We start from the raw sequence: 45,911 nt of genomic DNA on the forward strand, positions 1-45,911 counted from the left end.
GGAGACGGCCGCTGACCACGTAACCTCGTGGCGTGCTGCTCTCCGACAAAGACATCCGTGCCGAGATCGACCAGGGTCGGGTCGTCATCGACCCGTTCGACCCCGCCATGGTCCAGCCGTCCAGCATCGACGTGCGGCTGGACCGGTTCTTCCGGGTTTTCGAGAACCACCGCTACCCGCACATCGACCCCTCCCAGGAGCAGCCGGACCTGACCAGGCTGGTCGAGCCGGAGGGGGACGACGCGTTCATCCTGCACCCGGGCGAGTTCGTGCTGGCGTCCACCTACGAGGTGATCACGCTGCCGGACGACGTGGCGTCGCGCCTGGAGGGCAAGTCGAGCCTCGGTCGACTGGGCCTGCTGACCCACTCGACGGCGGGCTTCATCGACCCGGGCTTCAGCGGGCACGTGACGCTGGAGCTGTCGAACGTCGCCACGCTCCCCATCAAGCTCTACCCGGGCATGAAGATCGGGCAGCTCTGCCTGTTCCGGCTCTCCTCGCCCTCCGAGCACCCGTACGGCTCCGAGCGGTACGGCTCGCGCTACCAGGGGCAGCGCGGACCGACGCCGTCCCGCTCGTACCTGAACTTCCACCGCACCAGCGTCTGAGCGCTGAGGAAGGTCGTCAGACCCGCTTGGGGCGGGTCACCGCGACCAGCTCGCTGCCGTCCTCCGAAAGCGTCAACTCGGTCTCCAGTGCGGACAGTTGACCCAGCCGGTGGAGGTGGGTGCCGCCGCAGGCGATCGACGCGGGGCCGGCCGGCAGCTCGCAGTGCCAGTTGCGACGGGCGGTCAGCTCGGGGCCGGGCACCTCGATCCGCACCGGGGCGTCGGCGGCCACCCAGCCGGCCAGCCGCTCGTTGACCGCGGCGGTGATCGCCGGCAGTGCGTCGGCCAGGGCCGGCAGGCCGTCCGCGGCGTCGGTGGTGAAGCCCTTCTTGCGCAGCGACTTGCCGAGCCGGTAGGTGTCGGTGCTGGCCTCGGTGTCCATCACCGAGGAAGCCATCGCCAGGCTGTCGAAGTCGGGGTGGCCGAAGGCGTCGGCACGGCCCGGGTCCTTGCGCCAGCGCTCGGCGAGCGCCTCGTTGAGGGCCAGCGCCAGCAGGTGGCAGCCGGTGTGGGCGGCGCTCAGCGCGGCGCGGCGCTCGGCGTCCACCGCCAGGGCCACCGGGGCGCCCGGGGTGAGCTCGGCGGGCTGCTCCTCGACCACGTGCAGCACCAGCCAGGACCAGGCCTCGTCGCCGCGCCGCACCGGGATGTCGGCGCCCACCAGCAGCTCGTCGGACTCCGGGCCGACGGCGGCGGTCAGGCAGTCGACCACGGCCAGCTCGGTGCCCGCCACGGTCAGCGTGCCGGTGTCGGCGGGCTGGTCGGGCCAGGTGTGGTCGAGCGGGTGGAACGGGGTGTCCGCGGTGACGATCCCGTACCGGCCGTCGCCGAGCTGGTGGACGGCGAGCACGGTGGACTCGCCGTCCACCGCTCCGCCGGGGAAGCTGACACGGGTGGTGGGGAGGGGCATGCGGGGTCTCCGAAGGTCGTGACGGGTCGGCTGGGACGGTCCAGCCTATTCGGCCACGGTTCGACCCGGCGCCGGTGGCTTGCCCGGCCGGCGCGGTCGGCCGGCTCGACCCGGCGCCGGTGGCTTGCCGGCCCCGGCGCCGGGCGGCCGGCTCAACCCAGCGTCGGCAGCTTGATCAGCACGAGCAGCGCCAGCAGCTGAACGGCCGCCGCACCGGCCGCCTTGCCCCAGGGCAGGTCGTGCACCCGGCGCACGAGGGTGGTCAGCAGCACCGCGCAGAGCAGCCAGCTGACCCAGCCGAGCAGCTGCACCACCGGGCTGGCCGAGGGGAGGAAGAGCGCGAGCAGCAGCCGGGGCGCGTCGGTGGTCCAGCCGATCAGCACCGCGAGCCCGACGGTCGACGCGTACGGACCGTCGCCGCCGAACTGGCGGGCCAGCGCATAGGTGACCGAGCCGAGCATCAGGCCGCACAGCGTGAAGCCCAACGCGGCCCCGAACATCGACCAGGCGGCCACCGAGAAGGTCGATCCGACGACGTCGTTGTGGGTGTCGCCGAAGCCGAACACGGCGAGCGCGCCGTAGAGCAGCGAGACGGTGATCGCGGGCAGCCAGGCCTGGTGGTCGCGCATCTGGTCGAAGGTGCGGGCGGGGGCCCGGTAGATGCCGATCAGCAGCTCGCGCCAGGCGAGCCGGGGGCCGCCGATCCGGGGCGCGGTGCGGCCGCCGGCCCGGTAGGTGGTGACGTGGTCCTGGCTGGCGGCCTGGTCCTCGTAGTAGTACGGCTGCCCGGCGCCCCCGTCCTGGCGGGGTTCGTGGCCGGAGTCGTAGTAGTACGGCTGCTCCGCGCCACCGTCGTGCCCCGCACCACCGCCGTACCCCGCACCACCGTCATGCCCGGCAGCACCGTCGTACCGGGCGCCGTCGTAGCGGGTGCGGTCGTCGTACCGCGCCCGGCCGCCGTCGATGGTGCGGTCGTCGGGACGGGCCCCGTACCCGGAGCCGTACGCCCCGTACCCGCCCCGGTCGGGGAGGGTGCTCCCCGCCTGGTCACCGGCGTGCTGCCGGTCGCCGCCCCACCCGCTCTGATATCCGTTCCCTGCCACCCTCCGAAGGTACCCGCAAAGGAGCACCGGGACCGGACGCGCCGAGGGGTTGCAGCAGTGCTGTGACGCACTGCCGCAACCCCTCGAACGGAAAGGCCTGTCGCGAGGCCCGGCGGCGAGCCCCGGCCGGAACACCCGCCCTGAGCGCCCTGCCCGGAGTGCCCTGCCTGGAACGCCCGCCCGGAGCCCTCGCCGGAACACCAGCCGGAAGCCCTGCCCGGAAGACCCGCGGCGAACTACTTCTGCAGCACCGACCCGTGCACGGCCGCCGCGGAGGTCTCGCCGGCGGGGCAGCCGCCGGGGCCGGCGGTGGTGCGCACCGCGCCGACCGCGAGCCGGATGCCGCAGGCGATCCGGATGCCGTTCGGCAGCTCGTTGTCGGCCTCGACCACGGCGCCGTCGCCGATCACCGCGCCGTCCAGCACGGTGCGCTCGCCGATCACCGCGTAGGCGCCCACGATCGAGTCCTTGACCACGGCGTCCGCGTGGACCACCGCACCGGGGAGCACCACGGAGCCCTCGACGATGGCGCCGGCCCCGACCGAGGCGCCCTCGGAGACCACGGTGCCGGAGCTGAGCACGGCGGCCGGGTCCACGGTGGCACCGGGCAGCAGCAGGGCCTCACCGGTGGGGCCGGGCACGGCGGGCGAGTCGACCCGCCCGAGCACCAGGTCGGCCGAGCCGCGCACGAAGGCACCGGGGGTGCCGAGGTCCAGCCAGTAGGAGGTGTCGACCACGCCGCGCACCAGGGCGCCGCTGGCCAGCAGCTCGGGGAAGGTCTCGCGCTCGACGGAGACCACCCGGCCCGCCGGGATGCGGTCGATCACCGAGCGGGTGAAGACGTAGCAGCCGGCGTTGATCTGGTCGGTGACGATCTGCTCGGGGGTCTCCGGCTTCTCCAGGAACTCCAGCACCCGGCCCTGCTCGTCGGTCGGCACCAGGCCGAACGCGCGCGGGTCCTCGACCCGGGTGAGGTGCAGGGTGACGTCGGCGCCGGCGGCCACGTGGCCGTCGCGCAGCGCGGCGATGTCCAGACCGGAGAGGATGTCGCCGTTGAAGATCAGGACCGGCTCGTCGGGGCCGCAGGTCAGGCCCTCGGCGGCGTTGCGGATCGCGCCGCCGGTGCCCAGCGGCTCCTCCTCGGTGAGGTAGACCAGCTCGATGCCGTAGGGGGAACCGTCGGCGAAGTGCTCCTCGAAGACCTCGGCCAGGTAGGAGGTGGCCAGCACCACGCGGGTGACGCCGGCGGCGGCCGCCCGGGCGAGCTGGTGCGCGATGAAGGGCACACCCGCGACGGGGAGCATGGGCTTCGGGGTATGCGTGGTGAGCGGGCGGAGCCGGGTGCCCTGACCACCCACCAGCATGATCGCCTGGGTCATCTGTGCGTTTCTCCCCTTGGTTCCAGTCAGCGATCTGGCCTGTGGAATTGCCAGGACCGTCTTGGGTGCTTGGTGCTCGGTGCTCGGTTTTGCGCCGCTCACCGACTGCTGATCAGTTGACGGACGCTTCGGACGGGACTGCACGGGCGCCTGGTGACGCCCCGAATCGCGGTCCCAAACAGCCTGCCCCGGGCGGATTGGCCCGGGGCAGGCATCATATGTGAGGCGTTGAGCCGCAAGCACATTCGCACTCGGGCCAAACAGCCGTTCTCACGTGGTCATCGGGCTTTCTCATGCACGAGGCCCACGCCGTCCCCGGGCTTTCTCCTGCCCGGGGCCCACGCCGCCCACGGGCTTTCTCCTGCCCGGGCCCACGCCGCCCACGGGCTTTCTCATGCACGAGGCCCACGCCGTCCACCGTCTTTCTCAAGCCCGAGGCCCGCGCAGTCCTCGGGCATTCTCATCCCGGGGCCCGCGCGGGCCTCGTGCATTCTCAGCCCTTGGGCCGACGCCGGTACTCGGGCATTCCCGTGTCCTAGGCCTCGACGGTCTCCGGCTCCTCGACCACCGGCGCGGCCTTGACCGAGTCGAGCAGCAGCTGGGCCACGTCGACCACCTTCAGGTGCTCCTTGGCGGCACCCTCGTTCTTCTTGCCGTTCACCGAGTCGGAGAGCATCACCAGGCAGAACGGGCAGGCGGTGGAGACGATGTCCGGGTTGAGCGACAGCGCCTCGTCGACGCGTTCGGTGTTGATCCGCTTGCCGATCCGCTCCTCCATCCACATCCGGGCACCACCGGCGCCGCAGCAGAAGCCGCGCTCCTTGTGGCGGTGCATCTCCTGCTGGCGCAGACCCGGGACCTTGTCCATGATCTCGCGCGGCGGGCTGTAGACCTTGTTGTGGCGGCCCAGGTAGCAGGGGTCGTGGTAGGTGATCAGGCCCTCGACCGGGTTGACCGGGATCAGCTTGCCCTCGTCGATCAGGTGCTGGAGCAGCTGGGTGTGGTGGATCACCTCGAAGTGGCCGCCGAGCTGCGGGTACTCGTTGGCGATGGTGTTGAAGCAGTGCGGGCAGGTGGCCACGATCCGCTTCTTCGGCGCGTCCTCGAGGGCGGCGTTCAGGGTCTCGACGTTCTGCGCGCCGAGCATCTGGAAGAGGAACTCGTTGCCCAGGCGGCGGGCCGAGTCACCGGTGCAGGACTCCTCCTTGCCCAGGATGGCGAACGTGACGCCGGCGGTGTGCAGCAGCTCCGCGAAGGCCTTGGTGGTCTTCTTGGCCCGGTCCTCCAGGGCGCCTGCGCAGCCGACCCAGTAGAGGTACTCGACCTCGGCGGGGTCGATGTCCTGGCCGATGACCGGCACCTCGATGCCGGTCTCCTTCTTGAGCTCCTTGACCCAGTCCAGGCGCGCCTTGGTGGCCAGGCCCCAGGGGTTGCCCTTGTTCTCCAGGTTCTTGAGCATCGTCCCGGCCTCGGTCGGGAACGAGGACTCGATCATCACCTGGTAGCGGCGCATGTCGACGATGTGGTCGATGTGCTCGATGTCCACCGGGCACTGCTCGACGCAGGCGCCGCAGGTGGTGCAGGACCACAGCACGTCCGGGTCGATGACGCCGTTCTCCTCGGCGGTGCCGATCAGCGGGCGCTCGGCCTCGGCCAGCGCGGCCGCCGGCACGCCGGCCAGCTGCTCGGCGGTGGCCTTCTCGTCGCCCTCGACCGTCTTGCCGCCGCCGGCCAGCAGGTAGGGCGCCTTGGCGTGGGCGTGGTCGCGCAGCGACATGATCAGCAGCTTGGGCGACAGCGGCTTGCCGGTGTTCCAGGCGGGGCACTGGGACTGGCAGCGGCCGCACTCGGTGCAGGTGGAGAAGTCGAGGATGCCCTTCCAGGAGAAGTGCTCGACCTGGGAGACGCCGAAGACGGCGTCCTCGGCCGGGTCCTCGAAGTCGATCGGCTGACCGCCGCTGGTCATCGGCTGCAGCGCGCCGAGCGCCACCTGGCCGTCGGCGTTCCGCTTGAACCAGATGTTCGGGAAGCCCAGGAAGCGGTGCCAGGCGACGCCCATGTCGGTGTTGAGCGAGACCGTGATCATCCAGATGAAGGAGACCGAGATCTTGATTGCCGCGACCAGGAAGACCAGGTTGTGCAGGGTGCCGATGCCGAGCCCGGAGAACGCCTTGACCAGCGGGTACGAGACCACGTACGCGGCCGAGTAGTGGTTGACCCCGGCCTGCGCGCCCTCCAGGCCGCGCAGGGTCAGGATCGCCGCACCGATGATCAGGATGACCCACTCGATGAAGTACGCGAAGCCCATGTTGGAGCCGGCGAAGCGGGACTTGCGGCCCGACCTGTTCGGCAGGCTCAGCTGACGGATCACGGTCAGCACCGCGATGCCGAGGAAGGTCACCAGGCCGATCAGCTCCTGGAACACCAGGTACGGCGTCCAGTCGCCGATGACCGGCACCAGCCACTCGGGGTCGAAGAGCTGACCGATCGCGCCGACCAGGGTGAAGATCAGCGCGTAGAAGCCGATGGCGACGCCCCAGTGGGCGACACCGACGATGCCCCACTTGTTCATCCGGGTGTGCCCGAGGAACTCCCGGATCAGGGTGACGGTCCGGGCGACCGGGTCGTTGATCCGCGACCCCTTCGGCACCGGCTGGCCGAGCCTGACGAACCGGTAGATCTGGGCGATGGCGCGAGCGAACAGCGCCACGCCGACCACGATGGTCGTTAGTGAGATGACGATCGCTGCTAGCTGCATCCGGCTCTCCGTACTCCAGCGGCGGTGAGGGGGTAAGACGGTCAAGTGTACTGGTGGGTAACTTGGCGCCCACCCGGCCGGACCATACCGCCCAATAGCACCTATCCAGAAGACGCTCAAGGTATGGCGGCAGTCACGTAAGGCCATACTCACCCATTGGGGGCAAAATGGAAGGGGCCAGCCCGGGGAGCAGAAAAGTTGAGTCGGGACCGCTCATGGCTGTTGACTCACCAGCGCGCCTCATGCATGCTTGAGTGCGTACAGCTCAACTCTCCGTGGAGGTATGCAGATGGCACGCGCGGTCGGTATCGACCTCGGCACGACGAACTCGGTCGTCAGTGTTCTCGAAGGCGGTGAGCCCACCGTCATCACCAACGCCGAGGGCGCCCGGACCACGCCGTCCGTCGTCGCCTTCGCCAAGAACGGCGAGGTGCTGGTCGGCGAGGTCGCCAAGCGCCAGGCCGTCACCAACGTCGACCGGACCATCCGCTCGGTCAAGCGCCACATGGGCACCGGGTGGAAGACCAGCATCGACGGCAAGGACTTCAACCCGCAGCAGATCAGCGCCTTCATCCTGCAGAAGCTGAAGCGGGACGCCGAGGCCTACCTGGGCGAGACCGTCACCGACGCGGTCATCACCGTCCCGGCCTACTTCAACGACTCCGAGCGCCAGGCCACCAAGGAGGCCGGTGAGATCGCGGGTCTGAACGTCCTGCGCATCGTCAACGAGCCGACCGCCGCCGCCCTGGCCTACGGCCTGGACAAGGACGACCAGACCATCCTGGTCTTCGACCTCGGTGGCGGCACCTTCGACGTGTCGCTGCTGGAGATCGGCGACGGCGTGGTCGAGGTCAAGGCCACCAACGGTGACAACCACCTCGGTGGTGACGACTGGGACCAGCGGATCGTCGACCACCTGGTGAAGACCTTCCAGGCCGGTCACGGTGTGGACCTCTCCAAGGACAAGATGGCGCTGCAGCGCCTGCGCGAGGCGGCCGAGAAGGCCAAGATCGAGCTCTCCTCGTCCTCCGAGACCTCCATCAACCTGCCCTACATCACGGCCTCCGCCGAGGGCCCGCTGCACCTGGACGAGAAGCTCACCCGGGCCCAGTTCCAGCAGCTGACCTCGGACCTGCTGGAGCGCTGCAAGGTGCCGTTCCACAACGTCATCAAGGACGCCGGCATCCAGCTGTCCGAGATCGACCACGTGGTCCTGGTCGGTGGCTCGACCCGCATGCCCGCCGTCTCCGAGCTGGTCAAGGAGCTGACCGGCGGCAAGGAGGCCAACAAGGGCGTCAACCCGGACGAGGTCGTGGCCATCGGTGCCGCGCTGCAGGCCGGTGTGCTGAAGGGCGAGGTCAAGGACGTCCTGCTGCTCGACGTCACCCCGCTGTCCCTGGGCATCGAGACCAAGGGCGGCATCATGACCAAGCTGATCGAGCGCAACACCACGATCCCGACCAAGCGCTCGGAGATCTTCACCACCGCCGAGGACAACCAGCCCTCCGTGCAGATCCAGGTCTACCAGGGCGAGCGCGAGATCGCGGCGTACAACAAGAAGCTCGGCATGTTCGAGCTGACCGGCCTGCCGCCGGCGCCGCGCGGCCTGCCGCAGATCGAGGTCACCTTCGACATCGACGCCAACGGGATCATGCACGTCGGTGCCAAGGACCTCGGCACCGGCAAGGAGCAGCGGATGACCGTCACCGGCGGTTCCTCGCTGCCCAAGGAGGACATCGAGCGGATGACCCGCGAGGCCGAGCAGTACGCGGAGGAGGACCACAAGCGCCGCGAGGCCGTGGAGACCCGCAACCAGGCCGAGCAGCTGGTGTACTCCACCGAGAAGTTCATCGCCGACAACGCCGACAAGCTGCCCGCCGAGGTCAAGACCGAGGTCGAGACCGCGGTCGGCGAGCTCAAGGAGGCCCTGAAGGGCGAGGACGCCGCGAAGATCCGCGAGGCCTCGGAGAAGGTCTCCACCACGGCCCAGAAGCTCGGCCAGGCCCTCTACGCCGACGCCCAGGCCGCCGGTGCCGCCGGTGCCGGTGCCGAGGCCAACCAGGGCGGCGCCGACGAGGACGTCGTCGACGCCGAGATCATCGACGACGAGAAGCCCAAGGGTGGTGCGGCATGACGGAGAAGCCGCAGGGCGTGGAGCCCGGCGACGACTCCAACGCCGACGAGGCGGTCCTGAAGGCCGCTGAGGAGGCCGTCAAGGCCGCCGCCGCCGAGGCCGGATCCGACGAGCTCGCCGCCGCCAAGCGCGAGGCGGCGGAGCGCACCGCCGACCTGCAGCGCCTGCAGGCCGAGTACCAGAACTACCGCAAGCGGGTCGAGCGCGACCGGCTGACGGTCCGCGAGATCGCGGTCTCCAACATCCTGGAGTCCCTGATCCCGGTGCTGGACGACATCGGCCGGGCCCGTGAGCACGGCGAGGTGACCGGCGGCTTCAAGTCGGTCGCGGAGTCGCTGGAGACCGTGGTGGCCAAGCTCGGTCTGCAGCAGTTCGGCAAGGAGGGCGAGCCCTTCGACCCGAACCTGCACGAGGCCCTGATGCACAGCTACTCCTCGGAGGTCACCGAGGACACCTGCGTGCAGGTGCTGCAGCCGGGTTACCGGATCGGTGAGCGGATCATCCGCCCCGCGATGGTGGCGGTGGCCGAGCCGCAGCCGGGCACCCAGTCCACGGCCGGCCCGGACGCTGACGGCCCGGCGGGCCCCGAGGCTGACGGTGCTGCCGAGAACTGACACGCTGTGCGCTGCGGGGTCGCGCGTCACCACGGGTGACGCGTGGCTCCGCAGCGCCGTATCGCCCCCGGGAGGTGGTTGGGAGTCATGAGCACGAAGGACTACGTGGAGAAGGACTACTACAAGGTCCTCGGCGTGCCCAAGGACGCCACCACCGCCGAGATCAAGAAGACCTACCGCAAGCTCGCCCGGGAGTACCACCCGGACGCCAACAAGGGCGACACCAAGGCCGAGGAGAAGTTCAAGGACATCTCCGAGGCGTACGACGTCCTCTCCGACGAGAAGCGGCGCAAGGAGTACGACGACGCCCGCAGCCTGTTCGGCGCCGGGGGCATGCGCGGCCCCGGCGGCAACGGCTACGGCTTCGACTTCGGCGACCTGTTCAACGGCGGCCAGGGCACCGCCGGCGGCGGGATCGGCGACGTCTTCGGCGGGCTGTTCAACCGCACCCGCCAGGCCCAGCCGCGCCGCGGCCAGGACGTCGAGACCGAGGTGACCCTCAGCTTCGACGAGGCCGTGGACGGCGCCACCGTGCCGCTGCGGATGACCAGCCAGGCCGCCTGCCGCAGCTGCTCCGGCACCGGAGCCAAGTCCGGCACCACCCCGCGGGTCTGCCCGACCTGCGTCGGGGCCGGCACGGTCAGCCGGGGCCAGGGTGCCTTCGCGCTCTCCGAGCCGTGCCGGGACTGCAAGGGCCGCGGCATGATCGTCGACGACCCGTGCCCCGACTGCCACGGCAGCGGCCGGGCCAGCTCGGCCCGCACCATGCAGGTGCGGATCCCGGCCGGCGTCCAGGACGCCCAGCGGATCCGCCTCAAGGGCAAGGGCGCCCAGGGCGAGCGCGGCGGTCAGCCCGGCGACCTGTACGTCACTGTCCACGTCAACCCGCACCCGGTATTCGGGCGCAAGGGTGACAACCTCACCGTCACCGTGCCCGTCTCCTTCCCCGAAGCGGCTCTCGGTGGCACCATCGACGTCCCCACCCTCAACGGCCCCGCCGTGAAGCTGCGGTTGCCGGCCGGAAGCGCCAACGGCCTCACCCTGCGGGCCCGCGGCAAGGGCGCCACCCGCAAGGACGGCACCCGCGGCGACCTGCTGGTCACCGTTGAAGTGACGGTTCCGCAGGAGGTCTCCGGCGAGGCCCTGAACGCACTGGAGCAGTACCGAGACGCCACGGCATCCGAGGACCCGCGAGCCGCTCTGTTCAAGGCGGCGGAGGGAGCGTGACCCGACATGAACCCGCATGACTCCGGCAACGGACCCGGCATCGGCGCCGGCATCGGCGAGGGCCTGCCCGGCGGGGCCGCCCCCCGCCGCCGGCGCGCCGCGGCGGCCGGCCCGAGCTACGCCCTCACCGAGGAGACCCCGGTCTACGTGATCTCGGTGGCGGCCGAGCTGTCCGGCCTGCACCCGCAGACCCTGCGGCAGTACGACCGGCTCGGCCTGGTCTGCCCGGACCGCACCGGCGGCGGCGGCCGGCGCTACTCCGCCCGGGACATCCAGCAGCTGCGCGAGGTGCAGCGGCTCTCCCAGGACGAGGGCATCAACCTGGCCGGGATCAAGCGGATCATCGAGCTGGAGAACCAGGTCGCCGCGCTGCAGTCCCGGGTCGCCGAGCTCGCCGCAGCCGTGGAGGGCGCGGGCGCGGCCCTCCAGGCGAGGGAGGCGGCGGTGCACGCGTCGTACCGCCGTGACCTGGTGCCCTACCAGCCGGCGACGCAGTCGGCCGCGCTGGTGGTGTGGCGGCCGCGGCGGTAGCGGCCCGAGGGTCTTTTCTGGGAACGGTTGGCACCCCATCAGTCAGCGGGGTGTCAACCGTTCCCGTGCTTGCGTAGAGTGCAGCCCAACTGTGGCGGCAAGCCGTGTCGGTGACCGGGATTTCACGGGAGGGGGAGCCAGGGGATGGGTTCCACAGGCGGGGCAGAAGGCGAGAGGGAGCAGGTCGAGTTCGTTTCCGCGGAGGCGAAGGCCCTGTACCTCCAGGTCATCGCGGCGGGCGGGACCGTGGAGGTGGAGGGCGAAGACCTCAGTGCCCCGTGCAAGGAACTGACGGAACTCGGTCTGCTGGTCCTGAGTCAGGGAAAGCCGGCGACCGTCACCGCGACCGATCCCAATCGCCTTGCGGCCCGGTTGAGTTCATCCTGGCAGAAGCAAGCGCTTTCGCTGCTCTCGCAGGCCGTGGCCGTCCCGACCGCGATGCAGGACCTGAACCACGCCTTCCAGGCGCTCGACCGGCACGTTCAAGAGGGTGGGCCGGTCGAGCACATACACGGCCTCGTGGAGATCAACCAGCGGGTCGGAGTACTGCTCGACAGCGCGGAGTTCGAGTTGCTGACGGCGCAGCCCGGCGGCAGCCGCAGGCAGTCGCTGCTCCTCCTGAAGGGTGCCCTGGAGGGCGACCTCTCGCTGGTCCGCCGCGGGGTGGCGCGACGCGTGCTCTACCACCCGAGCGCCCGGTACTCGGCACCCACCCGGCAGTACGTCGAAGCCATAACGGACGCGGGCGCCGAGGTCCGCACCTTGGAGGAGCCTTTCACCCGCCTCTTCGTGATAGACCGCCGCGTGGCCGTCATCCCGTTCCCGGGGAACACCGAGAAGGCCGCGTTCATCAGCGATCCGGCGATCGTCGCCTACCTGCACACGTCGTTCGAGCAGATGTGGGAGCGGTCCATCCCGTTCGTCGGCGCCACCGAGGTGCCGCAAGAGGTCATCTCCCGCCTGCGGGTCAACATCCTGCGCATGATGACGCAGGGCGTCGGTCACCGGGTCATCGCCAGAAACCTCGGCATCAGCGAACGGACGCTCGCCCGCCACATCGCCGAGTTCCGCGAGGAGTACGACTCGGAGACCCTCTTCCAACTCGGTTGGCGGATGGCCCTCAATTCCCCCGCCCTGGCCTACGAGGACGGCGACCCGGCGACGGGCGACGAGCAGTAGCCCCGTCCGGGCCGGGGCGTCCTCGTCGATCCCCGCGAGGGCTCGGCGGAACCGCTCAGTTCCACTGGAAGTCAGACGGCTTGACCGAAGCGGTGCTCACCGCGGTCGCCCGGGTGCCGTTCCACTGGAAGTCGGCAGGAGCCGCCAGGGCGGTCCCGGCCGGGGCGGACCGGTGGCCGGCCGACGCGGCCTGCGTCACCGCACCCGTGGAGCTCTTGCCCCATATGTAGTCGGTCGGGGACGCAGTGGCCGTGCCTGCCGGCTGAGTCGACAGCGCGAGCGCCGACACCGCCAGACCTGCGCCGACCATGGCTCCGAGCACAAACACACGAACCGCAAATCGGGGCCGACGCATGCTGTCCTCCTTGTCATGAACCTGCTATATCCTTAGCAGCGCACACCCGCTCATACGCAGGGGAACGCGAACAAGCGTTTATCAAAGCCATATTCCGGCGGCCGGGCAAGCCCAGGCATCAAGTAGTCGGTGGCATCGTGCTGCCAGGCAGGAATATGACACCTCCTCGGCCCCCAGATCATGCAGATGCACGTGCATCGGTGTCATCCGAATGCCAGTCAGCGAGATGACACACCACCGTTGTGGACTCCGTGCGCGGTCAGCAGTGACGATCAATGAGCAGACGGGCCCCGTGCTGCCAGGCCCGAAGCGGTTTCCGTGACCGCGCCCCCGTCGCGCCACGTGCTTGACCTGCGCTGTCACCACACAGCACAGGACCTCCAACGTCCCCGGAGCCATCGCCATGACTGAGCCCTACATGCGCCAGCACGCAGCCCAGGCCACCGAAGGCCGCCGGGCCCGTGTCTTCCTCGCCGCCCCGCTGATGCGGCTGACCGGACCGGCCGACAGCGTCGTGACGCTGGCCAGCCGGACCCGCCTGACCGCGCTGCGCAGCTCGCTGCTGCACAGCGGCGCCGCGGTCTTCAGCGCGCACCACAGCGACGCGTGGACGATCGAGGGGCGCGCCCCGGAGCCGCGGGTGCCCTCCGACTTCCGGGCCATGCAGAGCGCGGACCTGATCTTCGCGTACGTCGGCTCGCCGCTCTCCGCCGGCGTCTCGCTGGAGCTCGGCTGGGGCTCCGCCCTGCGCAAGCCGATCGTGCTCCTGGTGGACGAGGCGATCACCCACAACCCGCTGATCGCCACCATCGAGCAGGTCGCCCCGGTGCTGCCGCTGGTCTTCGACGACACCTGGTCACAGGAGAGCCTGCGCCACATCGTCGAGACCGCACTGGACTGGGCCGGCATGGCGCTCTCGCTGCAGGACGGCTTCTGGACCGCTCCGGGCCAGCAGTTCAGTCCTGCCTCCAGCCTTCGCAACCCGTACGGCAGCTGGCCGAGCACCGGCGCGGTGACCGGCTGAGCACCGCCCGACCCCACTGAGCGGTCCGGCCTCACGGGTCGGGCTGCTCGCCGCGGACCTGCCAGCCCAGCTGGAAGAGCGACTCGGCGTCGTACTCCTCCCGCAGACGGGCGATCTGCGCGGCCACCGTCCGCTCGCTCAACCTGAGCCGCTTGGCGATCGCGCGCTGCGTCAGCCCCTGGGCGAGCAGGGGAACCAGCGGATCGGGCTTCGACGACCGGTTCCATCGCACCCGCTCGGCCCGCGCCCAGTCCCGCTCGAACCGGTCCACCACCAGGGCGACCAGCACCGGATCCTCGATGAACGACGCCACCGTGTTGTCCCGGTAGCCACTGACCACGGCCACGCGCCGGTCGAAGACCAGCGCTCGGTGGAACGGCTCGTCGAGGATCCGCACCCGCCAGCCCAGCGCGGTGACATGAGCCGCGTAGTCCACCGTGGCCGGGTCGGTGCGCGCCCCCGGCTGGTAGATGATCCGCATGCCCACGCCGCGGTTCCGCCACTGGGTGGCCGAGGCCTTGGCGAGTCGCAGGGTGGCGGCCGCTCGTCCGCCTCCCGGCTGCATGCCGAGGATTTCCTGCTCGCAGTCCATCGCCAGGTTCTCCAGACGCTGCTGGATCTCCGTCAGCACGGAAAGATTGGTGATCAGGCCGACGTCCAGGGGACGTGGCGTCCGCTCGTAGGCGACAGCGAGGTCGTCCAGCACCGCGACCGGTTGCTCGGCCCGCAGCAGCAACTCGATGCCCGTGCTGCGGTACTCCGCTTGCAGCAGACCGGCAGCTCGCCGCGGATCGACCAGTCCCCAGTGCCCGTCGGGCAGTTCCACCACCAACCCCGCCGCCCGTAACCGCTCGAGCGCCCCCGCGTCCCCCTCCGGCACGTCGGCCGGGCGGAACACCCCGCCGTTCGCCAGCAGCGCCAGGTACAGCGCCCGCGCCAGCGCATCCGGCAGCACCGGCACCCGGACGGTCAAGCCGTCCACGCCGTCCACCGTCACCCCCTACTCCCCGCGCCCGTCCCCGTTCGCGGCGCGCATCAGCCAACCCAGTTGGAACAGCGTCTCGGCGTCGTAGAGTTCCCGCAGGCGGGAGATGTGGCCGGCGACGGTGCGGTCGCTGAGACCGAGGCGGGCGGCGATCATGCGCTGGGTGAGGCCCTGGGCGAGCAGGCGGCCGACCTGGAGGTGGACCGGCTGGCCGACCGGCTCGGGGGTGGTGGCGGTGTTCCACTGGCCGGGTTCGGCGCGGGCCCAGTCACGTTCGAACATGCCGCTCAGGAAGGCGACCACCGCCGGGTCCTCGACGAAGGCCGCGCTGGCGTAGTCGGGGCCGGACGGGATCACCACGGTGGACCGGTCGAAGATCATCATCCGCTTGAAGGACTCGCCCAACACCCGGCAGCGCACGCCGAGTTCGGTGGCGGCCAGGACGAAGGCCGCGGTCGGGGCGTGGGCCCGGGCGCCCGGTTCGAAGAGGGCGCGGATGCTGCCGCCGCGCTCCAGCAGCGAACGGCAGCCGGCGACGGCGTTGTCCAGCAGCTGCGGGCTCAACGCGCCGCCGGGCTGGGCGGAGAGCAGCTCACCGGCGGTACCGTCGCGCAGCCGGTCGATCCGGGCCCGGACCTCCGCGTGGCCGTGCACGTGCTGCACCTCACCGGAACGGTCGACCTTGCGCGGGGTCCGGTCGTAGGCCCGGGTGAGGTCCTCCAGCAGCGCGGGCATCTCCTGGGCCCGCACCAGCAGCCGGGTGCCGGCCGCGCGCAGCTCCTCGCTGAGCCGGCCGCCCACCGAGCGGGGATTGACCACCGTGTAGGCGCCGGCTATCGGGTCGGCCTTCAGCAGGCCGAGCTCCAGCAGTTCGGCCACCGTCGGCCGGTCGGCCACCGGGACGGCGGCCATCGGCAGTTGGCCGCCGTCGCCGAGGATCGCCAGGTAGAGCAGCCGGGCGGCCTCACCGGGAAGCCGGTGGCCTCCCACCAGGCCGTCGAGTGCGGTGGCCGCGCCCGGGGACGGCTCGGCCGGCTGCGGACGGGCGGCGGCTGACGGGCTGTCGGGCACATCGGACTCTTCAGGCATGTCGGCCACCCGTTCCCCCTGCGCGCCGGACCGGCAGCGGTCGAACGACCGCCTCGGGCGCATCATCTCATCAGGAACGGACACGTGCGCCGCAGACGCCACCGGCAGGACGGAGGAGGTCCGGTTGCCCGCCCCCCGAGCGGGCAACCGACGTCGACTCCGTGGGCGGATCCGGCCCGGAGTCAGGGACTCCCGGTCTCCTGTCTCCGGGCGGATCCACTTCACTGACGCCAAATCCGAGGTGCTTCCAGCGAGGCGGAGCAGCAACGCCTCGCTGGTACCGGGTGCGGCCGCCATCACCACAAATAGCGACCGCCCGGCGTCCCCCGGCCCCTCGCACAGATACCTCTGCCCCTGTGTGAGAACGGTGGACGAGTCACCACCAGCGGGTTGCGGTTACCCGGGCGGCTTGGCGTGTATCCCAAGCCTCACAAAGCATGGACCCGGGAACAAGGGCGTTCCTCCTGCAGGTTCCCGCAACTGCACAAACGTGCAAAATGACCCGGCGCACCAGTCATCCCCGCGCGGCTGAGCTGGGCGCATGAGAGAACGTTCGGTCTTGCTGGACGCGCCGGGCACCCCCGCGGCGCCGCCGGACGGGCGCTGCGGTTTTCGCGCCCGGGAGCAGCCTGCGCGACGCCCTCGGGCGAGCCCCCGCTGCGCCCGTCCGTCCACCGGGAAAGCCCTGCGGGACCGTCAGTGGATCGCCACCCGGCCGTCCGCCTGCCGCACCACGCGGTCCAGCGCCTCGGCGGCCTTGACCCGGACGAACGGGGAGAGCCGGGTCGCGACCAGCGCCCGGTGGCCGAGGGAGAGCTCGTCGGCCCAGACCTCGGAGCCCAGCTCCACCAGCCGGGCCAGCTCCGGAACGCCGTCCGAGACGGCCGCGAACACCCCGTCATCGACCAGGTAGAGCACCACCCGGTCGCCGGCCTCGGCGAGCGAGACGGCCTCCCTCAGGAAGCTGCCCGCCTCCGGCTTGCCCCACACCGCCTGACTCTCCACCAGCACGTGCGAACGCCCGGCCATCTCCCGCTCCTCCCCCGTGGACCGTCCGGGGAGGGGCGGCGCTACCGGTCGGCGGCCCGATTCCCCTCGCCGGACGGTTTCCTGACTGTTGATCAGCTAGGCGAACAGGCTGCCCCAGGACCCGCGGCACGACAAGGTGCCGGCCGGTGCGGGTTTCCGCAGCTGCGTGTTCCTGCAGCCGCCCGGCTGCGCGCGACCGGGCCGCGGGTCAGCAGCCGCCCGGCTGCGCGCGACCGGGCCGCGGGTCAGCAGCCGCCGGCGCTCCGCTCCCCCTCGCCGCGCATCAGCCAGCCGAGCTGGAACAGCGTCTCCGCCTCGTACTCCTGGCGCAGCCGGGCGATGTGCCCCGCCACGGTGCGCTCGCTCAGGCCGATCCGGTTGGCGATGGCGCGCCGACTCAGGCCGCAGGCCAGCAGCCGGGCGATCCGGTCGGCCACCGCGCCGGCGTCGGGCACGGGGTTCGCCGAGCCCCAGGCCACCCGCTCGGCGCGCTGCCAGTCACGCTCGAACATCTCGACCAGCACCTCGACCGCGGTGGGGTCGCAGACGAACGCGGCGCTGCCCATGTCGGCGGAGGCCGGGATCAGCGCGACCTTGCGGTCGAAGATCAGCATCCGCTGGAAGTCCTCGTCCAGCACCCGGATCCGGGCGCCGTACGGGGTGACGGCGGCCGCGTAGGCGGTGGTCGCCGGGTCGGTGCGGGCCACCGGTTGGTAGAGGGTGCGCATCGAGCCGCCGCCGCGCAGGAACGGCACGTCCTGGGCCATCGCCCAGGCCAGGTGGTCGGCCGGGCGGTCGCCGCCGGGCTGGGCGGTGAGGATCTCGCTCTCGGTGTCGGCCACCAGCTGGGCGATCCGGTGGCGGATGCTGTCCCGGTCGGTGACGGTGTCCACGGTGCCGGAGCGCAGCCCGTAGCTGCGGGGAGCCGCCTCGTAGGCCTGGGTCAGCTCGTCGAGCAGGGCCGGCACCTCGTCGGCCTGGCGGAGCAGTTCGGCGGCCCGGGCGCGCAGCGCGCCGCCGGCCCGGCCGAGGAAGGCGCGCGGGCTGACCGCCGAGTAGAAGGTGCCGCCCGGCAGGCCGCGGACCAGGCCGAGGGCCAGCAGCTGGTTGAGCGCCGCGGTGTCCCCGGGTCGGACCTCCTCGGACTTCACCCAGCCGCCGTCGGCCACCACGGCCAGGTAGAAGGCGCGGGCCGCCGGGTCCGGATCGAGGTCCAGGACGCCGGGCTCGTCGCGGTGCCCCACCGGCTCGGCCGGCTCCGCCATCGCACTCCACCCCCGACTTGACTGTCCTCCGCCATCCTGCCAGCCGGCAGGGTCGGGCGCGAGAGCGGGTGCCCGTTCGGGCGTTCGGTCGGCCCCGCGAATGCAGATCATCACACGTCCCGTCAGCCGGACCGCGGCCGAGGGGTGGTTCGCCCCGCGAGGTGGCACGACGTCACGCCGCGGCCCGCAGCAGCCGTCCGCCCAGCAGCGCGCTCGCCGTCCGGGCGCCGGCCACCGCCCAGGCCGCCAGCAGCAGGCCGTAGAGCGCCACCGCCAGCCAGCCGAAGCCGGCGACCCCGGTGTGCCGGGCCAGCGACGCCGTGCCGGTGACGCAGGTGCCGACCGGGAAGGTGAAGGCCCACCAGGTCATGCCGAACGGCATCCGCCGGCGCAGCAGCGCCCGGAGGTTGGCGGCCGCCGCCAGCGCCAGCCAGAGCAGCGCGAAGCCGGTCATCGCCACCCCGTAGAGCACCGCGAAACCGAACGCGGGGGCGGCCAGCGCGGGCGCCACCGCATGGGCCGCGTCCGCCAGGTTGCCGACCGCGGTGCTGGACTGCCCGAGCGGGCCGAGCACCAGGAAGAGCGACGGGGTGAGCAGCACGCTGGGCAGCTCGCCGTACACCAGGCCGGCGAAGACCACCGGCAGCAGCACCAGGGTGGCCAGCAGACTGGCGCCGAACAAGCCGTAGCAGGAGTAGAACAGCCACGGGCGCAGGTCGGCCGGCAGGTGCGGCAGCAGCGCCGGGCCGAGCGCCGCGGCGACCATCGGGGCGACCACCGGCAGCAGCCAGGTGGGGTTGGCGGCCGGCGCGGAGATCCGGTGCCGGGTGACCATCAGGTACGGGATGCCGGCGGCCACCAGGACGGCGTAGAGCGTCCCGGTGCTCCACAGCAGCAGGTCCAGGGCGACCGCCGTACCGGTGCCGATCAGCGGCGCGCCGACCGTCAGGGTGCCGAAGCCGACGGCCAGCAGGGCCATCGGCGGGCAGCCGTAGAAGACGGCGGTGGCGGGGTCGTCCAGCAGCTGCTCCCGGGCCGCCGCGCGGTGCCTGGTCAGGTGCACCAGCCGGGCCGCGACCAGCACCGCCAGCATGACCAGCGACAGCGCCCAGACCGCCTGCGCGTAGGCCTGCTGGCCGGGCACCCGGTGGGGCAGCGCGACGGCGGCGTTGGCGGTGATCGCGGTGCCCATCACGGCGGCGTACCAGTTCGGCCCCAGCTGGGCGAGGTCGAGCGGTCCGCGCGGGACGGCGGGGGCGGGTCGGGCGAGCAGGGTGGTCATGGCTCCAGCCTCGGCTCGACCGGCCCCCGCCGGTAGCCGCCGCGGACCTATGGGGACATAACCTGGGTCTATGGCCCTCTCCCCGCTGGTCCCCGAACTCGGCGCGCTGGAACTGCTGCTCGAAGTGGCCCGGAAGGGCAGCGTCGGGCAGGCGGCGGCGGCCGTGGGGATCAGCCAGCCCGCCGCCAGCTCGCGGATCAAGGGCATGGAGCGGCAGCTCGGCCTGCCGCTCCTGGAGCGCTCGCCGCGCGGCTCGCGGCCCACCCCGGCCGGCCGGCTGGTCGTCGAGTGGGCCCGCCAGGTGGTGGAGGCCGCCCAGGCGCTGGACGCCGGGATCGCCGCGCTGCGCGAGGACCGGGACGCCCGGCTGCGGGTGGTGGCCTCGCTGACCGTGGCCGAGTACCTGATGCCGGGCTGGCTGCTGGCGCTGCGCGGGGCCCGCCCGGGCACCGCGGTGACGCTGCGCACCGCCAACTCCCAGGCGGTGGCCGGCCAGGTGCTGGCCGGCGAGGCGGACCTGGGCTTCGTGGAGGGCGGCCGCACTCCGCCGGGACTGGCGGGGGTGGCGGTGGCGGCGGACCGGCTGGCCGTGGTGGTGGCGCCCGGGCACCCCTGGGCCAGGCGCCGCACTCCGGTGACCCGCGCCGAGCTGGCCGGCACCCCGCTGGTGCTGCGCGAGCCGGGGTCGGGCACCCGGGAGGTGCTGGACCGGGCGCTCGGCTCGCCGGCCGAACCGCTGCTGGAGCTGGCGTCCACCACCGCGCTGAAGGCGGCCGCGCTGGCCGGCGCCGGACCGGTCTGCCTGAGCGAGCTGGCGGTGGCCGACGAGCTGGCGACGCGGCGGCTGGTGGAGGTGCCGGTGGCCGACCTGGATCTGCGGCGGCCGCTGCGCGCGGTCTGGCCGGCCGGGCAGCGGCCGAGCGGCCCGGCCCGCGACCTGCTGGCACTCACCGGATCGGTGCCCGTCCACGGCCGAGCCGAGCCGGCGATGACCGGACCCATCGACCGGATCCCGATCTCCCCGCCTACTTGAGGCAGCAAAGCTGAGCGCGCTAGACTCAACTTGTCTTAGCAGCGAGCAAGCACCTGGAGGAGCACCCCACCGTGGCCATGGACGCGAGCAAGTTCACCACCAAGACGCAGGACGCCCTGTCCGTCGCCATCCGGCAGGCCGGCAGTGCCGGCAATCCGGACGTCAGGCCGGTGCACATCCTGCTCGCCCTGCTGGAGCAGCCCGAGGGCCTGGCCCGGCCGCTGCTGGAGGCGGTCGGCGCGGACGTCCCGCAGCTGATCGGCGCCGCCCGGCAGCAGTTCAAGGCGCTGCCCAGTGCGCAGGGTTCCACCGTCTCCGCCCCGCAGCTGGGCCGGGACACCCTGGCCGTGCTGGAGGACGCCGGGCGCCGGGCCGAGAAGCTCGACGACGCCTACGTCTCCACCGAGCACCTGCTGGTCGGCCTGGCCGCCGAGGGCGGGCCGGTCGCCGAGTTGCTGACCCGCCAGGGCGCCACCCCGGCCGCACTGCTCGACAAGTTCACCGAGGTCCGCGGCTCCGGCCGGGTCACCTCGCCCGACCCGGAGGGCACCTACAAGGCGCTGGAGAAGTACGGCACCGACCTCACCCAGTCCGCCCGCGACGGCAAGCTCGACCCGGTGATCGGCCGCGACCAGGAGATCCGCCGGGTGGTCCAGGTGCTCTCCCGGCGCACCAAGAACAACCCGGTGCTGATCGGCGAACCCGGTGTCGGCAAGACCGCCGTGGTCGAGGGGCTGGCGCAGCGGATCGTCGCCGGTGACGTCCCCGAGTCGCTGCGCGGCAAGCGGCTGGTCGCGCTCGACCTGAGCGCGATGGTGGCCGGCGCCAAGTACCGCGGTGAGTTCGAGGAGCGACTGAAGGCCGTCCTGAACGACATCAAGCAGAGCGACGGCCAGGTCATCACCTTCATCGACGAGCTGCACACCATGGTCGGTGCGGGCGCCGGCGGCGACTCCTCGATGGACGCCGGCAACATGCTTAAGCCGATGCTGGCCCGCGGCGAGCTGCGGATGGTCGGCGCCACCACGCTGGACGAGTACCGCGAGCGGATCGAGAAGGACCCGGCGCTGGAGCGCCGCTTCCAGCAGGTGCTGGTCGGCGAGCCCAGCGTGGCGGACACCATCGCGATCCTGCGCGGCCTCAAGGGCCGCTACGAGGCGCACCACAAGGTGCAGATCGCGGACGCCGCGCTGGTCGCCGCCGCCTCGCTGTCGGACCGCTACATCACCTCGCGGTTCCTGCCCGACAAGGCGATCGACCTGATCGACGAGGCCGCCTCCCGGCTCCGGATGGAGATCGACTCGTCTCCGGTGGAGATCGACGAACTCCAGCGCGCCGTCGACCGGTTGCGCATGGAGGAGCTGGCCCTGGAGAAGGAGTCCGACGCCGCCTCGGTCGAGCGGCTGGACCGGCTGCGCCGCGATCTTGCCGACAAGCAGGAGCAGTTGAGCGGCCTGACGGCCCGCTGGGAGCAGGAGAAGAAGAGCCTCAACCGGGTCGGCGAACTCAAGGAGCGCCTCGACGGGCTGCACGGCGCCCTCGAACGCGCCCAGCGGGACGGCGACTTCGAGCAGGCCTCCAAGCTGATGTACGCCGAGATCCCGGCCGCCGAGCAGGAGTTGGCGGTTGCCCAGGAGAAGGCGCAGGACGAGGAGGCCAGTGCCTCGATGGTCAAGGAGGAGGTCGGCCCGGACGACGTGGCCGACGTGGTGTCCTCCTGGACCGGCATCCCGGCCGGCCGGCTGCTGGAGGGTGAGAGCGCCAAGCTGCTGCGCATGGAGGAGGAGCTGGGGCGTCGGCTGATCGGCCAGCAGACCGCCGTGCGGGCCGTCTCGGACGCGGTGCGCCGCACCCGTTCCGGCATCGCCGACCCGGACCGCCCGACCGGTTCGTTCCTCTTCCTCGGCCCGACCGGCGTCGGCAAGACCGAACTGGCCAAGGCGCTCGCCGACTTCCTCTTCGACGACGAGCGCGCCATGGTCCGGATCGACATGAGCGAGTACGGCGAGAAGCACTCGGTCTCCCGTCTGGTCGGCGCCCCGCCCGGGTACGTCGGCTACGAGGAGGGCGGCCAGCTCACCGAGGCGGTCCGCCGCCGCCCGTACAGCGTGGTGCTGCTCGACGAGGTGGAGAAGGCCCACCCGGAGGTCTTCGACGTGCTGCTCCAGGTGCTCGACGACGGGCGCCTGACCGACGGGCAGGGGCGCACGGTGGACTTCCGCAACACCATCCTGATCCTCACCTCCAACCTGGGCAGCCAGTACCTGGTGGACCCGACGGTGCCGGACACCGCCAAGAAGGAGCTGGTGCTCGACGCGGTGCGCGGCAACTTCAAGCCGGAGTTCCTCAACCGGCTGGACGACATCGTGGTCTTCGACGCGCTGGGCACCGCGGAGCTGAGCCGGATCGTCGACCTGCAGGTGGCCAAGCTCGCCGAACGGCTGCACGACCGCCGGCTCACCCTGCACGTCACCGACGCCGCCCGCGACTGGCTGTCGCTCACCGGCTACGACCCGGCGTACGGCGCCCGGCCGCTGCGCCGCCTGGTGCAGTCCGCGATCGGCGACCAGCTGGCCCGGGCGATCCTGGCCGGGGAGGTCCGCGACGGCGACACCGTGGTGGTCGAGCGGGACGAGACCGGCGACCGGTTGACGGTGCGGGCCGAGCGCTGAGCGACCGGTTGACGCGGCGGGCCGAGTCGGCCTGCGCGGCCGGTTGACGGGGCGGGCCGGGCGCGTGCGCGGCCGGTCCCGGACCGCTCCGTCGACCCGGTGATCCGATCCCGCGGTTCCGATCTTGAGCCGGGGCCCTGAGCTCCTGTGCCCGGGGCCCCGGATGAGGCAGGATGGGAGGCAGTTGGAAGGGCGGCCCCGAACACCACCAGCCACCCTTGTGCACTGTTGAAGGGACCCCCTGTGAGCATTGACCCGTCGTCGATCCCGTCCTTCGGCGCTCCCCAGCCGCCCGCGGGCGGTGGCGGCCGCCCGGCCGGCCCGCCGCCGATCGTGGTCCCGGACCAGAACCTGGTGAAGCAGCTGCTGGACCAGATGCAGCTCAAGCACGTGGTGGACGAGGAGGGTGACCTCGTCGCGCCGTGGGAGGGCTTCCGCGTCTACTTCATGTTCCGCGGCGACCAGAAGGAGCTCTTCGCGGTCCGCGCCTTCTACGACCGGCCGTACACGCTGGAGCAGAAGGGCGAGATCCTCGACCTGATCGACGAGTGGAACCGCGAGACCCTCTGGCCCAAGGTCTACACCCACACCCACGAGGACGGCATCGTCCGGCTGATCGGCGAGTGCCAGATGATCATCGGCACCGGGGTCAACATCGACTACTTCATCACCACCACCGCCAACTGGACCCAGGCGGCGGTCGGCTTCGAGCAGTGGATGGTGGAGCGCCTCGGCCTCCAGGAGGACATCGACGAGATCGACGGCGAGGGTGGCGCCGACGACGACGGCCCGGCCGAGGACTGAACCTCCGCCTGCCGTACCCGTGATTCCTGGCCCGGCCTGCCCTCCCAGCAGGCCGGGCCAGGTGCTTGTGCCCCGGAACCGCGTGCGATGGGCACCCGTCCGGCCCCCTGCGACCAGCATTCCCCGGTCACCCGTCCGCCCGGTGACCCGGCGCTCACTCCTCGGCCGGGGACCCGGGGCCGTGCCCGAGCCGCGCACGGATCTCCGCTGCCTCCGCCCCGCGCCCCACTCTCTCCAGGCCCTTGGCCCGGGCCGCCTCGACCGTCCGCAACTGCTCCTGGAAGGCCTCGGGTGCGCCGGCTGCCAGGCGGCGGTAGACATCGGCCGACCGCGCCCCGGTCTCCAGTGCTTCGTCCAGTCGTCCGACCCGCCACAGGCCCACGGCGAGGTCGGCCAGCCAGTCCGCGAGCGCGGGCTCGTACGCCCCGGGGTCAGCGACGGCCAGCCGGCGGTGCCTGGCGACCAGTTCCGTCGCCACCTCCACCAGTTCGGGCCACGCCTGGGTCGAGTAGTACAGGAAGCCGAGGCGCTTGAGGGCGGTGATGAGCAGGGGCTCGTGAGCCGGCTGGTGGGAGAGCACCGACCGGAGGACCAGTACCGCCTCCTCCAGGGCCGCCCGTGCCTCTCCCGGGCGTCCCGCGTTGAGCAGCTCCCCACCGAGGTTGCCCAACGCAAGGGCGAGGAGCCGCTCATGCTCCCGCCCGTGGCGCTCGACCGCCACCCGGGTGAGCGCGACGGCCTCCTGGTACGCGGCCAGCGCCTCCTGCGGGCGGGCGACACGCGACAGGGCGACCCCGTGGTTCAGCACCCCGTTCGCCAGAACGGGCAGGTGGGCCGACAGGCCGGCAGCGACCAGCCGTCGACTGAGCGCCACGGCCTCCTCACTCGCCGCCAGCACGTCCTGCGGCCGTCCCGCCGGGACCAGCAGGTGCGCCAGGTTGCCCAGCAACCGGGCGAGTTCGGGCTCGTGCGCCTCGGGGTTGCGGGCGGCCAGTCGCCGGCACACCGCCACGGCCTCCTCGCCGGCCGGCAGCCCGCCGCCCACTTCCGCCAGGGTGCCCAGCGCTCGGGCCAGTTGGGGCTCGTGGAGCGGATCCGCCTCGGCCAGTCGCCGGTAGCGTGCCACGGACTCCTCCGCGGCCGCCAGCGCCTCGGCACCGCGGCCGACCCCCGGGAGGGAGCCGGCGAGGTTGTTCAACGCCATGGCGAGGTCCGGCTCGTGGGCCTGCGGGTCGGCGGCCACCAGGCGCCGCCGGCGGGCCACGGCCTCCTCGGTCGTTGCCAGCGCCTCTTCCGATCGCCCGGCCCGCTGGTAGGCCGCGCCGAGGTTGAGCAGCGCCACGGCGAGGTCCGGTTCATGGGCCCGCGGGTCGTCCGCGGTCAGGGCCCGCCACAGGGCGACGGACTCCTCGCCGGCCGCCAGCGCCTCGGCCACCGGGCGACCGCCGTCCAGCAGCTGCTTGACGAGATTGGCCAGGACCTTGGCGAGGGCCGGCTGGTGGACCCTCGGGTTGGCGGCGGCCAACTCCCGGTAGAGGGCGGTGGCCTCCTCCGTGGTGTCGAGCGCCTCGACGCGCCGCCCCGCGTGCGCCAGCAGGGCCCCGAACGTGATCAACGCCTCGGCCAGGCCGGGCAGATGGGCCTGCGGGCTGGCGGCCGCCAGTCTGCGCCAGATGGCCACGGACTCCTCGCCCATGGTCCGGTCGTTCAGCACCGCGCCGAGGTTGTTCAGCGACTGCGCGAGCCCGGGCTCGTACCTGCGGGGGTTGTTCTCGACCAGTCGCCGGTAGATCTCCACCGCCTCCGCCGCCAGTCGCCGGGCCTCGGCCCGGTCTCCCAACTGCCCGGCGTCGACCGCAAGGTTGCTCAAGTTCCTGGCCAGGTCGGGGTTGCCGGCCTGCGGATTGGCGCCGGCCTGTCCCCGCCGCAGCTCGACGGCCTCCGCTGCGGCCTGCCGTGCCTCCTGCCACCGCCCCACCGCGGCGAGTTGGACACCCAGGTTGCCGAGCGCCAGCGCGAGCAGCGGCCCGTACGACTGCGGATCGGCGGCGGCCAGCCGGCGTCCGAGGGCGACCGCTTCCTCGGTGGACACCAGCGCCTCGCCCCGCAGGCCCATCTTGGACCGCATGGAACCCAGGTTGATCAGCGTCGTGACGAAATCCTTCTCGTGGGACGGGTCGGCGGCGGCCAGCCGCCGGTAGACGGGTGCGGCCTCCTCGGCTGCCGCCAGGGCCTCGTCGTGCCGGCCCACGTCCGCCAGCCGGGCCCCGAGGTTCGCCAGCGACCTGGCACGGTCGGCCTCGTACGCCTGCGGGTCGGCGGCGGCCAGCCGCCGGTGGAGCGCCAGCGCCTCCGCGGTCACCGCGAGCGCCTGGTCGTCGTGCCCCAGCTCGGCGAGGCAGACTCCGAGCTGATCGAGCGCATCGGCGAGCGCGGGCTCATGGGCCGACGGGTCGCCGTCCGCCAACCCGCGCAGCAGGGCGACCGCCTCGCGGCTCGCCGCCACGGCCTCCTCGCTCAGCATGGCCCAGGAAAGGCGCTTGGCCAGCAGGTCGAAGATGCGGGCGCGATTCGCCGGTTCCTCGGTGATGGCCAGGTAGTGGGCGGCGGTCCGGCGGACGACGGCGGCCGCGCCGACGTCCAGGTCGGTGTGCGGGGCCTTCGGGAGCTTCTCATCGATCGCGTCCAGGACGTCGATGCCGACGCCGCCGAGATCCGCCAGCGCGATGAGCGCGGCGCTGCCGGCCTCGAGGGCGACTTCGGGATGCGCGGTGAGCAGCGGGTTCAGGTGGCCGGTGGCGACCTCGGGCCAGCGGCGGGCGGTCTCGATCAGGACGGTCAGCGTGCTGCTCAGCCCGGCTGTCGGGACACCGGCGTCCCGTCCGGTGAGCAGCAGCCGGACCGCGCGGGCAGCCCATGCGTCGGGGCGGGCGTTCGTCGGCCCGTGGCCCACGATGGCCAGGCCGAGGAAGTCCTCACCCAGCCGGTCCGGGTACAGCGGCTCCATCACGGTCGAGGCGTCACGCGGCGGATAGCAGTGGTTGTGGTCACTGAGGATCCGCTGGGCCACGGCGTTGGAATCGGCCAGGTCGGTGCGCCGCATGGCCGCGTACGCGTCGTCGATCTCCTGCGGCCGGGTGAGCGTGGCGACGAGCACGGCCTTGCGCATCGTCTCCGGGTCCGTGCCCAGGGGGTCCGGGGTGCGCCGGTGCAAGGCCACCCAGTGCTCGATCTCGCGCTCCAGCAGGCGGGCCGAGGCGCGGATCGGGTCGGCGGGCGGCTCGTCCCCGCACTTCAGGGCGTCAACCGCGGCCAGGGCGGCTGCGTGGATGGTCAGGACCTGGGCGTACTCCTTGCCCTCCGCCAGGGCCGGAGGGGGAGCGACGGTCCTTGCCTGGTCCTCGGGCAGCCCGAGGAGGGCGGCGAAGCGGTCACGGGCCTGCTCGAACAGTTCCGTCCGCAGGGCCGGCCGGTCGGCGAGCGGCGCCAAACGGGATGCGCCTGCGACGACGTCGAGCCTGCGGCGGAGCCAGCCGGCGAGGGCCTGCCACCACAGGCCGGCGGTGCGGGACAGCAGCAGCAGCCGCACCGGAGCGCCCCGGTGGAACAGCGCGGGATCCTCGAACAGCTCACACAGTGCGTCGACGGACCAGCGCTCGGCATAGTCCACCACCACCAGGATCCCGGCCGCCGCGTCGGGCACGGGTGGCGCCGCCCGGCCGTGACGGCCCGGCTGCTGCTCCGCCTGCCACACCGCCCACCCCGATCGGCGGCTCAGCTCGGCGAAGTGCCCCGCCAGGCGCGTCTTTCCCTGACCGCCGGGCCCGTACAGCAGTCGGACCGCCAGGCCCGGCTCCTCGGAATCGTCGCGCCACTCCAGCAGGCTGTCGGTCTCCGCCTGGCGGCCGGTGAACGGCACCGCCTGGTGCCGGGACAGCAGCAACTGCGAGGGCTGCGCGGCCGGTTCCCTCGGCCGGATCCGCTGCGGCCCGGCGGGGAACTCCTCGATCCGGTAGGCCGGTTGCCACTGGTGGACGTTGACCGTGCCGGCGCCCTGGAAGATGACGGGCTGACCGCCGTGCACATGGTTGTTCTGCGTGTAGCCGTTCACGACCGCTGGTCGGGCGGTGTCTGGTGGATGTTGACCGTGCCGTCGCCCTGGTAGAAGACGGGCTGACCGCCGTGCGCGTGGTTGTGCTGCGTGTAGGTCTTCGCGCCCTGCGGCAGTCGCTTCGCCAACTCCTCGATCTGCGCGCGCAGTTCCTCCTCGGCCTCGGGATGGTCGCGCAGCAGTTCCGCCAGCCGGAACTGCCACGACCCGACCAAGGCTCGGCGGGCCGGATCGCGGTCCTCGTTCCGTTCCACCATGGCGGCATCGGCGTCCAGCTGGGCCTCGATGGCCTGCGACTGGCCCTGGCGGTGGAACAACCGGACGACTCCCTTACGGGTGGCCTCCCACGCCCCGGTCGCCATCGCCGTCACGATGGTCGTCGCCCCGGACATTGCCAGGCCGGCCAGTTCCTGCTCCATCACCACGCACCCTTCACAGGCAATCACCAACCATCTTGTTATACCGTCCTATTGATCGACCATCACCTCTGCCGCACAGTGCTCCCTCCGCGCATGACGTCCGAACGCCGCCTCCCCGCCCGCCATCCAGGAAGGCGCGCCAACCGCGCGCCTCGGGCTGGGTCAAGCCCTGCCCGCCCGCCTGTTCGCTGGTGAGCTGAGGGCGAATGCGGTGGGCCCTGCCGAGATGCCGGATCTGCCTGCGCGCACTCCCACGCCTTGGCTGCCCATATCCCGATCGCGGGTCAGTGGGACCAGCAGGGGTCTTCGACCATGCCCCAGTCATTCATGATGTCGACCGTGGGCCCGGGTGGCTTCAGATTCGGCAAGTCCCCCTCGTCCCAATAGGTCTTCACCCAGTCCACGCCAGCCATGACATCAGCGCTGGCGCGGTTCGGATGCCCCAGGGTCACCGTGATCTGGCGCCTGCGGGCGATGTGGCGGACAACACGGGCTGCTGACCGCCGCCGTAGGTCCTCTCCGTCTTTGCGTGGATGTCGGTGTACCTGTGGCTCTCCAGTACTTCTCCTCCTGCTCCCTGAATTCCGCGAACTTGGCCGGCACGATGTCGGTGAGCACGAACTGCTCGCGGCTGTAGGTCGCGTAACCGGTCTTGTGCAACTTGAGGTCGAACCCGTACGAGGCATGCGGGCTCGCGTCGTAAGAACCCTCGTTGGCCGAGGACAGCGGCGGATTACCAGCGTCCGCCTGGCCGCCGCCCCCATGGCCGTATACCAGCAGCAGGCCGCCACCCCCCACCCGCACCGGCCACCGCACGTCCCGGTGAACTCGCCATCGAACCACCGGTAGCTCTTGTCCATAGGTCATCAGCCATCAGAGGATTGGCCCGACCACGACGCGTGAGGAGCCGCTGATGGGTGCGAGGCCGCTGCTGAACCGCCGGCTGGCGGGCATGGGGACGACGATCTTCGCCGAGATGTCCGCCCTGGCCACCGCCACCGGCTCGATCAACCTCGGCCAGGGGTTCCCGGACACCGACGGACCGCGCGTCGTCGCCGAGGCTGCAGCGCGGGCGGTGCTGGAGGGCCGCGGCAACCAGTACCCGCCCGGTCCTGGCATCCCCGAGCTGCGCAGCGCCATCGCCGAGCACCAGCATCGCTTCTACGGGCTCACCTACGACCCCGACACCGAGGTCCTGGTCACCGCCGGGGCCACCGAGGCCATCGCCGCCTCCCTGCTCGCCCTGCTGGAGCCCGGCGACGAGGTCATCGCCTTCGAGCCGTTCTACGACTCCTACGCCGCCTGCATCGCCATGTCCGGCGCCGTCCGGGTGCCGCTGACCCTGCGCCAGCCCGACTTCCGGCCCGACCTCGACCAGCTGCGCTCGCTCATCACCCCGCGCACCCGGCTGCTGCTGATCAACACCCCGCACAACCCCACCGGCACCGTTCTCACCCCCGAGGAACTCGCCACCATCGCGGAGATCGCCGTCGAGCACGATCTGCTGGTCATCACGGACGAGGTTTACGAGCACCTCGTCTTCGCCACTGGCCACCACCCCATCGCCGCCCTCCCCGGCATGCGTGAGCGCACCGTCTCGATCTCCTCGGCTGGCAAGACCTTCTCCTTCACGGGTTGGAAGGTTGGATGGGTAACGGCGAGCGCTCCGCTGGTCGCAGCAGTACGAACGGCCAAGCAGTACCTCACGTACGTCAGCGCCGGCCCCTTCCAGTACGCCGTCGCCGAGGCCCTGCGCCTGCCCGACAGCTACTTCACCGGCTTCCGCACCGATCTACTCCGCAAGCGCGACCTGCTGGCCAACGGCCTTGCAGCTGCTGGCTTCCAGGTCGTCGTCCCCGAGGGCACGTACTTCATCACCACCGATATCACCCCACTCGGTGAAACGGATGGATTGGAGTTCTGCCGCACCCTCCCCGAGCGCTGCGGCGTCGTCGCCATTCCAAACGTGGTCTTCTACGACAACGCCGAAGCCGGCCGCTCGCTGGTCCGGTTCACGTTCTGCAAGCGTGATGAAGTGCTCGCTGACGCGGTGGAACGGCTCCAGCGGCTTTAACCGGCCCGCAGGAAAGCAGTTCCGGTCACGAACGCCCTCGGAATTGGGACCTGCTGCCGGGTGCCAAGGCTCGGTCAGCGAGACGGTGGATTCGCCAGTAGAGGTGGAGCCGCTCCTCGGCACCCGGGCCTGGGTCGGCCGCCAGGCCCGCGACCGTCGCCGTGCTGGCATGGCGCAGGCGGACGGCGAGGCGGGCCAGGTCCGAGAGGGGGTCTCCGAAGGCGGCGAGTTCCCAGTCGAGAAGGAGGCGGGTGCCGTCGGGTTGACGGACCAGGTGGCCGGGTTGCAGGTCGTGGTGGAGGAGTCGGGGTTCCGGGTCGGGGGCGAGGGCGTCGAGTTGGTCGTGGAGTTCGGCGGCCTCCGGGGCCAGGTGAGGTGCTGCGGCGGCGTAGTGGGCGAGGCGGTTGTGGAGGTAGCTGGGCCAAGTCGGGTAGCGGCGGGCGCCGGCGAGGCGGCCGAAGTGGGTGCCGGGGACCTGATGGATGGCGGCGAGGGGTTCGGCGAGTTCGTCGAGCAGGTGCTCGGCGGCGACGGGGTCGGGGTGGACCGCGGTCTGGGCGGTCCACCCCGGGTGGTAGCCGGGGGCGATGGCGAGCAGGCGTGGGGCGGGGATGTGGTGGGCAGCGAGCAGACGGAGGGCGGCGGCCTCGTTGGCGGCTCGGGCGGGGTCGCCGTAGTGCTTGAGGACGTACGGGCTCGGCTGGTCGACGTACCAGACGCGGTTGGCCTGGCCGGTGGTGATCTCGCGGGCTCCGGGTGGGACGCGCCCGTCAGCAACAGGGTGCATGGGGTATCAGGCGATGTCGCCGAGGTAGGGGGTGTCGGGGTCCCCAGTGGCGAGGGCGGCAATGGGGGCGCGGAGGCTGTGCGGCAGCAGGTTGACGGTGGGGACCTTGTCGAGCGGGACCCACTCGAGGCCGGTCTGCAGGTCGTCGGCCTGGTGGCCGCCGAGGCGGCTGGGGTCACTGGTCGGGGTGCACTTGAAGATCGCTTCGATGCGGTGGGTGCCGGCCTCGGTGTCGGCGTGGTCGTGGTTGGCGCCGATGTACTCGCGCAGCCACAGCAGCTTCTCGACCTGGACGGTGAGGCCGGTCTCCTCCTCGACTTCGCGGCGGGCGGTGTCGGCGAGGGCTTCGCCCGGGTTCTGGCCGCCGCCAGGGAGGAAGTAGCATTCCTGGCCCTCCCAGTTGGCGGCCTGGAGGAGGATCTGCCCGGCGTGGAGGACGATGGCCTTGGCGGCGGTACGGATGGTGACGGTGATGGGCTCGGACATTGCTGCCTCCTGTGACCTGATGACCTGTCAGCGCTCAGTCTTGCCGAACTCGTCGGTTCGGCCCGCCAGTTTGCGCAGGAGGAGCCGCCAGGGACCGGCAAGTCGTATGAACGGCTGGAGCGGGCTGGCTGCGATCAGTGCGGCGCGGTGTACCGGCGTTGGCATCGGGGGCAGCGGGACCGTCTTGGGTGGGATGACGGTGTCACGCAGCGCGGGTGCGAGGTAGAGGAGCCGCGCGGTGAGGAGTGGACCATGCAGCCCAACTCCGATGGCGGCGATCGCGGCCCAGGTGGGACCGGCCCACCAAGCACTGGCGGTGGCGGCAGCAGCGAGCGGGGCGCCGAGCAGCCAGGCGGCCTCGTCGGCCCATTCGCGCAGGACCAGGGCGGCCTTGGCGGTGCGGGTGAGCGTCGACGGCTGGCGGGCGACGGCGCGTGCATGCAGGTCCGGGCGACTGGAGGCGGTGAAGGCCAGGGCGTGGAGGTTGGTCAGTCCGGCGGGCTCGACATAGGGCTCGTCCAGGACGGCCACCGTGCTCGGGGCGAATGCGGCGCCGAGCAGGGAGAGCCGGTGGCCCGCGCCGAGGTCTTCCATGGGTTCAGGGAAGCCGCCAATGTCTTCGATGGCGGGCAGTTGCACGGCCAAGCCGCAGCCGACGCCGTAGATCATCGGGCGCAGTGCGGTTCGCACGAAGGCGGGAAGGGGCGCAGTGGTCAGATAATGGTGGAGCCGGATGCGAGCAAGTTCGATGCCGAGCGAGCGGCGCAGCTGGTAGATCCACTCGCCGGCAAGGAGGGCCCCGGTGGTGCCGGCGGGAAAGGGGCGGCGGCCGAGGAGCGGGAGGCGCTGCTGCTGGATCACCTCAGGGGCGCGGCCTGTGCGGGCGCGGTGCTGGTGGGCGGCTTCGGCGAAGGCATGCAGGGTGCGGGCGTCGGGGAGGGAGTCGGCGTCGTAGACGGCCAGGTAGGTCTGGGCAGCGTCCTCGGCGGAATTCCATCCATACTCATGGAGGATCGAATCGAGTTGGCTCACAGCGTAGTTGAGCTGGCCAGCTTTGCGGCCACCTTGGTTCGGTTGGTGCAGGTGGATGAGCGGAAGCGGCCCGGCGGTGGGGCGGGCGGCTTCGACGATCTGGGCGGTGGTGGGCTCGGCGTCCACCAGGTCGGTGAGTGCGGTGCCGCGATCGGTGGCGAGTTCGGCGGTGAGCTCCTGGGCCGCCGATTCGCAGCGGGCGGCTGGGAGTAGGCCGCGCAGGTCCGTGGCAGTGAGTGGCCTCTGCCTGGCCAACTCTGTGGCTTCGGCGAGGCGTTGATCGCGGGCAATGGTTTCACGTTCGGTGGTGATGACAACGACAGCGGCACAGCCCGATGGGTAGTCGAGTGAGGTGAAGGCCGCGATGGTCTCGGGCGCGACGGTCTGTTCCCGGAGCATGGGGAGCAGGACCACCAGCCAGGGGGCGGGCTCGGCAGCGTGGTCGTGGCGTCGGGCGGCGGTCAGGAGCCAGCGAGCGCTGCTCTCGGTGGCGAGGTAGGCCCAGATCGCTCGGACGAGGAGGGCACTGACCAACACGGGGACGGCGAAGTCGAACCAGAGTGTCACTGGTCAGTCACCAACTTTCGGTAGACGTCTCGGACTTGCTCCGCAACGGCGGGCCAGGCGAACTGCTCGGCACGGGCTCGTGCAGCTTCCCGACGGGCTCGGTCGGCGGCAGTACCGGCCTCGGCGAGCAGGCTCTCGACGGCTTCGGTGGCCGCGACGGGGTCGCCCGGTTCCGTGAGGAGCGCTGCGGAGCCGGTGTAGTAGCTGATGCCGCCGACGTCGGTGGCGACGACCGGGGCGCCGCAAGCCATCGCTTCGAGCAGGGCATTGTTGGCGGTGGCGTCGATGAGCGGCAGGACCACGGCGGCGGCGCGCTGGTAGAGGTCGACGAGTACCGGCTCAGCGACGTTCTCCAGCACGCGGACAGCCGGGTGCCAGCTGCGGGTAGCGGCCTCACGGGTGACGACAACGAGGTCGACGTCCTCGCCATAGCGCCGGTGCAGGCGCCAGTGCACGGTATCCAAGACGTCCCAATCGCGGAGCCACCAGCCGACGGTCAACACCATTGGCCGGTTGCCGGGTTGGAGTGGGTGGCCGGGCCTGAAGGCGGTGGTGTCGATGCCGTGCGGGACCAGGTGGACTCGGTGGGCCGGGAGGCGGTCGGCGAAGAAGGCCCGCTGCACGGGGTCCAGGGTGATGATGCGGGACGCTCGCGGGAGGAGCCGCCGCCACGCGGCCGGCGGCAGGAGTCGGGCCAGTTGCGGGGCAGGCTGGTGATAGGTGACGGCGGTCGGGCCGGCGCGGTGCTGGGAGAACCAGAACTGCTCGTCACCGTAGAGGACATGGGCCGGCTTGCGGTCCGCCAGGATGCGAAGGTCGGTGGCGAAGTGCCTGGCCGGATAGAAGGGCAGCGGGCACAGGCGACGGCCGACCAGGTGTCCGATGCTGGTCAGACCTCGGGTGAGCGGGGTGCTGGGCGGGCCGATACGGCGGGTCTCGGGCAGGTGGTCGAGGAGGCGGTCGTAGCCGCCGTGGGTGCTGTGCCAAGGGACTCGGACGACGGAGGCGATCACTTCGCGGGGCATCGGGCCTCCCAGCGCGCGGGCAGCAGGTCGAGGTGGTGCAGGGCCGGTACCAGGTCGGCGGCATGGTGCAGGCGCAGGACCGGGCGTCCGGAGGCGGCGAGGTCGCTGTTCCAGCGGCGACGGTGCCTGTGGTGATGGACAGGGCCCCACCAGAGGATCGAGTCGCGGGCGATGAGGTGGCTCCAGGTCTCGCGGTTGCCGGCGAAGAGCTCGTGACGGTGCCAGGCGCGGCGCACTGAGCGGTTGAGCAGGCGGGGCAGGCAGGTGCGTAGCGGTAGATCGAGCCAGATCGTGAGTTCGGCCCGGGAGGTTACCGTTCCGCCGACCGAGCCGCCGTAGTTGCCGTCCGTGATCCACTGCTCCTGTGCGACGGCCTGCTGTACGCGGTCGTGGAAGACGTCGTCCGGCACGGGGGTCCAGCACGGTCCCCAAAACAGCCGGTCGAGGTCGATGTGGGGCAGGCCGGTGTGGTGGGCGATGGCTGCTGCCAGGGTGGACTTGCCGGATGCGACCGGCCCGACGACGGCGATCTTCTGTGGTCTCATCCCAGCCTCCCGAGGACGCAGTCCGCCAGGCGGTGGAGCAGGTCAGGGCAGTGCACTCCCGCAGTCACGCGGACAACGGGGAGGGTGTCGGCAACCGCATCGAGCAGTTGGTCCGCCTGGCTCTGCATGTTCGCCGAGTTGGTGGGGCCTGGCGCGAGCCAGGGCTCCAGCCAGTCCTCGTCGTGCGGTGTGCAGCAGGCGGCGGCCAGCTGCCGGCGAGCGGTGTACCGGTCGAGGAGGTCGGCTCCGGGTGGCTGCTGGTCGTCTGTGAGCCGAGGCAGGACGACCAACGCGAGTGGGGCGCTCTCCCGTACCGCGACAGCGAAGGCAGCCGCGAACTCGACAGGGGTGAGCGCCACCTTGCCGCCGGCACCGAGCTCCTTCGGGACGGCGAGCCGGTGGTCCGCTGCGAGCGCCGGTGGCAGCGCGCCGATGGTGCCGGCGCCGATCCGTACCGACAGCGGCACGCCGATCACCCGGTTCGCGTGCTCGGCAATGGCCGCGCGGTCGGCGGCGATCAGATCCGCACCAGCGTGCGCTGCAAGGGCGCTCAGCACGGTTGTCTTCCCGGCGCCGGAGGTGCCCGCGAGCAGCACGCCGCGATCGCCGACGGCGGCTGCGGCCGCGTGGAAGACCGTCCAGCCGCGATCTTGTGTGCACCGCAGGACGGCTTCGCGGATGGCGCGCATCAGGTAGCGCTCGCCGCGCTCGGCGCCGGGGCGGAGCAGGATGTGGACGCGTCCGGCCCGGTCTCTGGCGTAGAGGTGGTCTTCGGCCCGCCCCGCGCCATGGGACGGGCGCCACCAGGTGACGTCGCCGATCTGGGCGAGGTGGTACGGCTCTCCGCGGAACGGAACGACCGTTCGAGACGGCAACTCGGCCAGGCGCTCCAGCCGGTCGGTGAACAGGCCCGCGTCGTGGCGGACGGTGATCGACGTGGGCGGGTGTTCGCAGTCCCCCACACGATCGAGCGTGGCGGAGAAGTCCGTCAGGTGAGCGAGCTGGTCGGCCGCGAAAACGCGGTCGACGTCCAGCGTGAAGCGGTGCCCGCCGAAGTGAACTACCTGGAGCCCCGTCATGAGCGGCTGCCCACCACGACGGCGCCCGCGTGCTGCGCGGGGACCAGCTCCTCGGCGGTACCCGTGATCAGGCGGTGGGCGACGTCGATGCCCATCTTCACGGCGTGGTCCATGTTGCCGATCTCGTAGCGCCAGGTGCCGAAGCGGCCACGGGAGTGGATGCCGTGTGCCTCAAGCCATGGCGTGATCTCGGCGAGTGCCTGATCGCGCCTCAGCGTCGGTACCGGGTAGGCGTACGGGATGACCTCCACGTGCGCACTGGCCAGCGGTGCTTGCTCGGGCACCAGGCCATGGCGGCGCAAGGCCTCGTCGCAGGAGCGTGTCAGTGCCTGCGGGTCGAAGGACTGGTCGGCCGGGAACGAGGTCTCCGTCATCCAGGAGCTGTAGGCCGAGATGTCGCCGCCATGCACGTTGGCGGGGGCGTACTTGCTGAAGTTGGTGACGCGATAGAACGGCACGTCGGCCTGCGGGAAGTAGAGCCACGAACGCGGGTCGGTCGTGGGAGTGCGGTAGCCGAGGCCGACCATCGCCACCGTGTTGTGCCGCAGTCGGGCCGCCGCCCTGCGGACCTGGTCCGGCGCGCTCGCCGCGCAGGCGACGAGCTGGTCGAGCGGCATCGTGGAGACCAGGTGGTCGTAGTCGACGACCTCTCCGCCGGCCAGGACGACACGTCGCTCCCGCACGTCGATCGCCACCGCTCTGGCTCGAGTTCGGACCTGGTTGCCGAGCCGGGCGGCCAGTCGCCGCCACACCTCCCCAGTCCCACCGCACGCGGGGAAGCCGAAGGTGGCGTTCGGGCCCCATGTGCTGTGCGGGCGGCGCGGCCGCAGGGCGGCGGCAAGTACTCCGCCGAGGCTGGCCGGGGCGACGCGCTCCGCGACCCAGGTAGCGCTCATCTCTCTGGGCGGCACGGACCAGACCTTCGTGTTGTACGGGCCGAAGAACCGCTCCACCATCGGCGTCCCGTAGGCGGCGTGCAGCCAGGCCCCGAAGTCGTCCGCGACCTGACCTGCGCTGCCGCGAAGTCGTACCGAGGCGAGCCCGGCCAGGCAGGCGACGGCATCCTGCGGTGGGAGGGTGCCGAGGTGCTGCTGGAACGGATACGGCACCCACCGGTTGCCGAACCGGACGTAGGACGAGCGGTCGTGGATCAACAGCTCGTCACTGCCGAAGAGTTCGGCCAGCAACCGGTCGAACTCCCTGAAGTGCGAGAAGACGACGTGCCCGCCGAGGTCCCAGGTGAAGCCTGCCTCGTCGACGACGGAGGAGGCGAGCCCGCCGACGCTGCTGCCGGCCTCGAGCACCACCCAGTTGCGGTGTTCGAGCTGCCGCAGGGCATTGGCGCATGCCAACCCGCAAGGGCCAGCGCCGAGGACGACGATTCGGTCGTGGGTAGCGGTCATGGGAAGGGACATGATCGACCTCTCTCCTGACGGGGTACGGGGGATTCGGTGCGGGTCCGCCGAATTGCGCTCGGCGGACCCGCACCGAGTTGTTCAGCTACCTACGGCCCGGGAACGGCGGCTCCGGGATCGGAGGCGGCGGGGGCGGAAGAGGTGGCGGCGGCGGAGGCTGCGGGGCCTGCCAGTCGACCACTCCGGTGCTGCGCGACATGTAGTTCACCTCCTCCCGCTCATGAGTACCGACGGACGGCTCCAGCAGGAGCCCTGTCCCCGCCACGGCCGGTCACTGACCAGCTGGCGGGAGCGTTGCGGGATAAGTGGACGTGATCGGCTCACGATCCGTGCGCTGGCCAGCGCGGCGTCGTGGGCCTGGTAGTAGACGTCTGAGTCCGAGCAGGGGAGCGACGGGAAGCTGCCCAGGAATCCACGCTGGGGTCAGCACGGCACCGACCGGATCGCGTGACCGACGACGGTGACGCCTCGTCCCGATGGTCATGTCGCTCATGCCGGTCTCGTTCGGGCCGTGACCTGCGCCCATACGACCTTGCCGAAGGGCTTCAGGTCCACGCCCCACCGATCGGACACCCGGTCGACGAGCGCCATCCCCCGGCCGCGCTCCTCGTTCAGGCCTGCCTGGATGAGGACGGGCAGCGCACAGGAGAAGTCCTGCACGCTCACCTGGACGGTCCGCCCGTCCCGTGTGAGCCGCACGACGATCCGGGTGCAGCCGGTGTGCCGAACCGCATTGGTGACGAGCTCGCTGACCAGCAGCCTCACGCTGTCGGTGAGTTCGCGCAGCCCCCAGTCCCGCAGCGTCCCGTCGACCAACCGCCGGGCGTCCCTCACGGTCTCCAACCGGCACGGCATCCTCCGCGCCACCTGGTCGGTCGTGACCGACGTGGTGAACGTTCCTGCGGTCATCATCGCCTCCTCGGGTTAGGTGCTCCGAAGACCCGCGCTGCCGAGTGTCCCGGCACGCGCCCTCGAAGTGGGGGCCACCGCGCGACTGGTGAACGGGGCAGGCCCGGTATGACGTGGGCTGCCCCCACCACTCGGCCGGTGCGGCCAGTCACTGGAGCGGCATGCAGTTAGTGAACTGCCGAACCGCTACCAGGAGTACGATGCTGGACACCCAAAGTGGTTTATCCGGTTTAACGTCCCGTCAGGAGGTGGGCGTTGGCACCAGGGCGAGAACCGAACCAGAAGCTGCGGGCAGTCATCACCGAGACCAAGCTCCCGGGTGACGCGATCGCACGCCTGGTCAGAAGGGTGGCGGCTGAGCACGGTGAGGCGCTGGAGACCAACAAGTCGGGCATCACGCAGTGGAAGAACGGCGTCCAGCCAGCCGGGAACGCCGGCGTCTACCTGGCTGAGGCGCTGAGCCGTGCCCTCGGAAACCGGGTGGTCACGCTCGAAGAGATCGGCCTGACCGCCCCTGCTACCCGCGCCCCCGACTGGGACGCCGATACCCTGAGTGCGCTGGCCGAACTCGGGAGATCCGACGTGGACGTGGAACGCAGGCAGGCGCTGGGCACGGCGGTCTATTCGGTGGCCGCCTTATCGCTTCCCGGTGATGACTGGTGGCCTCGGATGGCCAACCGCGGCAGCACCCGCGGTGCCACCGCGACCCGACGAGTCGGCCGTGGGGACCTCGCAGCTGTCCGCGAGATGACCACCCTGTTCTCCCAGGTCGACCAGCGGCGCGGCGGTGGCCACGCCTGGACGTCGGTGGTGCAGTACCTGACCACCGATGTCACCGCCTACCTGCAAGGGAAGTTCACCGACGAGCGGATCCGCCGCGAACTCTTCTCGGCGGCCAGCGAACTCGCTTACCTCACCGGTTGGATGGCCTTCGACGGCGGTCGGCACCCAACGGCCCAGAGTTACTTCACCGAGGCGGTCAAGCTCGCCGCCGAGGCAGGCGACGCCCCGATGGCCGCCCACGTACTGCGAGCCATGGCCCACCAGGCGATCGACCTCGGCCACCACCAGCAGGCTCTGAACCTCGCCACCGCATCCGTCGAAGGCGACCGCTACGCCCTCGCCTCGCCGCGCGAACGAGCCCTCCTCGGCGTCGTCCATGCCCGCAGCCTGGCCGTCTCCGGACGCCGGAACGCCGCCTCCAAGGCGCTGCTGCGGGCCGAAGACGACCTCGCCGCCGCCAACAGCGGCATCGAGGAGCCGGACCGCGTGTTCTTCTTCGGCGAGGCAAGCCTGGCCCACGAAACCGCCTGCGCCCTGCGGGACATAGGAGATCTGGGCGGCTCCGTGCGGGAGTTCCAGCGCAGCGTCCGCACCCGCAAAGCGACCGCCTTCACCCGCACCCATGCCGTGACCCTCGGGTACCTCGGGTCCGTACACGCCCAGCTCAACAACATCGAACAGGCCTGCGCCACCTGGTCGCAGGCCCTCGACGCCATGGACGGCATCCGCTCCGGCCGCACCCGCCAGGCCGCCACCGACATGCGCTCCCTGCTCTCCCCCTACCGACGGCGCGGCACCACGACTGCGAGCGAGATCGATGCCCGCGCCGCCGCCTACCTGTCCGAAACCGCCTGATGAGGAGTCAGTGATGGCAGACCGTGAGACGTTCGAGGTCGAGGCCCTCGGCCACGTGGTGGGTGGGCGGACCGAACCCACGGACGACTTCTGGGGCGGCACCCGGGCCATCATCCGGCTCGACGGCTCCCTCTTCACCCCCGATGCGACCAAGGGCCTCGAAGACTTCTCCCACCTGGAGATCGTCTTCCGCTTCCACCTCACCGACCCCACCGACCTGAACCTCGGCGCCCGCCGCCCCCGCGACAACCCGGACTGGCCCGAGGTCGGCATCTTCGGCCACCGCAACATGCGCCGGCTGAACTGGCTCGGCGTCTCCCGCTGCCGTCTGCTCAAGGTCGACGGCCTGGACCTCCACGTCGAAGACCTCGACGCCGTCGACGGCACCCCGGTCCTCGAAGTGAAGCCCTGGTTCAGCGAGATGGGCCCGCGCGGCGAGCACCGCCAGGCGGAGTGGACCACTGTGATGCTCCGGGACTACTACGCTCCCACAGGCCAGGGCTAACAACCACCGGTGGGCCGGGGACATCAGCGTCTCGGTGCCGCCCCAGTACCCGCCTTGGATTGGCGCCTTGCCGATCTCGAGACCGAGAAAGCGAAGCCACTCTAGAATCCGCCCTCCATCGGAGCTGAGCTACGTCATGCCCAGTCACTGGCGAGGGCGGGTTCACTCCAGCAGGTGCGCACAGCCGTGCGGGGCGGGGGTCCCTGGTCCGTCGGCACGGCTCGCCCGGGCCGGCCGGTGGCCGACCATCCAACTCTCGTCCGCTTGACCGGGGTTGGGCAGGTTTCGTGGTCGATCAGGGTTGCCCGGGCCGGCCGGTCGAGCGGGATGCCACCGGACCGTGCACCCGTGGTTTCCGGCCCGGGTGACGGGTGCTGCCGGCCATCGGCTGGTCCAATCCCACTGGCCGGCAGCGGAGTTGTCCGCAGACCGGAGCCGCCGGGCACCGTCGCCGCCGCGCAGGCGAGGCCCGCCGCGGCCGAACCGTCGGGCCGACGCCGCCTCCGCGCCCCGGCACGCCCTTGTGGTGGCACGCCTGCGCAGGGAGGGCGCATGCGCCTCGCGCAGGGCGCGCGCCTCGCCCACATGGCGTACATCGAGCAATCTCGTTCAGCGTTCTGCTCATACCCGGCCAGGCACTACGCCCACATCGGTGAATATGCAACAAGAATAGGTAAATCCCTGACGGACCCGAAGAATTCGTGCTTCTCTGCTGCTGAATCCCCAGCCGGAATCCTTCCTTCCACGGTCGACCGCGTCCTGGATCGCACAGCCACGAACCTCCTCGCCTTCGGCCGAGTCGGACGGCACGGCGGACGCGTACGGAGCTGAAATGCGGAGACCAGCATGCTCACCACACTGCAGACGTCCTATACCGACACCCGTGCCGGTGACCTGGCCTGGTGCCTCGGCGGCCGACCGCTGCCCGCCCTGGCGGTGCGCGACCTGCCGCTGCCGGGCCCGGACCGGGCCGCGCCCGGCCCCGGAGCGGCCGAGCCGGCCGGAGCGGAACGCGCCACCGCGGGCGGCCGGGCCCCGGAGGGCGGCCGGGCGGCCGCAGCCGACGGCAGCCGTGGCGGCAGCGGCGACCGCAGCGGCGGCGGGTCCCTGCAGTTGCGCCTGCTGGGCGCCTCGCACCAGGTGGTGATCACGGCCGACCCCGGCGAATGCCTGGAGACGGTGGCCTGCCTGCCCGGCCGCCGCACCCCGCTGCCCGCCCGGGTGGCCGAGCAAGTGGCCGGTTGGGAATACGAGTTCGCAGCCCGCATCGAGGCGCTGCCGCCGCACGTCTTCGCCGCCCGGGCGCAGGAGATCCTGGCCCTGGTGGACGAGCATCCGCGGGGGCTGGCCGGCATCTTCCCGGGCGATCCGAGCGCCTTCACCGCCCTGGTCGCCCAGGGCAGCGCGGAGCGGGTGCTCTGGCGCACCTGGCACGCCTACCCGCAGGAGGGGCGGCTGGTCTGCACCCGCTCCTCGCTGGTGGTTCGCGGGCTGGGCGCGGGCGCGGCGCGCGCGGGGGCGCGGTGCGCGATGGCCCGACCGAGTCTGCCCTGAGGAGCGGTTCACCGGTCGAGCCGAAGAGAGTCGAGGAGAGCCGGACTCGAACACTCTGACTGATCGTCAACTCAAATCCATGCTCCACCACTCGAAAGGGTGCAACTACCGGCGGCCCGTGTCGCCTAGCGTTTCTTCGTGATCAACCAGCCGCCGGGCCGCGCCGTGCCGCCCGACCTCGACCGCGACGGAACCGACCCCGCCGAATGGCTGCCGGCGGTCCGACTGCGGGCGCGCACCCGCGGCCGGAACCGGGAACGCCAGCCGCCCGAGCGGCGGGCCGCCCCCGCGACGCCACCGACCGGCCCGGACCGCCGGCACCGCCCGGCCCGGGCCCGGCTGCGGGTCCGCCAACTGCGACCGCCCCGGATCCGCCCCCCGGACGGACGCACCCGAACGGAGGATGCGGCCGCACCGTCCACCCGACCCGTGCGCCCCCGCGCCGCCGAACCGCTGGTGCTGTTCGCCGCGTTCGTCTGCGCGGCCTGCGGGCTGGTGTACGAGCTGGAGCTGGTCGCCCTCGGCGGTTACCTGCTCGGCGACTCGGTCACCCAGACCTCCGTGGTGCTCTCCGTGATGGTCTTCGCCATGGGCGTCGGCTCGCTGCTGGCCAAGCGGCTCGCCCGCCGGCCGGCCACCTCCTTCGCCCTGGTCGAGTGCTCACTGGCGCTGGTCGGCGGCCTCTCGGTGCTCGTGGTCTACGGGAGTTGGGCCTGGCTGGGCGATTACCAGGTCGCCCTGACCACGCTGACCTGCGTGATCGGACTGCTGATCGGCGCCGAGATCCCGCTGCTGATGACCCTGGTGCAGCGGATCCGCCGTAAGGAGGCCGGCCGGGCCGCCGCCGACCTGTTCGCCGCTGACTACGTGGGCGCCCTGATCGGCGGCCTGGCCTTCCCGTTCCTGCTGCTGCCGCACCTCGGCCAGGCCGGCGGCGCGCTGCTCACCGGGGCGGTCAACGCGGTGGCCGGCGGCGCGGTGGTCCTCTGGTTGTTCCGGGACGAGCCGGGGCCGCGGCTGCGTCCGCTGCTCTGGGCCGGCTGCGGCGCGGTGCTCACCGCCCTGGCGGTGGCCGCCGCCCACACCGGGGCGATCGAACGCGCCGCCCGGATCGCCCTGTACGGCACCGCGCCCCGGCAGGCGGTGCAGAGCCGGCAGGGCGAGATCGTGCTGACCGGACCGACCCGGATACCGGCGCCCGGTGGCGACCCGGTCCGGCTCTACCTGGACGGCCGGCTGGCCGCCTGCGGCAGCGACGAGTACCGCTACCACGAGGCGCTGGTGCACCCGGCGCTGGCCGGCCCCGCCGACACCCGGGTGCTGCTGCTCGGCGGCGGGGACGGCCTGGCACTGCGCGAGGTGCTGCGGCACCGCGACGTCGCCTCGGTGCTGGTGGTCACCGCGGATCCGGCACTGACCGGGCTGGCCCGCACCGACCCGGTGCTGGCGGCGCTGGGCGGGCATTCGTTCGCCGATCCCCGGGTCCGGGTGGTCTACGCCGACCCGCTGGCCTGGCTGCGGCAGGACACCGGCACCGAGCGGTTCGACGCGGTGCTGGCCGACCTCCCCGCGCCGCAGCGGGCCGCCCGCGGCGAGTACCACACCACCGAGTTCTACGGGCTGGCCGCCGCCCGGCTGACCGCCACCGGTCGGCTGTCGGTGCCGGCGCCGGCCGGGGCCGGGGTCTGGACGGCGGAGGCGGGGCTGCGCGCGGCCGGGCTGTCCACCGTGCCGTTCCCGGTGCCGGGATCGGGGCCGGCCTGCGATCCGGCGGGCAGCGGCACCCGGGCGGCGGTGCTGCTCGCGGCCCGCGGCGGCCGGCCGGAGCTGGATCTGGCCGCCGACGCCCCGCCGCCGCGGGCGGTCACGCTGGCCGGCCTGCGGGCCGCCGCCGCCCAGCTGGCGAGCCGGCGGCCGCAGCCGCTCCCCCCGCCCAGCACCCTGCTGGAACCGCGCTGATTACGCCTCCCGCACCACACCGCGGAAGCCGAGCGGTGCCGTGCCCTTCCGTGCGGCGAACGGGTCGGTAGGCTCACAGTCATGGAGCATGAGGTTGTCATTCCGCTGCCGGTCGAGCTCGTCCAGCCCACGCTGGACGATCCCGCGCTGCTCGCCCGCTGCCTGCCCGGTCTCAGCACCGACGCCTCCGACGCACCCTCCGGTCGCCGGTCGTCCGACGGCCCGCCGGAGATCAGCGGCCGGCTGAAGCTGCGGATCGGCAGCTCCACCATCACCTACCGGGGTCTCATCTCACTGATCCGCAGCGGCGCGGCGGGCGTGGTGACCGCCTTCGTGGAGGGGCAGGAGGCCCGCGGGGACGGCGAGGTGACGGCCACCGTGCGGATCGCGGCCAGCGCCGAGGGGTCAGAGCAGACCCGGCTGCGCTTCACCGGCGACCTCACACCGGGCGGCCGACTCTCCGACTTCGACGACGAGACCCTCAGCGCGGCCGGGCGCCGCCTGCTGGATCGTTTCGCCGCCGCACTCGGCGAGGAGCTAACCTCCGAGTCGGTCGAGGACGACGAGGAGGCGGCGGGCGAGCCCCCGACGCTCTCCGTGGTGCCCGACCCGGAGCCGCTGCCGGACGACCTCTTCGCCGAGGACCTCTCCGACCTGATCGCCTTCTCGCCCTCGGACGACGACAGCGACCGGAACGACCAGGACGACCGGGCCGCCGAGCCGGTCGAGCTGCCCTACCCGCACGCCGTGCCCGACCCGGTCTCCGAGGACGTGCTCTCCGGGCCGGTCCGGCGCAGCATCGTCGGCCGCTCCGCCGAGGAGGTGGACCACGCCCCGCCGCGCGGCCGGTACGCTCCCGCGCTGCCGGCCCGCAGTGCCCGGGCCCGGGCCGCCAGCCGCTGGTACGGCGAGGACCACGGCGCGGTGAGCGGCCCCAGCCTCGCCGAGCGGCTCGCCTCACCCTGGGTGATCGGCGGCGGAGTGGCACTGCTCGGCGGTGCCGTGATCGTGGCCCGCGCACTGCGCCGCCGCTGACCCCGACCGCAACGCGCACCCGCGCCCCGCGCCGCCGCTGACCACGGCGCGCGGGGCCGTGAAGCGCGCCGCCGCCGACCCCGAACACGACCCGCGCCGCGCGCCGTCGCTGACCCCGGCGCGCGGGGCCGTGAAGCGCCGGCGGACCCGAATAGACTGACTGCCCATGAGCAACCCGAGCAACGACCGCGCCGCCCTGCTGGACCAGATCAAGACCAAGGCCGTGGTGCACGGCAAGGTGATCCTCTCCTCCGGCAAGGAGGCCGACTACTACGTCGACCTGCGCCGGATCACCCTGGACGGCCAGGCCGCCCCGCTGGTCGGCCGGGTGCTGCTGGACGCCACCGCGGACGTGGAGTACGACGCGGTCGGCGGCCTGACCCTGGGCGCGGACCCGGTGGCCACCGCGATGCTGCACGCCGCCGCCGCCCGCGGCCGCGAGCTGGACGCCTTCGTGGTCCGCAAGACCGGCAAGGCGCACGGCCTGCAGCGCCGGATCGAGGGCCCGGACGTCAAGGGCCGCCGGGTGCTGGCGGTCGAGGACACCTCCACCACCGGCGGTTCGGTGCTGACGGCCGTCGAGGCGCTGCGCGAGGCGGGCGCCGAGGTGGTCGGCGTCGCGGTGATCGTGGAGCGCGGCGCCGCCCCGGCGATCGAGGAGGCCGGCCTGCCGTACTACACCGTCTTCACCGCCGCCGACCTCGACCTGGCCTGACGCGCGGCCGCTCCGGCCGCCACTGCGGCGGCGGTGGCGGCAGCGCGGGCGGGTCCGGCCACCGGTCATGGCGTA

General features: G+C 71.9%; 36 protein-coding genes and 1 pseudogene. 17 read left to right on the forward strand and 20 right to left on the reverse strand.

The window, feature by feature from the left end; all coding sequences use genetic code 11:
- Positions 1-32 precede the first annotated feature (32 nt).
- Positions 33-608, forward strand: coding sequence for a dCTP deaminase (gene dcd, locus LN042_RS30060; RefSeq protein WP_230054568.1), 576 nt, complete (start codon positions 33-35; stop codon positions 606-608).
- A gap of 16 nt (positions 609-624) precedes the next feature.
- Here the strand turns inward: dcd and LN042_RS30065 are convergent, their stop codons facing one another.
- The 4 genes and pseudogenes from LN042_RS30065 to LN042_RS30080 all read right to left on the reverse strand — a co-directional run bounded on the left by LN042_RS30065 (position 625) and on the right by LN042_RS30080 (position 6,758).
- On the reverse strand, positions 625-1,518 hold the full coding sequence (locus tag LN042_RS30065) for an alanyl-tRNA editing protein (protein ID WP_230054569.1): 894 nt from the start codon (positions 1,516-1,518) through the stop codon (positions 625-627).
- Positions 1,519-1,670: 152 nt separating this feature from the next.
- Positions 1,671-2,621 carry a Yip1 family protein gene (locus LN042_RS37855; protein ID WP_230054570.1) on the reverse strand — a complete coding sequence of 317 codons (951 nt, stop codon included), beginning with the start codon at positions 2,619-2,621 and terminating at the stop codon, positions 1,671-1,673.
- A 314-nt stretch (positions 2,622-2,935) separates the two neighbouring features.
- Positions 2,936-4,000, reverse strand: a pseudogene (manB, locus tag LN042_RS30075) (mannose-1-phosphate guanylyltransferase); the annotation flags it as partial.
- A gap of 535 nt (positions 4,001-4,535) precedes the next feature.
- The gene (locus LN042_RS30080) at positions 4,536-6,758 is read right to left on the reverse strand and encodes a (Fe-S)-binding protein (protein WP_230054572.1); all 2,223 of its coding nucleotides are present in this window, start codon (positions 6,756-6,758) and stop codon (positions 4,536-4,538) included.
- Positions 6,759-7,047: 289 nt separating this feature from the next.
- On the opposite strand from LN042_RS30080, the gene dnaK reads away from it, so the two are divergent.
- The 5 genes from dnaK (at position 7,048) to LN042_RS30105 (ending at position 12,443) form a co-directional block, all read left to right on the forward strand.
- Positions 7,048-8,892, forward strand: coding sequence for a molecular chaperone DnaK (gene dnaK / locus LN042_RS30085; protein WP_230054573.1), 1,845 nt, complete (start codon positions 7,048-7,050; stop codon positions 8,890-8,892).
- Positions 8,889-9,506 carry a nucleotide exchange factor GrpE gene (gene grpE, locus LN042_RS30090; protein WP_230054574.1) on the forward strand — a complete coding sequence of 206 codons (618 nt, stop codon included), beginning with the start codon at positions 8,889-8,891 and terminating at the stop codon, positions 9,504-9,506. The genes dnaK and grpE overlap by 4 nt, the downstream gene beginning before the upstream one ends.
- A gap of 87 nt (positions 9,507-9,593) precedes the next feature.
- Positions 9,594-10,733: a molecular chaperone DnaJ gene (gene dnaJ, locus LN042_RS30095; RefSeq protein ID WP_230054575.1), complete on the forward strand. Its 1,140-nt coding sequence runs from the start codon at positions 9,594-9,596 to the stop codon at positions 10,731-10,733.
- 6 nt (positions 10,734-10,739) lie between these two features.
- Entirely contained in the window at positions 10,740-11,264 is a 525-nt protein-coding gene (locus tag LN042_RS30100) for a heat shock protein transcriptional repressor HspR (protein WP_283843959.1), read from the forward strand.
- 144 nt (positions 11,265-11,408) lie between these two features.
- Positions 11,409-12,443, forward strand: a complete 1,035-nt coding sequence (locus LN042_RS30105; protein ID WP_230054576.1) for a helix-turn-helix domain-containing protein — start codon at positions 11,409-11,411, stop codon at positions 12,441-12,443.
- 55 nt (positions 12,444-12,498) lie between these two features.
- On the opposite strand, the gene LN042_RS30110 is transcribed toward LN042_RS30105, so the two are convergent.
- Positions 12,499-12,753 (reverse strand): hypothetical protein, encoded by a 255-nt coding sequence (locus tag LN042_RS30110; protein WP_230054577.1) that lies wholly within the window; start codon positions 12,751-12,753, stop codon positions 12,499-12,501.
- A 448-nt stretch (positions 12,754-13,201) separates the two neighbouring features.
- Here LN042_RS30110 and LN042_RS30115 point away from each other — a divergent pair, with 448 nt between their 5' ends.
- Positions 13,202-13,822, forward strand: a complete 621-nt coding sequence (locus LN042_RS30115) for a TIR domain-containing protein (protein WP_230054578.1) — start codon at positions 13,202-13,204, stop codon at positions 13,820-13,822.
- 31 nt (positions 13,823-13,853) lie between these two features.
- On the opposite strand, the gene LN042_RS30120 is transcribed toward LN042_RS30115, so the two are convergent.
- The 5 genes from LN042_RS30120 to LN042_RS30140 form a co-directional block, all read right to left on the reverse strand.
- The gene (locus tag LN042_RS30120) at positions 13,854-14,819 is read right to left on the reverse strand and encodes a LuxR family transcriptional regulator (RefSeq protein WP_230054579.1); all 966 of its coding nucleotides are present in this window, start codon (positions 14,817-14,819) and stop codon (positions 13,854-13,856) included.
- A gap of 3 nt (positions 14,820-14,822) precedes the next feature.
- The gene (locus LN042_RS30125; protein WP_230054580.1) at positions 14,823-15,896 is read right to left on the reverse strand and encodes a LuxR C-terminal-related transcriptional regulator; all 1,074 of its coding nucleotides are present in this window, start codon (positions 15,894-15,896) and stop codon (positions 14,823-14,825) included.
- 696 nt (positions 15,897-16,592) lie between these two features.
- Positions 16,593-16,925: a hypothetical protein gene (locus LN042_RS30130; RefSeq protein WP_230054581.1), complete on the reverse strand. Its 333-nt coding sequence runs from the start codon at positions 16,923-16,925 to the stop codon at positions 16,593-16,595.
- A gap of 245 nt (positions 16,926-17,170) precedes the next feature.
- The gene (locus tag LN042_RS30135) at positions 17,171-18,190 is read right to left on the reverse strand and encodes a helix-turn-helix domain-containing protein (RefSeq protein ID WP_230054582.1); all 1,020 of its coding nucleotides are present in this window, start codon (positions 18,188-18,190) and stop codon (positions 17,171-17,173) included.
- Between the two features lie 172 nt (positions 18,191-18,362).
- The gene (locus tag LN042_RS30140) at positions 18,363-19,472 is read right to left on the reverse strand and encodes an SLAC1 family transporter (protein ID WP_230054583.1); all 1,110 of its coding nucleotides are present in this window, start codon (positions 19,470-19,472) and stop codon (positions 18,363-18,365) included.
- Between the two features lie 70 nt (positions 19,473-19,542).
- Here LN042_RS30140 and LN042_RS30145 point away from each other — a divergent pair, with 70 nt between their 5' ends.
- The 3 genes from LN042_RS30145 (at position 19,543) to LN042_RS30155 (ending at position 23,981) form a co-directional block, all read left to right on the forward strand.
- Positions 19,543-20,505: a LysR family transcriptional regulator gene (locus LN042_RS30145; protein ID WP_230054584.1), complete on the forward strand. Its 963-nt coding sequence runs from the start codon at positions 19,543-19,545 to the stop codon at positions 20,503-20,505.
- Positions 20,506-20,582: 77 nt separating this feature from the next.
- A complete protein-coding gene (gene clpB / locus LN042_RS30150; RefSeq protein WP_230054603.1) occupies positions 20,583-23,177 on the forward strand; it encodes an ATP-dependent chaperone ClpB in 2,595 nt (864 codons plus the stop codon).
- A 243-nt stretch (positions 23,178-23,420) separates the two neighbouring features.
- The gene (locus tag LN042_RS30155) at positions 23,421-23,981 is read left to right on the forward strand and encodes a YbjN domain-containing protein (protein ID WP_230054585.1); all 561 of its coding nucleotides are present in this window, start codon (positions 23,421-23,423) and stop codon (positions 23,979-23,981) included.
- A 154-nt stretch (positions 23,982-24,135) separates the two neighbouring features.
- On the opposite strand, the gene LN042_RS37860 is transcribed toward LN042_RS30155, so the two are convergent.
- The gene (locus tag LN042_RS37860; RefSeq protein ID WP_230054586.1) at positions 24,136-28,092 is read right to left on the reverse strand and encodes a tetratricopeptide repeat protein; all 3,957 of its coding nucleotides are present in this window, start codon (positions 28,090-28,092) and stop codon (positions 24,136-24,138) included.
- On the reverse strand, positions 28,089-28,511 hold the full coding sequence (locus LN042_RS30165) for a hypothetical protein (protein WP_230054587.1): 423 nt from the start codon (positions 28,509-28,511) through the stop codon (positions 28,089-28,091). Before LN042_RS30165 ends, LN042_RS37860 begins: the two co-directional genes overlap by 4 nt.
- A 913-nt stretch (positions 28,512-29,424) precedes the next feature.
- On the opposite strand from LN042_RS30165, the gene LN042_RS30170 reads away from it, so the two are divergent.
- Positions 29,425-30,585: a pyridoxal phosphate-dependent aminotransferase gene (locus LN042_RS30170; protein WP_230054588.1), complete on the forward strand. Its 1,161-nt coding sequence runs from the start codon at positions 29,425-29,427 to the stop codon at positions 30,583-30,585.
- 25 nt (positions 30,586-30,610) lie between these two features.
- Here LN042_RS30170 and LN042_RS30175 read toward each other — a convergent pair whose 3' ends face one another.
- From LN042_RS30175 to LN042_RS30210, 8 genes are all read right to left on the reverse strand, one after another.
- Positions 30,611-31,372 carry a phosphotransferase family protein gene (locus LN042_RS30175; RefSeq protein ID WP_230054589.1) on the reverse strand — a complete coding sequence of 254 codons (762 nt, stop codon included), beginning with the start codon at positions 31,370-31,372 and terminating at the stop codon, positions 30,611-30,613.
- A gap of 6 nt (positions 31,373-31,378) precedes the next feature.
- The gene (locus LN042_RS30180; protein WP_230054590.1) at positions 31,379-31,858 is read right to left on the reverse strand and encodes an NUDIX domain-containing protein; all 480 of its coding nucleotides are present in this window, start codon (positions 31,856-31,858) and stop codon (positions 31,379-31,381) included.
- A 27-nt stretch (positions 31,859-31,885) separates the two neighbouring features.
- A complete protein-coding gene (locus tag LN042_RS30185; RefSeq protein ID WP_230054591.1) occupies positions 31,886-33,457 on the reverse strand; it encodes a glycosyltransferase family protein in 1,572 nt (523 codons plus the stop codon).
- Entirely contained in the window at positions 33,454-34,482 is a 1,029-nt protein-coding gene (locus tag LN042_RS30190; protein ID WP_230054592.1) for a glycosyltransferase family 4 protein, read from the reverse strand. The genes LN042_RS30185 and LN042_RS30190 overlap by 4 nt, the downstream gene beginning before the upstream one ends.
- Positions 34,467-35,027, reverse strand: coding sequence for a P-loop NTPase family protein (locus LN042_RS30195; RefSeq protein ID WP_230054593.1), 561 nt, complete (start codon positions 35,025-35,027; stop codon positions 34,467-34,469). Before LN042_RS30195 ends, LN042_RS30190 begins: the two co-directional genes overlap by 16 nt.
- Positions 35,024-36,106, reverse strand: a complete 1,083-nt coding sequence (locus tag LN042_RS30200) for a phosphoenolpyruvate carboxykinase (ATP) (RefSeq protein ID WP_230054594.1) — start codon at positions 36,104-36,106, stop codon at positions 35,024-35,026. The genes LN042_RS30195 and LN042_RS30200 overlap by 4 nt, the downstream gene beginning before the upstream one ends.
- On the reverse strand, positions 36,103-37,521 hold the full coding sequence (locus tag LN042_RS30205) for a protoporphyrinogen/coproporphyrinogen oxidase (RefSeq protein WP_230054595.1): 1,419 nt from the start codon (positions 37,519-37,521) through the stop codon (positions 36,103-36,105). Before LN042_RS30205 ends, LN042_RS30200 begins: the two co-directional genes overlap by 4 nt.
- 489 nt (positions 37,522-38,010) lie before the next feature.
- The gene (locus LN042_RS30210) at positions 38,011-38,430 is read right to left on the reverse strand and encodes an ATP-binding protein (protein ID WP_230054596.1); all 420 of its coding nucleotides are present in this window, start codon (positions 38,428-38,430) and stop codon (positions 38,011-38,013) included.
- Positions 38,431-38,685: 255 nt separating this feature from the next.
- Here LN042_RS30210 and LN042_RS30215 point away from each other — a divergent pair, with 255 nt between their 5' ends.
- The 6 genes from LN042_RS30215 (at position 38,686) to pyrE (ending at position 45,836) form a co-directional block, all read left to right on the forward strand.
- Entirely contained in the window at positions 38,686-40,068 is a 1,383-nt protein-coding gene (locus tag LN042_RS30215; protein ID WP_230054597.1) for an NsdA family TPR-like regulatory protein, read from the forward strand.
- Between the two features lie 13 nt (positions 40,069-40,081).
- Positions 40,082-40,573 carry a TrmO family methyltransferase domain-containing protein gene (locus tag LN042_RS30220; protein ID WP_230054598.1) on the forward strand — a complete coding sequence of 164 codons (492 nt, stop codon included), beginning with the start codon at positions 40,082-40,084 and terminating at the stop codon, positions 40,571-40,573.
- An 846-nt stretch (positions 40,574-41,419) separates the two neighbouring features.
- Positions 41,420-42,127, forward strand: coding sequence for a DUF2617 family protein (locus LN042_RS30225; protein WP_230054599.1), 708 nt, complete (start codon positions 41,420-41,422; stop codon positions 42,125-42,127).
- Positions 42,128-42,496: 369 nt separating this feature from the next.
- Positions 42,497-44,086 carry a spermine/spermidine synthase domain-containing protein gene (locus LN042_RS30230; RefSeq protein ID WP_372495845.1) on the forward strand — a complete coding sequence of 530 codons (1,590 nt, stop codon included), beginning with the start codon at positions 42,497-42,499 and terminating at the stop codon, positions 44,084-44,086.
- An 81-nt stretch (positions 44,087-44,167) separates the two neighbouring features.
- Positions 44,168-45,121 carry an SRPBCC family protein gene (locus tag LN042_RS30235; protein ID WP_230054600.1) on the forward strand — a complete coding sequence of 318 codons (954 nt, stop codon included), beginning with the start codon at positions 44,168-44,170 and terminating at the stop codon, positions 45,119-45,121.
- A gap of 166 nt (positions 45,122-45,287) precedes the next feature.
- Entirely contained in the window at positions 45,288-45,836 is a 549-nt protein-coding gene (pyrE, locus tag LN042_RS30240) for an orotate phosphoribosyltransferase (protein ID WP_230054601.1), read from the forward strand.
- Positions 45,837-45,911 lie beyond the last annotated feature (75 nt).

The organism is Kitasatospora humi (assembly GCF_020907985.1).
Taxonomy (GTDB): Bacteria; Actinomycetota; Actinomycetes; order Streptomycetales; family Streptomycetaceae; genus Kitasatospora; species Kitasatospora humi.

Bases quoted from the DNA above. Each gene is read 5' to 3' on its own strand.
- LN042_RS30065 (WP_230054569.1), bottom strand. From the start codon at position 1,518: ATGCCCCTCCCCACCACCCGTGTCAGCTTCCCCGGCGGAGCGGTGGAC.
- LN042_RS30080 (WP_230054572.1), bottom strand. From the start codon at position 6,758: ATGCAGCTAGCAGCGATCGTCATCTCACTAACGACCATCGTGGTCGGC.
- dnaK (WP_230054573.1), top strand. From the start codon at position 7,048: ATGGCACGCGCGGTCGGTATCGACCTCGGCACGACGAACTCGGTCGTC.
- grpE (WP_230054574.1), top strand. From the start codon at position 8,889: ATGACGGAGAAGCCGCAGGGCGTGGAGCCCGGCGACGACTCCAACGCC.
- dnaJ (WP_230054575.1), top strand. From the start codon at position 9,594: ATGAGCACGAAGGACTACGTGGAGAAGGACTACTACAAGGTCCTCGGC.
- LN042_RS30100 (WP_283843959.1), top strand. From the start codon at position 10,740: ATGAACCCGCATGACTCCGGCAACGGACCCGGCATCGGCGCCGGCATC.
- LN042_RS30105 (WP_230054576.1), top strand. From the start codon at position 11,409: ATGGGTTCCACAGGCGGGGCAGAAGGCGAGAGGGAGCAGGTCGAGTTC.
- LN042_RS30110 (WP_230054577.1), bottom strand. From the start codon at position 12,753: ATGGTCGGCGCAGGTCTGGCGGTGTCGGCGCTCGCGCTGTCGACTCAG.
- LN042_RS30115 (WP_230054578.1), top strand. From the start codon at position 13,202: ATGACTGAGCCCTACATGCGCCAGCACGCAGCCCAGGCCACCGAAGGC.
- LN042_RS30125 (WP_230054580.1), bottom strand. From the start codon at position 15,896: ATGCCTGAAGAGTCCGATGTGCCCGACAGCCCGTCAGCCGCCGCCCGT.
- LN042_RS30130 (WP_230054581.1), bottom strand. From the start codon at position 16,925: ATGGCCGGGCGTTCGCACGTGCTGGTGGAGAGTCAGGCGGTGTGGGGC.
- LN042_RS30135 (WP_230054582.1), bottom strand. From the start codon at position 18,190: ATGGCGGAGCCGGCCGAGCCGGTGGGGCACCGCGACGAGCCCGGCGTC.
- LN042_RS30140 (WP_230054583.1), bottom strand. From the start codon at position 19,472: ATGACCACCCTGCTCGCCCGACCCGCCCCCGCCGTCCCGCGCGGACCG.
- LN042_RS30145 (WP_230054584.1), top strand. From the start codon at position 19,543: ATGGCCCTCTCCCCGCTGGTCCCCGAACTCGGCGCGCTGGAACTGCTG.
- clpB (WP_230054603.1), top strand. From the start codon at position 20,583: ATGGACGCGAGCAAGTTCACCACCAAGACGCAGGACGCCCTGTCCGTC.
- LN042_RS30165 (WP_230054587.1), bottom strand. From the start codon at position 28,511: ATGGAGCAGGAACTGGCCGGCCTGGCAATGTCCGGGGCGACGACCATC.
- LN042_RS30170 (WP_230054588.1), top strand. From the start codon at position 29,425: ATGGGTGCGAGGCCGCTGCTGAACCGCCGGCTGGCGGGCATGGGGACG.
- LN042_RS30175 (WP_230054589.1), bottom strand. From the start codon at position 31,372: ATGCACCCTGTTGCTGACGGGCGCGTCCCACCCGGAGCCCGCGAGATC.
- LN042_RS30180 (WP_230054590.1), bottom strand. From the start codon at position 31,858: ATGTCCGAGCCCATCACCGTCACCATCCGTACCGCCGCCAAGGCCATC.
- LN042_RS30190 (WP_230054592.1), bottom strand. From the start codon at position 34,482: ATGCCCCGCGAAGTGATCGCCTCCGTCGTCCGAGTCCCTTGGCACAGC.
- LN042_RS30195 (WP_230054593.1), bottom strand. From the start codon at position 35,027: ATGAGACCACAGAAGATCGCCGTCGTCGGGCCGGTCGCATCCGGCAAG.
- LN042_RS30200 (WP_230054594.1), bottom strand. From the start codon at position 36,106: ATGACGGGGCTCCAGGTAGTTCACTTCGGCGGGCACCGCTTCACGCTG.
- LN042_RS30205 (WP_230054595.1), bottom strand. From the start codon at position 37,521: ATGTCCCTTCCCATGACCGCTACCCACGACCGAATCGTCGTCCTCGGC.
- LN042_RS30210 (WP_230054596.1), bottom strand. From the start codon at position 38,430: ATGACCGCAGGAACGTTCACCACGTCGGTCACGACCGACCAGGTGGCG.
- LN042_RS30220 (WP_230054598.1), top strand. From the start codon at position 40,082: ATGGCAGACCGTGAGACGTTCGAGGTCGAGGCCCTCGGCCACGTGGTG.
- LN042_RS30225 (WP_230054599.1), top strand. From the start codon at position 41,420: ATGCTCACCACACTGCAGACGTCCTATACCGACACCCGTGCCGGTGAC.
- LN042_RS30235 (WP_230054600.1), top strand. From the start codon at position 44,168: ATGGAGCATGAGGTTGTCATTCCGCTGCCGGTCGAGCTCGTCCAGCCC.
- pyrE (WP_230054601.1), top strand. From the start codon at position 45,288: ATGAGCAACCCGAGCAACGACCGCGCCGCCCTGCTGGACCAGATCAAG.